The sequence below is a fragment of the Nonomuraea sp. B1E8 genome (assembly GCF_039871515.1).
Classification (GTDB): domain Bacteria; phylum Actinomycetota; class Actinomycetes; order Streptosporangiales; family Streptosporangiaceae; genus Nonomuraea.
The window spans coordinates 279,917-335,408 of record NZ_JBDPLS010000008.1; the positions used below are offsets into that span (position 1 = coordinate 279,917).

Here is a 55,492-nt window from a genome sequence, read left to right on the forward strand (position 1 = left end):
CCCGAAGGGGACGAACCGGTCACCGCCTAGCATGTCCAGGTGATCGTCGGAGAGGTGCTCGGACTGCTCGGCGTCGGTGTGGTGGCCGGCGTGGTGAGCACGGTCGTGAGCCTCGCGTCGATCGTCTCCTATCCGGCGCTGCTGGCGTTCGGCCTGCCCCCGCTGACCGCGAACGTCACCAACACCGTCGCCCTGGTCTTCACCGGCATCGGCGCCGCGGCGGGCTCGCGGCCCGAACTGGCCGGTGAGGGCGGCCGGATGCTCCGGCTCGGCCCGGTGGCCGCGATCGGCGGCGCGACGGGCGCGTTCCTGCTGCTGGTGACCCCGGCCGAGACGTTCGAGCTGATCGCGCCGTGGCTGATCGCGATGGCCTCGCTGCTGCTGGCCCGCCCGCCGTCCGGCCGGGCGGACGGCGAGCACGGGCTGGCGGCGCGGGTGGGGCTGTTCGCCGTGACGATCTACGTCGGCTATTTCGGCGCAGCCGGAGGCCTGATGGTGTTCGCCGTGCTGGCCGCCACGTTCGCCCAGCCCGCGGCCAAGCTCAACGCGATGAAGAACGTGCTGTCCGGGCTGGCGAACGCGGTGGCGGCACTGGGGTTCGCGCTGTTCGGCCCGGTGGACTGGGGTGCGGCGGCGCCGCTGGCGGCCGGGTTCCTGCTCGGCGGATGGACCGGCCCCAAGATCGCCCGCAGGATGCCGGGCTCCGGCCTGCGGTACCTGGCGGCGGCCTGCGGGCTGGCCGTGGCGATCAAGCTGGGCTGGGATTCGTACATGACCTGACCGGGACGCTCGCACGTTCCTTCACGAGCGCGGCGAACCTGCCGGTGACCCGGCGCCAGATCGGCGTGGACACCGGCTCGTCCGCCACCGCCCGCTCGTAGATCTCGCCGGGGTCGAACCCCTCGGCGCGCCACCCCTGGATGCGCGCGGGCGTCACCTCCGGGTGGAACTGCACGCCCCACGCCCGCTCGCCCACCCGGAACGCCTGGTACGGGCACGCCCGCGTCTCCGCCAGGTGAACGGCCCCGTCGGGCAGCCCGGTGACGGCGTCCTTGTGGTGCTCGATGGCGGGCACCACGGGAGGCAGACCGTGGAAGAGCGGGTCGGTGGCGGCCTCGGGCCGGATCGTGACCGGGACGCTGCCGTTCTCGGGCGCCCCGGTGTCGCCGGTCACCACGCCTCCCGCCACCTCGGCGATGAGCTGGCCGCCCAGGCAGATCCCGAAGAAGGGCACCCCGTCCGCCAGCGCCTGGGCCGCCAGCCGCCGGGTGCCGGCCAGCCACGGCGCCCTGTCGTCCTCGCTGGGCAGGTAGCCCCCGCCCAGCACGATCACGGCGTCGTGCTCCAGGCGGCCGGGCAGGGGAACGCCGTCGTGGGCATGGACGACGTCCAGCTTCAGTCCGGCGTCCTCAAGCCATCCGCCCACGCGGCCGGGGCCGCCGCTGCGGCTGTTCTGGACGATCAGGACATCACCCATCGTGGGGCCTCCGCTGGGGTTCGCGAACATGGGGTGGAAGGGGCCGGGGTCACGGCAGGTTAGCGGCCCTGGCGGTGTGGCGGAGCAGGAGGGCGGTCGTCACCGGCCCCACGCCGCCGGGCACCGGGGTGAGCGCGCCCGCCACGGCCGCGACCTCGTCGGAGGCGACGTCGCCGGTCAGCCCGCCGTCCTCGGTGGGGTTGGTGCCGACGTCGATCACCACCGCGCCGGGCGCGACGTGCGCGGCGCCGATCAACCCGGCCCGGCCCGCCGCGGCGACCAGCACCTCGGCCGTGGAGGTGACGGAGGCGAGGTCGCGGGTGCGGGAGTGGCAGACGGTGACGGTGGCGTTCCGGTCGAGCAGCAGGTGCGCCAGCGGCTTGCCCACCACGGTCGAACGGCCCACCACCACGGCGTGCCGCCCCTCCAGCTCCACCTCGTGGTGGTCGAGCAGCGCCATCACGGCGGCCGCCGTGGCGGGCGGGAACGCGGGCAGCCCCGCCGCCAGCCGGCCGAGCGAGAGCGGGTTGGCGCCGTCGACGTCCTTGCGCGGGTCGATCGCGCCGGCCAGCTCCTGCGCCGAAGCGCCCTCCGGCAGGGGCGTCTGCATCATCACGGCGTGCACGTTGGCGTCGGCGCTGAGCCGGGCCAGCGTCTCGCCGATCTGGTCGGGGGTCGCGCCGGGGCCCAGGTCGACCAGGTCGCAGGCGATGCCCACGCCGGCCGCCGCCTTGGCGATCGAGCGGACGTACCACAGGCTCGCCTCGTCGTCCGTGGCCACCACCACGGCCAGGCGCGGCTGCGGGCCGGCGGCCGCCTCGGCCTGCGTCCGGGCACGGATGGCGGCGGCAAGTTCCCTGCCCGGCAGCGTCCTCACGGGTTGATCTCCTCGCGTACGGAGGCGGTCACGGCGCCGGCCCTGGCGATGGTCGCGTCGACGCCGGACAGGCGGCCGGTCAGCTCCTGGCGTGCCCGCTCGTCCTCGATGCCGCCCAGGTTGACCTCGACGTTCACCCTGGCGGTGGAGAGCGCGGCGCGCGCGGCGTCCGCGGCGGCGGCCACGTCGGTGACGAGGTTGCGGTTGGCGACGGGCAGCAGCACCTCGCACAGCTCGACGACCCGCGTGGCCGTCTCGGCCACGCGGGCGGGCGGTTCGGCGGCGGCGGCCAGGGCCCTGGCGATGGCGGCGCTGCGCTCCTCTCCCTTGGGCAGGCGGTAGGCGTCGGTGACCGCGGTGAAGGCCGCGGCGTCCTCCTCGGCCAGCTTCAGCGCCTGCCCCCGCAGGGCGTCGGTCTCGGCGATCACGCCGGCGACGGTGCCGGCGTGATCGGCGTACTTCTCGCCGGTGGTGTAGCGGGCCACCATGCCGAGCAGCGCGGCGGCCTGCGCCGCGTGCAGGGCCGCGGTCGCGCCGCCGCCGGGTGCGGGCACCCTGTCGGCCAGCTCGGCCAGGAAGTCGACGATCTTTGAGTCGCGCATGGCGGCATTCTGCCAGGCCCTGCCCGGCTCATTCGCGGAACATCGGCCGCGTGGTGTCGCCGGGGCCGCTCTGCGGCGGGTACGGGTCCTGGGCGGGGCCGTACGCGTGACCGTGATCGAGGCCGTAATCGAGGTGCTGGTCGGGAGGCGGCGGGCGGTGGGCGGCCCGCCACCTCGACGGGAACATGGAGACGACCAGCGTCGTGATGCCGAGGAAGAGCAGCAGGCACGAGGAGGTCAGGGTCTGGTAGCCGATCCCGACGGGGTCGGGCAGCCACTGGCCGGGCGGCAGGAGCCGCTGGCGGGTGAAGAACTCCAGGAGGGGCAGGACGCCCAGCGCGGTGAACATGAGGCCGCCGAGCAGCGACGCCACCGGCGACAGGCGGGAGCCGACCAGGAAGGCGAGCGCGATCGCCGACACGGCGATGACGGCCAGCCCGAGCCAGGAGAGCTCGAACGCGCCTCTCAGACGCGTCGCGAAATCGCCGACTCCGAACGACAGTCCGACGGCGATCAGCGGAGGCAGGAGCAGCCCGGCGACCACTCCGAGAGCATGACGGGCACCGTTTGACATGTTAAAACCCCGTTTGTTCGGCTCTGTCCCAAGCTACCGTGCGACATCCGTCCGCGTGAGGGCCCTCGGTTTCTCCCGTGGACGTTCCTGCGAAATCGCTGTGAAGCCCGCCGGCGGCCGTTGCCCGCCCCGGCGTGCGCGGGCATCGTGGGCCGCATGAGATCCGCGATCCTGAAGACCGCACTCGGCGCCCTGGCCCTCCTCCTCGTGGGCGCTGTCCCCGCGCAGGCCACGGGCAAGCCCGGCACGTTCGACCTGCCCGACGGGTTCCAGCCCGAGGGCATCGCGATCGGGCCGGGCCCGTACGCCTACTTCGGCTCCCGCGCGACCGGTGACATCTACCGGGCCGACCTGCGCACCGGGAAGGGGTCCGTCGTCAGCAAGGGGCCGGGCACGCCGTCGCTCGGTCTCGAGACGGACGGGCGGCGGTTGTTCGTGGCCGGTGGGACGGGCGGCGACGCCCGGGTGGTCGACCTGCGCACGGGCAAGGTGATCAGGTCGTACACGCTGGCCACCGGCGAGTCGTTCGTCAACGACGTCATCCTCACCCGCGGCGCCGCCTACTTCACCGACTCCACCAACCCGGTGCTCTACAAGCTGGAGCTCGGGCGCGGCGGCGCGCTCCCCGCCGAGGCCGTCAAGATCCCGCTCAAGGGCGACATCCAGTACGGCACCGGCATCAACGCCAACGGCATCGCCCCCAGCCCCGACCACAGGTCACTGCTGATCGTCCAGTCGAACACCGGCAAGCTGTTCGAGGCCGACCCGTCCTCCGGCGCCACCACAGAGGTGGACCTGGGCGGCGAGGCGCTCACCAACGGCGACGGCCTGCTCCTGTCGGGCCACACCCTGTACGCCGTGCTCAACCGGCTCAACACGGTCGCCGCCATCGACCTGGCGCGCGACGCCTCGTCCGGCAAGATCGTCAAGCGGCTGACCGACCCCCGCTTCGACGTGCCCACGACGGTCGCCGCCCACGGCGGCCGGCTCTACCTGCCCAACGCCCGCTTCACCACGACGCCGAAACCGGAGACGCCGTACACGGTGGTCGCCGTCAAACGCTGAGAAGGACCGCGGGGGCGCGGCCCGGTCCGCGCTCCCGCGGCGGTCAGCGGACCTGGCCGTTCCCCGGGCGCAGGGCCGCGAGCTGCTGCTCGAACGGGACGACCTCCTCGGCGTCGTCCCGCCGGGGCGCGCGGTGCTCCATGAGCCCGGCCAGCTCGCCCGCCGCGCGGGCGATGCGCTCGCCGAGGCCGTCGGTGAAGGCGTCGCCACCGCCGCCCCAGTCCTCCGACGCCGCGTAGACGGCCGTCGGAACGACGATCGCGCGCAGGTAGGCGAACAGCGGCCGCAGCGCGTGCTCCAGCGCCAGCGAGTGGCGGGCGGTGCCGCCGGTGGCGGCGACGAGCACGGGCTTGCCCTCCAGCGCGGTGTTGTCGATCACGTCGAAGAAGCTCTTGAACAGGCCGCTGTACGAGCCGCTGAAGATCGGCGTGACCGCGATGAGCCCGTCGGCCTCCGTCACCTCCTCGATCGCCGCCCGGAGCCGGGCGTTGGGGAAGCCGGCCACGAACGCGCCGGCGACGTCCACGGCCAGCTCGCGCAGCTCGATCACGCGTACGTCCACCGGCTCCGCCCGCTCCTCCAGCCGCCGGCGCGCCGCCTCGGCGAGGCGGTCGGCGAGCAGGCGGGTGGAGGAGGGCTGCGTCAGCCCGGCCGTGACGATGGCGAGCTTCATGTGCGTCGCTCCTTCCGGAAGTCCTTCGGGGAATCGGGGTCAGGCGGTGACGGGCGCGGCGGAGTCCTTCGCCGCGAGCAGGGAGGCGTGGGTCGGGGCGCCGGGCACCTCGGCGGGACGGCCCTTGGCGAACTCCTCGCGCAGCACCGGCACGACCTCCTCGCCGAGGAGGTCGAGCTGCTCCAGCACCGTCTTCAGGGGCAGACCCGCGTGGTCCATGAGGAACAGCTGCCGCTGGTAGTCGCCGAAGTGCTCCCTGAACTCCAGCGTCCTGTCGATGACCTGCTGCGGGCTGCCCACCGTGAGCGGCGTCTCCGCGGTGAACTCCTCCAGCGACGGCCCGTGGCCGTACACGGGGGCGTTGTCGAAGTAGGGGCGGAACTCCCGCACCGCGTCCTGCGAGTTCCTCCGCATGAACACCTGGCCGCCCAGCCCGACGATGGCCTGCTCGGGCGTGCCGTGACCGTAGTGGGCGTAGCGCTGCCGGTAGAGGTTGATCAGGCGCATGAAGTGCTCCTTCGGCCAGAAGATGTTGTTGGCGAAGAAGCCGTCGCCGTAGTAGGCGGCCTGCTCGGCGATCTCGGGGGTGCGGATCGAGCCGTGCCACACGAACGGCGGCACCCCGTCGAGCGGGCGCGGCGTCGAGGTGAAGCCCTGCAGCGGCGTGCGGAAGCGGCCCTCCCAGTCGACGACGTCCTCGCGCCACAGCCGGTGCAGCAGCGCGTAGTTCTCGATGGCCAGCGGGATGCCCTGCCGGATGTCCTGGCCGAACCACGGGTAGACCGGCCCGGTGTTGCCCCGGCCCATCATGAGGTCCACCCGGCCGTCGGCCAGGTGCTGCAGCATGGCGTAGTCCTCGGCGATCTTCACCGGGTCGTTGGTGGTGATCAGCGTCGTGGCCGTGGACAGGATCAGCCGCTCCGTCCTGGCGGCGACGTAGCCGAGCATGGTGGTCGGCGAGGACGGCACGAAGGGCGGGTTGTGGTGCTCGCCGGTCGCGAACACGTCGAGGCCGACCTCCTCGGCCTTGAGCGCGATCGTCACCATCGCCTTGATGCGCTCCCGCTCGGTCGGCGTCCGGCCCGTGGTGGGGTCGGTGGTCACGTCGCCCACACTGAAGATCCCGAACTGCACTTTAGTCACCATCCATGACTGTTGAATCTTTGACTAAGAAGGTAGCGTCCAAGCCCGTCCCGATATTCCATCATCCGCCATCACCGGTGGACGAGCCGTGGACGGAGGGCGCCGGTCCTGGAACCGCGGGTCAGAGCGCGTTGATGTCGGCGGGCCCGAGCACCCGCCGGGGCGCGCCGCGCTCGGCGACAGTGATCATCGCCCGGCCGATCCGCCCGGGCGTGGTCGCCGTCGCGGGGAAGACCCTGCGCAGGACGGGATAGAGCGGCCGGACAACGATGTACGCCAGCCGGTGGAGCCCGGTCCGTGCCGTGACGCCGCCCGCCGGCCGGACGGGGCCCGGCCGGAAGACGTAGGCCCGCAACGGCAGCGCGAGCAGCGCCTCCTCGGCCGCGCCGTCCGCCCTGCCCGCCGACACGTACACGAACGCCGACCCGGGGTTGAGCCGCGCGAGCGTCTCGCCCGCGGTGCGCGGGTCTCCCGGAACCCCCGGGCAGAAGAAACACGCGTCGTGGCCGCGGAGCCCGGCCTCGATCGGCGCCAGGTCGTGCGGGTCGGCGCTCACGATCTCGCGCAGCTTGTCATGGACGATTCCCGTCGGGGCGCGGCCGACGGCGAGCACCGCCGTCACCCGGTCGTCGAGCAGACACTCGCGCAGCACCCCGCGCCCGACCGTCCCGGCCGCCCCGAAAAGGATCACTCTCACGCCAGGCTCGCCCCGATCGTCCGCGCGATGTCCTCAGAGAGAGAATAGGGCCGGTCAGCGCTCGGGGCGGATCTCGGTGAACAGCTGGAGCGTGGCCGGCCGCAGCCGGTGCCAGGGGGACGGCGGCCAGCGCAGGGCGAGCGGCAACCGCGTCGACAACACGATCTTCAGGTAAGGGCGGCCGCGGCGGCCTCCGGGCACCTCCACGCACCGGCCCGACACGGGAGCGAACGCGAGCCGCCGCCCGACGCGCAGGGAGCCCTGCCCGGTGATCTCCCGCCGGGACCCGCCCGAGCCGAGCTCCACCGCCTCCCACACCAGCTCTTCCCCGTGCCGCGACGGCAGCGGGAAGCTCAGCGCGAAACCCGCCAGCGACCCCGAGGGCCGCAGGTAGAACGAGCCGTGGAAGGCCGGCAGCGTGTGCAGGAGCCGCGTGCCCGCCGACACCAGCCCTTCGCTGGCGTCGACGGCGACCCGCCAGGCCGCGGGATCGGCATGGGAAGCGTCCGGGGTGGATGGCAAGGGGATTCACCTCGCGTGCGGGACGGGAGCGACGGCGCTCGGTTCGGCCTTCGGCTATCAATAAGACGGATGACGCCGCGCCGTTGTGACACGTCCGAGCTCAGCGGGCGGTGCGCCAGCTCTGCTCCTCCACCAGTTCCACGCTGCGCCAGCCGCCGGAGGTGCGGCGCATGCGGTGGTGGTACCAGCCGCCGCCGTGCAGGAAACCCCCTGCCGCCTGAGGGCCCGCCACCAGGTCCTTCGTGGGGGCGAGGGTGTCGGTGAAGGGCGCGCTCACCCGGGCCTCGCCGTCACGGACGTCGATGATCGGGGCGCCGATCAGGTGCAGCCTGCCGGGCCAGTGTGCCAGCACGCCGGCCAGCCAGGCCGTGACCTCGTCGCGGGTGCCCCTGACGCCGCCCGCCGAGGTGTAGTCGATCACGGCGCCGGGGGTGAACACCTCGTCGAGCAGGTGCCATCGCCCGGAGTCGAGCGCGTGGCAGTAGCGGGCCAGCAGGCCGGTGATCTCGAGGCGGTCGGCGATCTCCTGCGTGTCCATGAGGTGATCGTCGCGCCGGACGGGCCCGATGGCCAGCGGCATGGAAAAACCCCAGGTCTCAAGACCTGGGGCTCGTCTGCTGGTGGACGATACTGGGATTGAACCAGTGACCTCTTCCGTGTCAGGGAAGCGCTCTCCCGCTGAGCTAATCGTCCTTGCGCGGCGAGGTGGCGACGGGATGCGGGTCACCGCCCGCCTCTCGGCCACGCCATCGAGCCGGAAGCTCCGAGCGGAAGACGGGATTCGAACCCGCGACCCTCACCTTGGCAAGGTGATGCTCTACCACTGAGCCACTTCCGCGTGCGCCCCGCTCGCGCCGGGCGACGAGAGAACTCTAGCGAATCCCGGCCTGGTCCCCAAACTGAGGAGATCCGCCCAGGTCAGGTGTGGCCGCCGTTGACGGTGAGGCATTGCCCGGTGACGAAGGCGGCGCCGTCGGAAGCGAGGTAGGACACCGCCGCCGCCACGTCGCCGGGCGTGCCCATCCGGCCCAGCGGCACCTCGGCGCGGTAGCCGCTCTCGTCGAGGCCCGCGTGCCGCTCGACCGGGATCCAGCCGGGGGCGACGATGTTGACCGTGACGCCGTACGGGCCGAGCTCGCGGGCCCACGCCAGGGTCATCGCGTGCTGGGCGGCCTTGGCGGCGATGTAGGCGGACATGCCGGGCAGCTTGCGGTCGACGATGTCGGAGCCGATCTGGATGACGCGGCCGCCGCCGCGTTCCCTCATCCCGGGCAGCACCGCCCGTACGAGCAGGGTGGGGCTCTTGACGAAGAACGTCAGCTGGTCGAGCTGCGACTGCCAGGTGAGGTCCTCGACGGCGACCGAGGGCTGCGGGCCGGTCGCGTTGGCCACCAGCACGTCCACCGGGCCCAGCCGTTCGGCGACGGCGGCCACCAGGCCCGTGACGCCGGCCTCGTCGGTGACGTCGGCGGCGAACGCCTCGGCGGTGCCGCCCGCCTCCCGGACGGCGGAGACGACCTCCTGGGCGCCGGCGCCGTTGGAGCGGTAGTTGACGGCGACGGCCAGGCCGTCGGCGGCGAGCCTGCGCGCGATGACGGCTCCGAGGCCGCGCGACGCGCCGGTGACGAGGGCGACTGACATGGGCCCGACTCTAGCGGCCGGGCTCCTCGTCACCCGAGCCGGAAGCCCGCGGGATGCGGCCCTTCGGTCTCCAGGCGGTACTCCATGCCGGTGACGGCCCGGTTGTCGTCGACGACCACCTCCGACGGAGGCTTCTCGCCGCCCATGACCGCCTCCTGCATCTTCGAGAACCGCTCGTGGGCCTCCCGTACATAGCCGGTGCCCAGGGTGGTGTGGTCGATCTGGGTGGCGAGGAGATCGCGGACATACTGCTTGTTCGGTTCGAACGTCACCGGCGGCGGCAGCGCGGGCGCGAGCACCTGGTCGGGGTCGCGGCCGTCGTGCCGCTTGAACAGCTCGGCCGCCAGCCGCAGGTGCTCCAGCTCCATGTTGAGGTGCAGCTCCCAGATGCTCTTCACCTTGGGGTCGGACTCGGTCTCCATGAAGGAGTAGTACAGGTAGCACTCGTTGTACTCGTGGTTGAGCAGCATCTCCCACCAGCTCTCGCCGGGGTCGACCAGCGACTCGTAGTGGGTGACGTGTTCCTCCTCGACGAGGCCGATCTCCTGGTAGAGCTGCCGGGCGATCGGCTCCATGTACATGGGCCCGACGTTCATGTAGAAGTTCATGGTCTGCTGCTCGGCCGACATGACGGTCAGCGCGTGCAGCCGCGACAGCGGCTCGGTCCTGCGCCGGTCGTAGGGCTCGCGCACGTTGTCGACGGGGTCGCGGTGGTGCAGGTAGGTCGGCCGGCCGGGCATCACCTCGGTGAGCTGGTCGACGATCTTCTCGGCCTTGCGGTGCTCGATCATCTCGTAGAGGTTGGCGTAGCGGTAGAGGTGGTCGAAGTCCTCCAGCACGCCGAACTCGTAGGCCTGCTTCAGATACGCGTCCGGCTCCATCCGGGCCACCCACGCGGTCAGGTCGACGGCGACCTGCTCGTACGCGATCGTCGTCTCCAGCACCGATGCCGATCCCGGCAGCAGCCAGTTGACCGCCTTCTGCTGCTGCGCCTCGATGGAGCGCACGCGAGCGAGCTGCCGCCTGATCTCCTGATCCTGGCAGTGCCGGGCCAGGTGGTGGCTGAACATCATCGCCTCCACCTCGATGCCGTTCATCGTGATGATCCGGCACCGCGTGTACGGATCGCAGCGGTCTGCGTCGATGGGCGTGACGTCCAGTTCGCGCCAGTCACGCACCTGCTCGTCCAGCGGGACGCCCCGCTCCTGCAGTGGGTCGAAGGCCATGTCGCAGCGCGTACCCGTGGCCTGACCCGGCAACCTCCGCGTTCGGTCCCCGAACCGCCCGTGTTCGGTAAGGGAGCGCGTGCCCGCCGGGGAGCGGGGGTAGGGGCGCACTCGTGGGTGAACACGATGTCATCGATCTCCTGACGGCCCAGCACGGCCGCATCAGAGACCTGTTCGACGAGGTGGAGAAGGCGCCCCCGGACAAGGTCGAGGAGGCGTTCGACCGGCTGACGCGCATGTTGTGCGTGCACGAGACCGCCGAGGAGGAGATCGTGCACCCGTACGCGCGCAGGAAGCTCGACAACGGCCAGGGAGTGGTGGCCGACCGGCTGCAGGAGGAGAACCGCGCCAAGCGGCTCCTCGTCGAGCTGCACGAGGACGGGGTGGACCACCCGGAATTCTGGGACCGGCTGGCCGAGCTGCGCACGGCCGTGACCGCGCACGCGCGCAGCGAGGAGCGGTACGAGTTCGTCAAGCTGCGGGCGCACACCTCCATGGTCGAGCGGCGGGCCATGGCGGCGGCGGTACGGGCGGCGGAGGCCCTGGCGCCCGTGCGCCCGCACCCCGGCACGGAGTCCGTCGCCAGGAACATGCTGATGGGGACGCCCCTGGCGCTGATGGACCGGGCCCGGGACATGATCGGCAAGGCCCTCGGCAGGCGTTGACGGCACCTTTCGACGATGGGCGAAATGTTGTCGTACTAGCGTCGCAGGCATGGAGTTCATCGCACGTGACGCCGACGTCGCGCCCGTCGCCTCGCTCATCGCGGATCCGACGAGGGCCGCCATGCTCACGGCGCTGCTCGGCGGGCGCGCGCTGGCGGCGGGGGAACTGGCCAGGGTCTCCGGGGTGAGCGCCGCCACCGCGAGCGCCCATCTGGCCAGGCTGCTCGACGGCGGGCTCGTGGACGTCGTGCGCCAGGGCCGCCACCGCTACTACCGGCTGGCCGGTCACGAGGTGGCCGAGGTGCTGGAGACGTTGGCCAGGATCAGCGGGCGCCCGCCCGTGCGCTCGCTGCGCCAGTCACGGCAGGCCCGCCTGCTGGAGGAGGCCCGCACCTGCTACGACCACCTGGCAGGGCGGGCGGGCGTGGCCCTGCTGGACCGGCTGAGGGAGGGCGGCTACTACGCCGCGTACGACGTGACGGACGCGGGGGAGCGGCTGCTGTCGGGGCTCGGCGTGGACGTGGCCGGCGCGCGCGGGTCCAGGAGGCGTTTCGCCCCTGAATGCCTCGACTGGACCGAGCGCAGGGCACATCTGGGCGGTGCGCTCGGGGCGGCGATCACGGGAGTGCTGCTGGAGCGCGGCTGGTTCCGCCGGGGCGCCGTGCCCAGAGCGGTCGTCCTCACCGAGGAGGGCAGGGAGGGGCTGTCGGCGTTGTTCGCTGGTAAGGAGCTAACATCGGGTACGCCGGTTACCTAGCAGCGAGAGAGACATCATGCGCGACAACGGAGTCGTGAACGTCGGCCCCGAGCCCCTGACTTTCCGCGACGTCATCCAGGTGGCCCGCCACGGCGCCCCGGTGCGCCTCACCGACGACGCGGTCGCCGCCATGGCCGCCGCCCGCCAGCGGGTCGACGAGCTGGCCGAGAGCCCGACCCCCGCGTACGGCATCTCGACGGGGTTCGGGGCGCTGGCCACGCGGCACATCGACCCGGCGCTGCGCGCCCAGCTCCAGCGCTCCCTGGTGCGCTCGCACGCGGCCGGCAGCGGGCCCGAGGTCGAGACCGAGGTCGTGCGCGCGCTCATGCTGCTGCGCCTGCACACGCTGGCCACCGGCCACACCGGCATCAGGCCGGTCACGGCGAAGACCCTGGCCGCGCTCATCAGCGCGGGCATCACGCCGGTCGTGCACGAATACGGCAGCCTCGGCTGCTCCGGTGACCTGGCGCCGCTGGCGCACGTCGCGCTCACGCTGATGGGCGAGGGCGTCGTACGCGACGCGTCCGGCGCGCTGCTGCCGGCCGCCGAGGCGCTCAAGCAGGCGAGGATCGACCCCGTCGAGCTGGCCGCCAAGGAGGGCCTCGCGCTCATCAACGGCACCGACGGCATGCTGGGCATGCTGATCCTGGCCATCGACGACCTCACCAGGCTGGTCAGGACCGCCGACGTGAGCGCCGCGATGAGCGTGGAGGCGCTGCTGGGCACGGACCGGGTGTTCGCGCCCGAGCTGCAGGCGCTGCGGCCGCACCCGGGCCAGGCCCTGTCCGCCGCCAACATGACGAGAATTCTGCACGACTCCGGAATCATGGCGAGCCATCGCGACCCGGAGGCCTGCACCCGCGTCCAGGACGCCTACTCCCTGCGCTGCGCACCCCAGGTCGCCGGCGCCGCCCGCGACACCATCGCGCACGCCGCCACCGTGGCGGGGCGCGAGCTGGCCGGCGCCGTCGACAACCCCGCCGTGCTGGCCGACGGCCGCGTCGAGTCCAATGGCAACTTCCACGGCGCCCCGATCGCGTACGTGCTGGACTTCCTGGCCGTCGTGGCCGCCGACCTGGCCTCCATGTCCGAACGGCGTACCGACCGGTTCCTCGACGTGGCCCGCAACCACGGGCTGCCCGCGTTCCTGGCCCACGATCCCGGCGTCGACTCCGGTCACATGATCGCCCAGTACACCCAGGCCGCCATCGTCTCCGAGCTCAAGCGGCTGGCCGTGCCGGCCAGCGTCGACTCCATCCCCAGCTCGGCCATGCAGGAGGACCACGTCTCCATGGGCTGGTCGGCCGCGCGCAAGCTGCGCAGGTCCGTGGACGGGCTGACCCGCGTGCTGGCCGTCGAGGTGCTCACCGCCGCCCGCGCGCTCGACCTGCGCGCCCCGCTGGAGCCCGCGCCCGCGACGGCGGCCGTGCTCGGCGCGCTGCGCGAGACCGTCCCCGCCCCCGGGCCCGACCGGTTCCTCGCGCCGGAGATCGATTCCGCCGTGCGCCTGGTCGCCGACGGGGGCGTGGTGGCCGCCGCCGAGTCGGTGACCGGCCCCCTAGCGTGACGGCAGGGCGACGACCAGGTCCACCTCCAGCAGCAGTCCCGGCATGAACAACTTCGACACCTCGACGGTCGTGCTGGCCGGGGGCGTGCCGGTGATGTACTTCCTGCGCACCTGCCCGTACGCGACGCGGTCGTCCATGTCCGTCAGGTACGTCCTGATGAACACGACGTCGTCGAACGTCGCGCCCTGATCGGCGAGGATGCGGGCCACGACCTGGAACACGTGCTCGGCCTGGGCCGTCATGGAGCCCTCGCCGACGATGTTCCCCCGCTCGTCGAACGCGGCCTGGCCGGAGACGTAGAGCGTGTCGCCGGCGCGGACGGCGTGCGAGTACATGCCGTTCGTGGCCGGGACGGTCGCCAGGTTGAGCGGCACCGCCCGCCGCGCGCCGGATCCGGCCGCGGGGCCCGCGACGTGCTCCACGATGGCGGTCACGTCCCGCTCGCCGAGCCCGGCCGCCCGTGCCTCCTGCAGCCGCCTCCTGGCGGACGCGCTCACCGAGGCCCCGTCCCACGCGGCCAGCTCCAGGTCCTTGGCGGCGTGGGCCAGGGAGTAACGGGTCTCCCCGGAAGGAACGCGCAGCCGCTCGGCCGCCACGCCCAGCGGGGTGTCCGCCAGCACGTCGACGAGCGTGTCGCGGTCCACGCCGTGCGCCGCGCCGTACGCGAACGTCTCGGCCAGCAGCACCTGGACGGGCACGAGCGCGCTCATGACGGCGATCTTCATGGCCGCGCCCGCCCCCAGCGGACCGAGCTCCCTGACCCGCCCGAACACCGACAGCACCTCGCGGCACCCTGACACGTCGCCGCCGGCCAGCACCGTGAGGGTCCCGGACGCGGCGGGCCCCACGCTGCCCAGCACGGGCGCGTCCACCAGCCCCACCTCCGCCGGCAGCAGCGCGCGCAGCTCGCGCACCGCCTCCGGGCCGATCGTCGACATCTCCACCACGGTCGTGCCGGGCCGCAGCCCCGGCAGCGCCGCCGTCACCACCTCACGCACCGCGGCCGGGTCGCTCAGCATCGTGATGACCAGGCCGGCGCCGTCCACCGCCGCGGCGGCCGTGACACCGTTCCCGCGCCGCCACGTCCGTACCTCGTGCCCGGCCTCCACGAGCCGCCGGGCCATCGGCGCTCCCATGCGCCCCTGTCCGAGAAAGGCAATCATGCCCTCAGTGAACCGGGAGGCGCGGCATTCCACCACCGACTAGATTGCATATCAGCCATGCTTGACACGAATGCCTTTGACGCCGCCACGCTGCGGCTCTTCGACGAGGTCGCGAGGAGCGGCTCGTTCACCGCCGCCGCCGAGCTGTTCGGCTACACCCAGTCCGCGGTCTCCCGCCGCGTCGCCGCGCTCGAACGCGCCGCCGGAGGGCCGCTCTTCGAGCGCCTCGCCAGGGGTGTACGCCTGACGCCCGCCGGCGAGGCGCTGCACCGCCACGCCGTCGCCGTGCTCGACCGGCTCCAGCGGGCGGGCGAGGAACTGACCGCCATCCACGCAGGGCGAGGCGGCATCCTGCGGGTAGGCGCGTTCGCCACCGCCAACGTCGGCCTCGTGCCCGGCACGCTCAGACGGTTCGCCGACCGGCACCCGGGCGTCGACCTGCGGCTGACGGAAGGGCTCAGCGCGCGGCTCGTCGACGGGCTGCACGCCGGGACGCTGGACGTGGCCGTGATCAGCGACTACCCCTCCGGGCTGCCCGCCGGCGTCGCCAGGACGGTGCCGCTGCTGGACGACCGGCTGCTCGTCGCGCTGCCCGGAGACCACCGGCTGGCCGCCGAGCATGACGTCGACCTGCGCGACCTGGCCGGGGAGTGCTGGATCGAGGCGGCCCCGCGCGGGCAGCCCACCCTCCTCCTGACGGCGTGCGCGGCGGCCGGGTTCACGCCGCGCACCGGGCTGCGGGTGGCCGAGTGGTCGGGCAAGTTCGGTTTCGTCGCCGCCGGGCTGGGCGTGACGCTGGTGCCCGAGCTGGCGGCCGGGGCCGTGCCGCGCGACCTGGTTCTGCGGCCGCTGCGGGGCATGGCGCCCGCGCGCAGGGTGTACGCGGCCCTGCCCGGCACCCCGCTGCCCAGCGCGCTGGAGCTCGCCGGGATGCTGGGACAATGGCAGATGTGCACGACGGATACGCCTGCTTAGGCGGCGTGCTCGCGACGGAGTTGCGCGACGTGACCACCGACCTCGCCGCCCTCGACGGCCAGGGCTGGTGGGCCGTGGTCGTCGACTACGAGGGCAAGGTGACGTGCGCCCGGTTCGACCGGGTGCGCGAAGCGCCCCTGCCCGCGCCGGCCCGCCCCTGGCGCGGGCCCCGCCCCGGCGAGTGGCGCAGCTCGCTCGACCGCGCCGCCTACGAGAGCGGCGTGCGGGCGATCCGCGCCTATATCGAGCAGGGCGAGGTCTACCAGGCCAACCTCTGCCGGATCCTGTCGGCGCCCGCCCCGCCCGGTGCCGACCCGCTCGCGCTGGCCGCCCGCCTGGCGTCCGGCAACCCCGCGCCGCACTCCGCGGTGATCCAGGTGCCCGGGCTGAGCGTGGTGTCGGCCTCGCCCGAGCTCTACCTGTCGCGCGACGGCGACGTCGTGGAGTCCCGGCCCATCAAGGGCACCGGCGTCACCGCGGCCGACCTGCTGGAGAAGGACTACGCCGAGAACGTCATGATCGTCGACCTCGTCCGCAACGACCTCGGCAGGGTCGCCGACGTCGGATCCGTCGAGGTGCCCGCGCTGTGCGCGGTCGAGGAGCACCCCGGCCTCGTCCACCTCGTCTCCACCGTCAGGGCCAGGCTGGCCCCGGGGGCGGGGTGGCCCGAGCTGTTCGCCGCGACGTTCCCGCCGGGGTCCGTCACGGGCGCGCCGAAGTCGTCGGCGGTCCGCATCATCAATGAGCTCGAACCAGCTCCCCGGGGCCCGTACTGTGGGGCCGTGGGCTGGGTCGACGCCGACCGGCGCACGGCGGCGCTGGCCGTGGGCATCAGGACGTTCTGGCTCGCGGGCGGCGAGATCCGGTTCGGCACGGGCGCGGGCATCACCTGGGGCAGCGACCCCGGGCGCGAATGGTTCGAGACCGAGCTCAAGGCAGCCAGGCTCATCGCACTGGCATCCACAGGAGGAGACTGAAGTGAACATCCCTGTCTGGGTCAACGGGGAGCTGATCGACCCCGCTCAGGCCACCGTGTCGGTGTTCGACCACGGGCTGATGGTGGGCGACGGCGTCTTCGAGACCATCAAGATCGTCAAGGGCGAGTCGTTCGCGCTCACCCGGCACCTCGACCGGCTCACGCTCTCAGCCCAGCGCATGGACCTGCCCGAGCCCGACGTCGAGGCCATCGCCGACGGCATCGGCAAGCTCCTGGCCGCCGCGCCCGCCTGGCCGCTCGGCCGCATCCGCGTCACCTACACCAGCGGCCCCGGCCCGCTCGGCTCCGACCGCGGCGACCAGGGCACCACGTCCGTCGTCATCGTCGGCGAGCAGAAGCCGTTCCCGGCCGCCGCCGACGTCACCGTCGTCCCGTGGCCGCGCAACGAGCGCGGCGCCCTGGCCGGCGTCAAGAGCACGTCCTACGGCGACAACGCCAAGGCCCTGCTGTACGCCAAGCAGCGCGGCGGCGGCGAGGCCGTCTTCGGCAACCTCGCGGGCAACCTCTGCGAGGGCACCGGCTCCAACGTCTTCGTCGTGCGCGACGGCCGCCTGCTCACCCCCACCCTGGAGTCCGGCTGCCTGGCGGGCGTCACCAGGGCGCTGGTGCTCGAATGGTGCGGAGCGGAAGAGGCCGACATCCCGCTGGCGGCCCTCTACGACGCCGAGGAGGCCTTCCTCACCTCCACCACCCGCGACGTGCAGCCGATCAGGCGGGTCGACGACACAGAACTGCCCGTCGCGCCCGGTCCGATCACCACCAAGGCCATGCGGATCTTCGCCGAACGCTCTGCCGCCGACCTCGACCCATGAGCTAGGGTCATGCCTCACAACTGATCGTGTGAGGCATATGTGGCAGTCGATCCGCTCCGCCCGGGAGACCCCGAGGCGGTGGGAGAGTTCCGCATCGTGGGCCGTCTCGGCCAGGGCGGGCAGGGCATCGTCTACCTGGGCGAGTCGCCCGGCTCCGGCCAGGCGGCCGTCAAGGTGATGACCGGCGGGATCGACCGGGCCTTCGCCCGCGAGCTCGCCGCCGCGCGGATGGTCGACGAGTTCTGCACCGCGCGCGTGCTCGTGGCCGACCTCGACCACGACCCTCCCTACGTCGCCGCCGAGTACATCGACGGCCCCGCCCTCGCGACGGCCGGGCCGGTGCGTGGCGCCGCGCTGACCCGGCTGGCCATCGGCACCGTCACCGCCCTGGCCGCCATCCACCGGGCCGGCGTGGTGCACAGGGACTTCAAACCCGGCAACGTGCTGCTGGGGCCCGACGGGCCACGGGTGATCGACTTCGGCATCGCCCGGCTGGTGGACGCCACCGCGACGGCGGGCTCCTCCTCGGGGACGCCCCCGTACATGTCGCCCGAGCAGTTGTCCGGTGACACCGTCGGGCCCGCGGCCGACCTGTTCGCGTGGGGCTCGACCATGGCGTTCGCGGCGACGGGTGAGCCGCCGTTCGGGCGCGACACGTTCGCGGCGGTGGCGTACCGGATCCTGCACGGCGAGCCCGCCCTCGGCGGCCTGCCCGAGCCGCTGCGCGGGATCGTGGCGCGCTGCCTGGCCAAGGACCCTTCCGCCAGGCCCAGCGCCCGTACGGTCCTGCTGGAACTCCTCGGTGAGCCCTCGGACCCGCCCGGCGCGAGCGCCGCACCCGCACCCGCACCGGAGAGCCAGGCCCCGGACGACCGGGCTGGCGGGGCGGATGCCGCCGGTGACCAGGCCCGTGAGGCGGGGCCTGCCGGTGGCGGCGAGGCTGGGGCCGGCGCAGGGGAGCGGGAGCTGCGGGAGCTCAGCAGGGGAGCGCGGGCGGCTGCGGGCGGAGGGCGAGGCCGGGTGTCGCGGCGGGCGCTGCTGCTCGGGGCGGGCGCGGTCGCGGGCGCGGTGGCCGTGTCGGGAGGCGTGCTGTGGTGGCGCTCAGCCCAGAGCCCGGCATCCGGCGGGCGGGTCGCCGGGCCCGACACCGCGGGGAGCCCGGAGGTGAGCGGCTCTGTGACCTCCACCGCACCCGCCGGCTCGGCGACCCCGGCCGCACAGGACCGCTCGCCGAGCGCCACCGCGACAGCCGAGCGCACGATCGTCCCGCCGCGGCCGGAAGGGCAGGACATCGTGATCGCGATGCAGAGCGCGATCACGGTGAAGCCGATGGCGGACCTGACCTTCGACGGCGCCCTGACGCAGAGCGAGTTCGCCGCGAAGGCGCACGGCCGGATCCGGTTCCACCCCGAGGTGAGCTTCAGCCCGCAGAACTGCGCCTACGCCATGACCGTCACCCCCGCCGGTGAGCCCGAGATGGACGTGACCATGGTGCTGTCCGAGGGCTCCGCCGAGCTGTTCGTCGACGGGAAACCTCAAGGGGAGCGCGAGCCGCGCGGCCAGGACTACCTCGACATGGTCGTCACCATGTCGGGCATCGGCGTCATCCTCGACCTGGTGGGGCGCACGGAGCGGGTGGACGCGGCCGGCCCGCGCTACTCCGGCAGCCTGCCCGCGGAGAAGGCGCCCGGCGCGATCCAGGAGCAGCTCGCGGGCATGGCCGGCTGGAAGACGAGCGAGCTCGAAGGCACCAGGATCAACTGGCAGCTGGAACTGGACCGGCAGAACCGCCCCCGGATCTTCGTGCTCTCCTGGGTGACCGAGGTGCGCGGCACCGAGCTCGCCTCCACCTACTCCACGACGTTCGGGGACTGGCGGCAGGGGGAGATCGCCGCGCCCGGTTAGGGATCCGGACGCGCCATGGGATCGCCTCAGGCGCGTCCTGCGGCGATGATGAGGGACATGGAGACAGCCCCGGTGCCGCCGATCTCCACCATGGGTGCCATCGTCACGGTGGAGCGCGTGCTCGCCCGAACCCCCGCCCTGGCCGTCCTGCTGCCGATGATCCAGGCCTTCGACACCGGCTGCCTGCTGAACATCGACGTCGTGGCCCGCAACGCCGCGGCGCCGCGCGGCCTGGCGCTGCAGCTCGACTCCGCGTTCTCCGGCGAGGAGAGCACGTCGCTGCACATCACGCTGCGCTATCCGGACGGCGTCGAAGTCGCCTCCGACGCCGACCACCACTGCGCGCCGCCGAGCCTTTCCTGGTTTCCCGGCGGCGTGCGCGGCGACGCGACGTTCACCCTCTACCAGACGCCCCTGTGGCTGCACCCACTGCCGCCGCCGGAGGACTTCGTCCTCACCATGGAGTGGCCGTGGGCCGGCATCGGCCTCGAGACCGTGCGGCTCGACGGCGCCGCCATCGCGGGAGCGGCGGCGCGGTCGAAGCACTGCTGGCCGTCCTGGGGGACGACCGAGCTTCAGTAGGACTTCTGCGTCTGTACGTTGAAGTCGTCCATCTTGACCTGCTTGGCCGGGTCGGTGAGCGGATGGTCGATCCGCAGCACGTCGAGGCCCTGGCGCATGTCGCTGGAGTAGATGTAGCCGTTGTAGTAGTACGCGGACCAGGAGCCCACGGTGCCGCCGGTCTCGTCGGGCCCGCGCTCGAAGAAGCCGATCTCCTTCGGGTTGGCGGAGTCGGTGAAGTCCCAGATCGACACCCCGCCCTGGTACCACGACTGGACCATGACGTCCTTGCCCGGCACCGGGATCAGGGAGCCGTTGTGGGCGACGCAGTTCTCGTCCGGCTGCTGCTCCCGCGGGATCTTGAAGTAGCTGCGCCGCTCCAACTGGCCGTTGACCAAGTCGTAGACGGCGTCCGCGCCCTTGGTGGGAGGGGTGTTCCTGTCGCAGGTGGCCATGGCGCCGCCGCCGAGCTCGTCACCGAACACGATCTTGGTGCCGTCGTTGTTGAACGTCGCCGAGTGCCAGATCTGGAAGTTCTCAGGATCGTTGAGCCGCTGGACGACCTTCGGCTCGACCGGGTTGGTGATGTCGAGGATGACACCGTCGCCGAAGCAGGCGGCCGCGGCCACGTTCTTCTCCGGGTAGGCGGTGATGTCGTGGCACCCGGAGCCGCCCTCGCTGTTGGAGCGCTCCGGGAAGAGGTCCGGCTTCGCCGCGATCTTCGCCGACTGCGGGTCCTGCACCGGGATCTCCACGATCTGGATGAGCTCGTGGGGCGGCTGGCAGGTCTCCGACTCGGGCTCCGGGCCCGGCGAGGAGACGTACACGTACACGGTCTCCCCGGCGGGGACCATCGTGTGCGTGTGGGAGCCGCAGTCGGTCTGGACCGCGCTGACGTATCTGGGGCTCTTCTTGTCGCTGATGTCGAAGATGCGCAGACCTTCCCAGCTGCGGCGGTCATCGCGAGAGCCGCACTCCGGGCCGCTGCGCGGCTCGTCGATCGACAGGATGAGCAGGTCGCCGTAGACGGTGACGTCGTTCTGCTGCGCCGGGCAGGACACCTGGCTGACGATCTGCGGCTTCGTCGGGTCGCTGATGTCGTAGATCGTGAACCCGCCGAAGTTGCCCAGGTACGCGTAGTCGCCCTGGAAGGCGAGGTCCGTGTTGAGGTCCTCCGAACCGTCTAACGGGGCGGTCCTCGGAACGTTGACGACGTGTTCCACGTTGTCGCTCTTCATCACGCCGTTCGCGGCGGTCTTTGCCGGAGCGCTGGTCTCCTGCGACGACCCGGCGGGCGTTTCGGGCATGCCCCCCAGCGGGACTCCGGCGCACGCGGAGGCCAGCAGCAGGACCGTACACAGCAACGCTCCGCGCAGCTTGGCAGAGATCAACGCGCATTCCCCTTCATGTCGTGGCTCAGTATGGAAGCTATGTCAGCAGGTTCGACGCCGCGCACGGTCTTCATCACGGTTCTGACCATATTGGGCCTCAGCGCCTGCTCGCAGCCGCCTTCCCAACCCTCTGCCGTGGGCACGGAGGCGCCGGTCATCGTGCCGGGCAGCCCAGGAGGCCAGGGACGCACGGCGACACCGGGCGAGCGGCTCGGGCAGACGCCGGCCCCGACCGTGGCCTCCGACGTACGTTTCGCCGAGGCCATGATCCCGCATCATCGCCAGGCTCTGGAAATGACGGCGCTGGTGGACGACCGCACGACCACGCCCGCCATCCGCTCGATCGCCCGCGCGATCGACGCCGCCCAGCTACCGGAGATCAAGGGCATGACCGGCTGGCTCGCCGAGCTGGGCCGCCCCGCGCCACCGGGACACGACCACGGGGAGGCCGAGGGCTACGGGATGGCGACCGAGCAGCAGCTGAACGCGCTGGGCGCGGCCAAGGGGACCGCCTTCGACCGGTTGTTCCTCCAGCTGATGATCAGACATCACCAGGGGGCGGTGAAGATGGCGGGAGAGCAGCTCGCGACCGGCCGGGACCGGCGCATGCGGCTGCTCGCCAAGGATGTGTACTCGGGTCAGAGCATCGAGATCACCCGCATGAAGCGGGTGCTGGAATCGCTGCCGGCCTAGCTCCGGGTCGGGGGGCGCTCCGGGCCAGGGGATGCCGGGGGCGGTGTGGTCGCTCCCGGTCGCGAGGGCGCTTCGGTCACCAGGGCGCTTCCGGTCACCAGGGCGCTTCCGGTCACGAGGGCCAGAGCATGTTGGTCAGCTCGCTGTCGAGATCCATGAAGTCGGTCTCGCGGCCCGCGGGCACCTTCTCGTACGTGCGGTGGAGGAACTCCGTGAGCGGGGCCAGCGGCACTTCGAAGAGCGCCTGCCCGAACGGTGACGTGAGACTGATGTGCAGCGTGCGCTCGCCGTCGGCACGGGCGGGCCACACCTGCACGTCGCCGTCGCCGACACGTCGCACGATGCCCACGGTCAGCAGTTCGCGAGCAAAGATCCACTCGACCGGCTCGTCGTTCCCTACGTGGAAGGCCATGCGGATGGCGTATGGGTCGTCAGCGGTGTAACTCAACCCGGCGAGCAGGGGGACGGTTGTACGGTCGGGGACCACAAGCCGAAGGCCAAGCTCGGCGGAGACGGTGGTGCTGTTCATCGTCAGCCAAACCTTTTCGTCGTAGGTCCCCTCTACGGGGCTTTCACTGCTCTGACGGACTTCGTCCTGAGCATGACGCAGGGAACGAAGAAACCCGTAGGAAAGATTCCGCTCCTAGGGCCTTCTGTAACGCACATCACAGCTGGACATTTAGGCATCTACCTGGCCAAACGGCATCAATCGGGTCGTATTTGCAAGGGTTTTGCGTGCGGTGGACCGCGTTCCGGAGGCGTCGGTCATGAACGTTTCTTGCGAAATGATCGCGACCGGCGTCTTCCGGAACACGACTGATGGTATGCCACCGACCCGCCATGCCGATGGGCAACCGCCGCGTTTCACCCGAATCCCTACTGCTGCGCGGATCCGGCGCCCGCCGACCCCCTCCCGCCGCCCGGCCCACCCTCTTCTGATCACATCGCTTCGCCAGCAGGCGCCAGAGTGCGGTAGGGTTTTCCCCGTCGGCACCAAGCGGAGTCGGCAGGGCGGGCGATTAGCTCAGCGGGAGAGCGCTTCGTTCACACCGAAGAGGTCACTGGTTCGATCCCAGTATCGCCCACCAGCTCAGAGGCCGGTTCCACGTCAGGAACCGGCCTTTTGGATCTTCTGAGTGACAAAGTGAGTGACTTACGGCTCCTCGGGGCCGTGGTCCGGAGCGGGGAAGATGCGATCCATGATCGCGGCCCCCTTCCTGCATCACCGGACGGATCTGCTGACGGTAGACCTTCTCCGTCACCGCCGACCCTCCCGCGTGACCGATCAGGCGAGCGATGTGCTCGATGGGCACGCCAACAGCGGAGAGCAGCGAGACGAAACTGTGCCGCAGTTCGCGAGGAGTCCACTCATGAGGAACGAGTCCCGCTCTCTCGACCACACGCCGGACCTCCCGCCGGACGTTGGCAGCACTGAGTTTGGATCCCGTCCGAGTGGCGAACACGAGATCGTGTCATGCCACCGGTCGCCGGCCTTCTCTCGGGCGCCACGTTGATGGTCCCAGAAAGCCAGTAGCGCGGTGACGCAGCGCTGAGGCAGCTTCAGGGTTCGGCGTGACCGGGCGGTCTTGGTGTCCCCGCCGGCCCGAACGGACCTCCACACATGGATTCCGAACTCGTCGTGATCCCATCCGGCATCCTTGACGGACTACCAGCAGACGAAAATCGAAACATCACAGCGGTTCAAGGCTCGCGTCGTCCAGCCTGTATCGGGCCAGGGTCACCGCCCCGTCCGGCAGCGCGGTGTAGTCGGCCTGTGGCAGGTCGTCCAGGACGCGGATCATCCGGCGTGCGAGATCGGTGGCGTGCCCTTCAGGGGCGGCGCGCGTCGACGAACGGTCTGGTCAGGTGTGCTGTCGCCAGCGTGGCACGCCGCCGCCTCGCATCCGCGAGCAGATTCCGGCGGGTCTCCGCGGCCATGGCCTGATCGGCCTCCAGGGCGTAACCGACCTCCGGATCGACCAGTTGCACGGCATGCACCAGCGCATCGCCAGTGATCACCATGCGTCGGCCGTGGCCGTCGACGAGAACCGATTGATGCCCCACGGTGTGACCCGGTGTCGGGATCGCGGTGATCTGTCCTCCTTTCGCGGTGGCCAGCCTCACTTGGCCGGCTATCTCGCGGAGCTGCCCGGTGCGCTGCAGCGGGACGATCAGGTAGTCGCGCATCGGGCTGGTCTCCGAGAGCCGTGCCACCTCCCCCTGCTGGATGACGTATTGGGCGTTCGGGAACATCGGGATCCCGTCCGTGCTCACAGACCAGCCCATGTGGTCCTCATGGACATGGGTCAGCACGACCAGGTCGACGTCCGCAACGTCGATGTGGGCTGTGGAAAGAAGCCGGGGCAGGTTCCCGGGGGCCGCCCACTCCGAGGCCGGGCTGCCGACGGGACCGACCCCGGCGTCGACGAGCACGATCCGGCCGTCCGGACGCCGGACGGCGTAGCAGCGGAAGTCGAGCTTCCAGGCCAGGTTCGGGCCGAACGCACCGGGATCCACCCGGCGTGCCCGCCGCCAGTCCGCCGCCGTCGCGTTCGGGAACATCGCCTCCCGCGTGGCGGGGAACGTATCCGCGGAGTCACGTAGCGCCACGACGTCGAAGGCGCCCACCGCCTTGGACGTCACAGCCTCCTCCCGGATCCGCCCGGAGGGCGACGCCTCAGCCTGGGCGGCCGCTGGGAGGAGCGTGCCCGCCCCGGCGGCGACCGCGCCACACAGGAACGTCCGTCGATGAACTCGGGTCACGATGTCTCTCCTCTGCGATCTCCGGCCAGGGCTGCGCAATCATCCTGATCGGGTTGGCTCACGTGGCAGGAGTAGCAGGAATGCCATCATGCGCTACATTCCTGCCATGCGCAGTGTCGCTCTCCTTCTGCACGACCAGATGAGCGCGCTGGACTACTCCGTCGCCTGCTGGGTGTGGGGAGCCGACCGCTCCCACGCCGGGGTGCCGCGCTTCGACCTGCGTCTGTGCGCGATCGACCGGGCCACCGTCACGATGGAGCCCGCCGCCCAGGTGCAACCCACTCACCCGCTGACCGGCCTGGACGATGCCGACCTGATCGTCATTCCCGGCGCGGGCGTCCCGTCGCAACCGCTGGACGCACGGCTGGTGGGCGCGCTGCACGCGGCCGTCGGGCGAGGGACTGAGCTCGCCGCCTTGTGCAGCGGCGCCTTCGTGCTGGCCGCCGCTGGCCTGCTCGACGGGCGCAGGGCCACCACCCACTGGCTGCTGGCTCCCCGGCTGGCCCAGGCTCACCCTGCGGTCGCCGTCGATCCCGGCGCGCTGTTCGTCGAGGACCGTGGCATCTGGACCTCGGCGGGCGCCACCGCGGGCGTCGATCTGTGCCTGCATCTGGTACGGCGAGCGCACGGCATCAACGTCGCCAACGTCATCGCCCGGCACCTGGTCGCCTCCGGCCATCGGGACGGAGGGCAGCCGCAGTACGTCGCCCGGCCGGTGTCCGACTCCGGCTCGGCGGCCCCGGACATCGCCGCCACCCAGGCCTGGGCCCTGGCACACCTCGATCAGCCGATGACCGTGGCTGACCTGGCCGCACACGCCCGGACCAGCCCGCGTACTTTCGTCCGCCACTTCGCCGACCACACAGGAACCACACCGGCTCAGTGGCTGCTGCGCGCCCGCATCGCCCGGGCCCAGGAACTGCTGGAGTCCACGACGTTGCCGATCGACCAGGTCGCGGCGCGCTGCGGTTTCGGAGTCTCCGCCCTGCTGCGCCGCCACTTCGCGCGGCTGATCGGCACCTCACCCGGCCGCTACCGCCGCCTGTACGGCCATTGACGGCCCGAGGCCGCTCAGCGACTGGGAGAACGCCTTGCGGATACAGCCTCTCAGCGACCGGACCTGCCCTCGTTCGGTGAGGGCGGCGGCGTTCCGCTGCCGCCCTCACCGAATCACGGCAGCCTGAAGGCCCCAAGCAGCGCCAAGGTGGTAAGAGCGAGCCCCGTGACGGCGATGGCTGTCCCGCATGACCAAGCAAAGACGACGCGCTGATCGGTCACGCCGTCAGCTTCCCATCCGGGAAACGCTGAGGGCAATGTCGAAGTCGTTGGGTGAGGGCTGGTCGTGACGCGTTCAAACTCGCGAAGTCGAGTTCGGGGCGGCTGGTCGCGCGGGTGGAGATCTCGAGGCAGCGGCTGCGACCATCGGCGATCGATCAGACCGAGGGCCGAAGATCCCTGGTTGCGAAGATATGTCTCCTGATACTCCCGACTGTGGCAGGGCGTCAGAACTCCCAGGCGTCGTTGCGCAGGAGCACCACCTTCCCGCCGGGCCCCAGCCCGGTGACCGTGACGTCCGGGCCGCCGACCATGAAGTCGACGTGCACGCGCGAGGTGTTCACGCCCGCCGCGTCCAGCCGTGCGGGATCGTCCGTACGCAGGTGGGCGGGCGCGCCCGGAGGCAGCCCCGCGCCCCAGGCCAGGTGGCAGGTGGCGTTCTCATCCAGAAGGGTCTCCAGGTAGGTGATGCCGCTTTCGCCCACCCGCGAGGAACGGTCGACCAGAGCGAGCTCGCCCAGCCGGGCCGCTCCCGCGTCGGTGGCCTGGTGCGCGCGGACGACGTCAGCTCCGGCGCTCGCCCTGACACCGGTCACGACGCCATCGGCGAAGGTCAGCTCCAGGTCGCGGATGACGGTGCCGTCGAGGGACAGCGGCCGGGTGGCGCGGACCGTGCCGTCGACGCGCCGGTAGTCGGGGGTGGTGAACACCTCCTCGGTCGGCAGGTTGGCCTGGAACGGGCGGCCCTTGACGTCCTCCAGGCGGGCGGCGGTCCAGTGGGCGTCCGGGAGCAGGCCGATGGTCAGGTCGGTGCCGGGGCCTTCGAACCGCACGGCGTCCAGGCGCATCTCGGTGAGCCGTCGAGCGCGATCGAGCAGTTCGGCGATGCGCTGCCGCCACGCCGCGCGCGGATCGGGCTCGTCGAGACGGAGGATGCGGCGCAGGTGCCGCCACAGCCTGGCCTGGTCGGGTTCGCCGAAGACGGCACGGGCCCACTCGGGGGTGGCGTAGGGGACGATCGTCCAGCGGACCAGGTTGTTGAGTTGGAGCCGCTGCCGTGAGGTCAGCGACGGCATGCGGTCCAGCCCGACGCGTACCGGATCCAGCCCGGCCAGGAGGTCGGGGGCGGCGGCGCCGCGGACGTTGACGATGATGCCGCCGTGCCGTCCTAGCTCGTCGTTGCGGGCGTCGAGCCACGAGGGCACCTCGGCCAGGCTGGCGGTGTCGGCGTGCCGGACGCGGGATCGTTTGGCGTGCGGGTCGAAGTACCAGATGTCGGCGTAGCGGGCGCCTCTGGCGTAGGCGGCCTCGGCCAGGGCGCGGGCGAGCGGGGCGTGCTCGATCTCGGCGTTGATCAGCACCCGGTCGTCCGCCAGCAGGGGCACGGCCACGTCGAACACGACGTCGGCGTAGCAGGACAGGTCAGCGGGGGGAATGGTCAAGGGGGGCTCCTTCGTGTTCGTTGTGGCGCATAGGCAGGAACAGCAGCGCTCCGGCGGCGGACACGGCGCCCGCGAGGGCGAAGCCGCCGGCCAGGCCGAACCGGTCGGCGAGGACGCCGAGGGCCAGGGCGGCGCTGAGGAATCCGACGTCGAAGAAGGCCGTCGTGGTGGCGACGGCGGATCCGCGCTCGCCGGCGGGCAGGCCGTGCACCGCCATCCTGAGGAAGGCGGGCAGCCCGAGGCCCTGACCGGCGCCGACCAGCGCGATCGCGCACCATGTCCCGACCGGCGAGGGCCAGGCGGCGAGCAGGATCGATCCCGTCCCGGTCAGCAGGAGGGAGGCGACGGCCAGGCGCGCCGGGGCGGCCGTGGCGAGCGGGCGATGTCCGGCCAGTCGGACGGCGACGAGGACGCCGCCGTAGAGCAGGAAATGGAGGCCGCCGGAGCCGCCGCCGAGCGCGGCGAGGTGCAGCGGCAGGAAGGCGCTGATGGCGGTGTAGCCCCACACGGACGCCAGGTAGCCGAATCCGGGTCGTAGAGCGGACGTGTGGTACAGCTGGGCCCGCCCGGGTCCCGGATCCGGGCTCGCGCTCTCCGTGTCCGGGCTCATGGTCTTCGGCAGGGTGAGGCCGAGCGCCGCCGACCCCAGCGCCACGGCCGCGGCCGTGATCCAGACGGCGGCGAACCCGGACGCGGCGTACAGCGTCTCGGCGATGACGGGCCCCGTGAGCAGGCCGGCGTTGACGACGACGGAGAAGTGGTTGATCGCCGCGCCGGGCCGCCGGTGGTCGCTGGCCAGAGTGGCGAGGCCGACGTAGGCCAGCGCCTCACCGACGCCGGCGACGCCGCGCAGGACGAGGAAGTGCGGTAAGTGTCCGACGGCGAGCAGCGCGAGGGACGTACCGGACAGCAGCAGCGCGCCCGCGCACAGGGCCGTGCGGCGTCCGGCCCTGTCGGCCATCCGTCCGGCCAGCGGGCGGGCGAGCACCCCGGCCGCCGCGGTGACGGCCAGCGAGACGCCCACCATGCCCGCCTGCTGGCCCAGCGGGCCGGTGAGGTACCGCGGAACCGCCGGGATGAGCAGTCCGATCGACAGGAACGCGCCGGCCGCGCAGACGAGCAGGCGGCCGATCATCGTTCGTCACGCAGTTCGAGCAGGAGCGCGGTCATGCTGACCTTGACGCCCTCGTGCGGCGGTCCGGCCTTGTCGTGCAGGAGCGCCACGGCCTGGCCGATCAGGCCGACGATCTCCTCCCAGACGGGCCTGGCCAGCCACACCTCGGCGTCCATGGACGTGCGCTGGCGATCAGTCTCGGCCAGGCGCCTGGCCAGGTCAGTGCTCATCGCCTGGTGGAGGAGTTGCCGTCCTTCGGACCGGTCGAGGCGCTCGCCGCTGGACGGATCGTACCGGTAGCGCAGTTGCGGGCGGCCTTTGCCTGCCCGCGGTCGCTCGTCCGTCTGCTGGAGGAAGCCCGCTCTGGCCAGCTGGCGCAGGTGGTAGCTGGCCGAGGCGTGCGCGATGCCGAGTTCGTCGGCGACCTCGGTGGCCGACATCGACGCGCCGGTGAGCAGCGACACGATGCGGATGCGCAGCGGGTTGGCCAGGGCGCGCAGGGGAACAAGGTCATCCCGATTTTCCAAAGACACCTTGGGATTATAATTTCTCCAACAGCTATGGGGAAAGAGGTGGCTCTGCGACGCGTCCTCACGCCTGGACGGCAGTGCCTGACGATCGCGGCGTTCATCCCGGAGAGCGATGTTGAGGCGGCCGCGGCGTGGCGGGCCGAATCGCTCAAGCGGTGGCGTTCCCGCCGGTTACCCGTGCTTGTCCGGTTCGGCGTCGGCGAAGGCACGGTATCCGCCGAGATCTCGGGCTGGGCGAGGACGTCGCCGCGGTGTACGACTCGGACCGGACCCGGGGCCATCATCGGATGCCGATCCGCCGGCGTAGCGGGGTCGTGTCGGACATTCGGCAAGACCGCCGTCGTCGTCATCACCGCGAAGTCCGCCGGGCGCAAGGTCTTCGGCCTCGCCACCGCAGGCGTCCGTCTCGCTTGACCTCCTGCGCGTCAGTCCGACAGCCAGTGCAGCTCGTGCGCCAGGGTTTTGGCGACGGCACGGATGCGGCGGTGAAGCGGCGACTGCTCGCGTGGGAGGACCAGGTGGATCGTCAGGCTGGGCGCGCCCCGCAGCGGTCGCCAGGTGAGACCGGCCGGTTGTGCCGTGACCGCGGCTTCTCCGGCCGGGGCGAGGGTGACCCCGTCGCGCAGGTCGCGCTGAGACATGTCGAAAGAGACTGCGGGCGTGTGGAATCGGGGGTGTGGTCGGGTGTCTCGGAACAGTGCGGACAGCTGATCGTGGATCACGGGGTTGGCCGCACGGTCCGGGAGTTGCAGCGGATAGGCGGCCGCGTCGGCGATCTCGACCTCCGGGTGTTCGGCCAGCGGATGGTGCTGCGCCAGTTGGACCCCGACGCGCATACGCCGCAGCAGGAACCGGCGCACACCACGGCCCGGCTGTTCACCGCGGGTGATCCCGGCATCGATGCGGCCGTCGGCGACCGCGGGGGAGATCTCCGGTGTCGCCATCGGGACCGCGCCGACCTCGAGTCCGCTGTTGCCGCGAATCAGCCTGTCCACCAGGGCCGGTGCCGTCTCGGCCCCGGCGCTGAGGCTGTATCCGATGCGCAGCGTGCCCAGTTCACCGGCCGCCGCGCTCCGGGCGGTGTCCCATGCCCGGTCCAGCGCCGCCAGCGCGGGTGGCGCGGACTCCGCCAAAGCCGCACCGGCCGTGGTCAATACGACGCTACGCGTGTTGCGGACCAGCAGGGCCGTACCGAGTTCCGCCTCCAATCGGCGCATCCGGGCGCTGAGTGCGGGCTGTGCGATACCGATCCGTGCGGCCGCGCGGGTGAAGTTCAACTCCTGCGCCAGCACCAGGAAGTACCGCAGGCTCACCGTATCCGGCGCCACGTGCCCTCCCTGCCGATTGATAACGATCCGTTCTGAGTCTATCCCGTACCGGTCTTTCCCTCGACCGCACATCAAGCCCTAACCTGCGCATATGACGATTCAACTGACCGCAGTACCCGTCGCCGGGATCGATCGATCTGAGTGTCGATTCGAAGTCGGACGTCTCCGGCCCAACACAGGAGGTTTCCATGGCTAAGGGCTACTGGGTCAGTGTCTACCCCGCCACTTCCGACCATGAGAGGCTGACTGCCTACGACGAGCTGGCCGGTCAGGCTGTCCAGGCTGGGGGCGGGCGCGTCCTGTCCCGGATCCCGTCCCGTGGCGGTCGAGTCGTCGCCCACGAGGCCGGAATCACGCAACGCGTCGTTCTGATCGAGTTCGACAGCTTTGAACAGGCCGTCGCGGCATACGAGAGCGAGGCATACCAGAAGGCGCTGGTGGCCCTCCCCGACGGCTTCGAGCGCGACTTCCGCATCATCGAAGGCATCGACTGACCGGCGGGCCCAGCCATCGCCGATCATCCGTCACCTGATACGCACACGGTGCTGAACGACGACTCACGAGACGAGTCCGGGTTCGTCACCGGGATCGGCGCTCTTGGCGATCAGGGCAAGCAGCCGCGGGACGGCCTCGTATCGACCATTGAGAACGAGCGACATCCGTTAGGGTTCACGGATGCTGCTGACGATCCTTGGCGGATGCGGTGCGTGGCCGGCGGCGGGCCAGGCCTGCAGTGGTTACCTCGTGGAGCACGACGGGTTCAGGCTGCTCGTCGACCTTGGATATGCGACGGTGCCGCGGCTGCTGGAACGGGTCGGCGCCGATCAGATCGATGCGGTGTTCATCAGCCACGGACATCCCGACCACTGCGCCGACCTGAACCCACTGTTGCGGGCGCGCACAATGCGTGATGACCCGCCGGCGCCGTTGCCGGTGTACTCGCTGCCCGGCGCCCTGGATGCGGTGCTCGCGCTGGACCGCCCAGGGGTGCTGACCGATGCCTATGTCCTGCACGAGTTCACCGTCGGCTGCGGATTCGACATCGGCCCGTTTCGCGCACAGACTCGTCTGCTGCCGCATTCGGTACCCAATGCCGGCATACGCCTGACAGCGGGCGGACAGGTGCTCGCGTATACCGGCGACAGCGGTCCGAGCCCCGACAGGGTGGAACTGGCGCGTGGCGCTGACCTGCTACTGGCCGAGGCTACCTATGTGAACCAGGTCCCGGAGGATTCCCGACGTTACCTGACAAGCGCCCGTCAGGCAGGTCAGCAAGCCCTGGAAGCCGATGCCCGGCACCTGTTACTGACGCACCTGCAGCCAGGCACGGACGCCCCAGCCGCGCGAGCCGCCGCTGGGGCCGGATACGACGGTGAGATCGGCATCGCCACGTCCGGTCTCGTCTTCGACCTTTCGTGAGCCAAGGCCTCAGGGGTCGAAGAACGTTCACCGGACGCAGGCTTGAAGAGGACTCCACCCTCCATCGCTGCCTGGGTTCACCGCGCCCTGGTCGCGCCGATCACCGATCCGGGTGTGCTGCCGGCGCCGGCGGGATCGCCGCTGGCCGATGCCCTGGCCGCGATCGTCGCAGTTCGACAGGGCAACGGAGCGAACCTGTGAGGCTGGCGCGCCGCCCCACAGGTCGCCTCACCTTCCGAGATGTTGCGTTGCCGGATCAGCCGGCGGGATGACCCTGATGCGGCCCGTCCAGACGCGGAAGGGCATCGGGAGGTATCGGTGAACCGCGGTTATCGGGTTTCTTCCGCAGAAGAGGTGTTTCCGGCCTCTGGGCCGGCGGGGTCCCAGGTCACATGAGGTGAACCCGCCAGCGCAGTGGTGTCGAGGTACCTGGGCTCGAGGACGCGCTCGGTGAACTTCCAGCCATCCGGCGTGCGCTGGTAGCGGTCGTGGAACAGGCCGTACATGACGACCGACCTGCCGTCGCGCTGGCGACCGATCTCGAAGACGGATTCCCGGCCGGTCGCGGTGTCACCATCGAGTTGGATCGTGCCCGGGTGCACGTTCTGCACCCAGAACTCCCACGCACCCTGCAGCCGTTCGATACCGGCGCGGATCTCCTCCCGCCCAGTGAGTTCGACGTTGGCGGGGGGGATCCGCCACACCGCGTCCCTGGTGAACAGCGACGCGAAACGGTCGTAGTCGCCGATCATCGCCGCGTCGACGTGTTCGCCCCGCAGCGCCTCGATCTCGACGCGGTCGGCGATGGTCTGCAGATCTCTCATCGGTTTCCTCTTTCCTGCGAACGTGATGGATGGCGGCATCGGGCTCCTGCCGGAGGGTGCTGCAGGGTGCGTCCGCACCAGCAGCGCTTCCCTGCACGTCCATGTCTGGTGGCTGCTAGCCGGCGTAGCCGGGGCGATCGTCCATGGTGATCTTCTTGCCGCAGTGGCGGTTACAGATCATCGACGAATGAGTCCGGAGCATCGGGACGGCCGGCGAACGTGATGGGGATCACACTGCAGTGGCGAATTGGCGCGGCGGCGTCCAGCACCTCGTCCAGGGCGACCGTGCTCCCGGACCAGAAGACCCGCAGTTTCTGTCGCGATGGCCTGCTTGATCGCCGGACCACTGCGCCTGCCTAAAGGTGCATCCGCCCGGGTCATGACCATGTGAGGGCTTCGCGTGGCGGCGCGAGCTCCGGTCACCCAGAGGACGGAACGCGTGCGGCAGAATGATCAGTCGTGATCCCGCGCCCGGCCTGTCGCTGCTACAAGGCCATCCCGAAGGTACGCGGCCAGCACGGCCGCCCCCGCCATCGTCCCGACGTCGTGCTGGCCGATCGCGGCTACGACCACGACAAGTACGGCCGCTGGTCCGTGAGTTGCAGATCCGACCGCTGATCGCTCATCGCGGCACCGAACACGGCTCCGGCCCGGGCAACACCGTTGTGTCGTCGAGCAGACCTTCGCCCTGCTGCACGCCTTCAGCCGCCTGCGCATCCGCTGGGAGGTCCGCGCCGACATCCACGAAGCCTTCCTCAGCCTGGCCTGCGCTCTCATCTGCCGGCGGTGTCTCAGCTCATTGCGTCAGGACTTCTCAGCCTCAGTCAACGGGGGTGTCAAGCCAGGAGCCGTTGAGCATGAGGGTACGGCCGCTGAACTCTGCCAGAGAATTCCATGCGAGTATCCGCTTGGGGCGCAGGCGGATGTACAGGAACATGTCCGGGGCATTGCGTGGGTCTGTCGATACCTCTGCGTACGCCTCGGCTGAGGCGACGTCGATGTCGGGTACGTCGAGCAGAACCGCGCAGGCATCGATCAGGACGACGTCGGCGGTGTCTCCGATCGCCAACCGCGCCGTTGGCCTCGCCCGCAGGTTCGAGACCGTGCGACTGCGGCGGAAGGTCGCGGTAGTCAAGGTCGAGCCGTTCCAGACGTAGGCGACTGGGATCAGATGTGCCCCGCGACCGTCGCTCCCGGTGGCCAGCCACATGTGGAATCCGCTGCTCAGACGGTCAAGGGCGTCGGCTCGTCGCTGTGGGAGGTCACGTGCTGGCGGCAGGGTTGCTGAGGACATGGATACTCCTTCATCAGGCTCACATTTCTGAAGACGAACGGGCGAGGGACGGATTCGACGCTGCCCACGAAAATGTGCGGCGCCGGGCTGTCCTGCCCTCAGATGGGAGTGGCACGCACGGACCACTTAGCTGATGCGTTAACGGTGTGGCGGAAGGTCGTGGCGGCGGCTTCCAGGCCCGTGAGGACCTTGCGCCAGTCTGCGGTCTCGTCTTCGTCCATGTCGCCCCAGTTCTGTTCGCCGAACTCGCCGACGTGCTCGACGGGCTCGACGGGCTCGACGGGCTCGGCCAGCTTGTTCAGCACGGTCCTGACGCTCATCCCGCCGGTGGGGGTGGTGCGCAGGGAACCAGGAACCATTGAGCCTCGACGCCCGAGTGGCGGTTCCTGACCCGTCGGCTCGACCAGTTCTGGATTCACGGGGCCGAGATGTCCCCCGGGAGGCCGCCCGTTCGTCGCGTGGATGTGAGCGACACCTTCTCCGGTCTTCCGCGTGGGCGCACTGCCGCGTCGACGCCGGTTCTCAGTCCGGGAGCCGAGGGGGTGAGTCCGGGCGGCTGGTCACCGTCGTCCTGGAGCTGTTCAAGAGGTCCGGCCTGACCGCGCATCTCAGGCATGAGGCGGGACCGCGCAGCAGGACAGCAGCGGCGGTCCGCCGGCGCGTGCACCACCTCGGGGCCGCAGTTCACACCGTGCCAAGACGCTGAATGCCAATCACAGGACGGATAGACGGACGATGACGCAAGCGAACGAACTACCGCTGCAGCTACGACGGAACGGGCTCGACCCGGCAGAGGAACTGGCCCGGGCCCGCGACGGCGAGGGCGTGGTCCGGGTGGAGACGCCGTTCGGCCTGCCCGCATACCTGGTCTGCCACCACGAGGACGTCCGCCAGGTGCTGGCGGACCCCGCCCGGTTCAGCAGCGCCTTGACGCCGTTCCCCGGATCCGGGCAGATGAACGCCGAGGAGCTGGCCACGATGCAGGCCGGGCAGCTGATCGCGTTCGACCCGCCGGAGCACACCCGGCTGCGCCGGATGCTCACCCCGGAGTTCACGGTACGCCGGATGCGCCGGCTGGAGCCGCGCATCACCGAGATCGTCGAGGCGGCCCTGGACGACCTGGAGCGGGCGGGCAGGCCGGCCGACCTGGTGGAGCACTTCGCGCTGCCGGTTCCCTCCCTGGTGATCTGCGAACTGCTGGGTGTGCCGCATGCAGACCGCGCCGAGTTCCACGATCGTTCCGTACGCATGCTGGACGCCTCCCTGCCGATGGAGCAGCGCGTCGCGGCGCAGCGGGAGGACCGCGCCTACATGGCCGGCCGGGTCGCCCGCGCGCAGGCCGACCCGGGCGAGGACCTGCTCGGCATGCTGGTGCGCGAGCACGGCGACGACCTCAGCACCGACGAGCTCATCGGCATCGCGAGCCTGCTGCTGCTGGCCGGGCACGAGACGACCTCGAACATGCTCGGCCTGGGCACCCTGGCCCTGCTCCGGCACCCGGACCAGCTCGCGATGATCCGCGACGATCCGGCCCAGGTCGAGCCCGCCGTCGAAGAACTGCTGCGCTGGCTGTCCATCTCGCAGTCGCCTCCGCCCCGCACCACCACGACCGAGGTGGAGATCGCCGGGCAGGTCATCCCCGCGGGATCGCTCGTGATCTGCTCGTTCCCCGCCGCCAACCGCGACCCCGCCTTCGTCGACGATCCCGAGACCCTCGACGTCACCCGGCAAGCCGCCGGCCACGTCGCGTTCGGCCACGGCGTGCACCACTGTCTCGGGGCGCCGCTGGCTCGCATGGAGATGCGCATCGCCTTCCCCCTCCTGCTCCAGCGGTTCCCCGGCCTCGCTTTGGCCGACCCGTACGAGCAGGTGGACTTCCGGGTCTTCAGCATCGTGTACGGCGTGAACTCGCTCCGGGTGACCTGGTGAGCTCACGGGTCGTGGAGGTTGATGCCGCCCGCGACGATTCATCCAGCGCACTACCTCGGGGTCGTGACTCCAGACTCCAGCGCCACATACTTTCGAGATCCGCGGGCTCGGCTGTTCTACCAGTGTGCAATCCCGCTGCCCGCAAGAAACCATGACGCTCCAACGGCACCAGTAACCGCTCACCCAGCTCGCGCGGGTAGCGCCCGCCTGCGCGGCCCGCCGGGGAATCATGGACGGTCGCGTTTGCCGGAGGCCTTCATCGGATACCTCCGAGGAGACCCCCTCCTTCAGGAGGGGGAGGATGTCAAGACCATGTTGGCCTTGAGAGATTGGCCACGACGGCCGGGTTCGCGCGGGGCTGGTTCACGCGCGCGAGCTCCACGTGCCGATCTGATGCCGCGCGCGTTTCGGATCGGGCCGGGTGGGCGGCTCGATCTCGCAGGCCGCAAACGGCCGGTTCTGCTCGGAGCACGCATGGCCCCGTGACGTGCGCACCGTGGCCGCCTCGCTGACCTGGCTGAGGGAACGGCTCTACCACCTCGCCCCGAGCGGGGTGCCGCCCTTCGACGACGAGCAGGTCCTCATCGACATCCTCACCAGCGCCTGGACGGCGATGCTGCACGGCCGGCCGGCTACCGGGCGGTGAACGTCCAGGGCCGGAGCTTGTCGGGGTTGCGTACCGCCCAGATGCGCTTGATCCGGTCGCCCGCGATGTCGAAGGCGAACACCGTCGCGGTAACGCCGTCCTGCCGGGCCACCAGGCCGGGCTGGCCGTTGACCGTGTGCTCCACCAACGTCAGGCCGGGCGCCCCGCCGAGAATGCCGATCCAGGCGTGCGCGATCCGCTCGCCGCCTTCGATGGGCTGAAGCAGCGCTCTGGCCAGGCCGCCGCCGTCGGCGATCGACGTGGCGTGCGGGTCGAGCAGAGCGATGAGGGCGCCGATGTCCCTGGCCTCCCACGCCTGCTTGAACTCCCTGACGATGCCGGCCTTGCGGGCGTTCGGGGTCGCGGAGAGCTGGGCGGCGTGGACGCGGCGGCGGGCCGAGGAGGCCAGCTTGCGGCATGACTCCGGGGTACGCCCGACGATCTCGGCCACCTCGGCGAAGGGGTAGCGGAAGACGTCGTGCAGGATGAACGCGACGCGCTCGGCCGGCGTCATGGCTTCGAGCACGACCAGGAAGGCCATGCCGACCGACTCGTCCAGGGTGACCCGGTCGGCCGGGTCGGCCGGCCGCGCGCTGTTCCACTCCGCGGGTTCGGGCAGCGGCTCGGGGATCCACTGGCCCGTGTACCGTTCCCGCCGCGCCCGTGCCGAGCCGAGCAGGTCCAGGCAGATCCGGCCGGCGACCTTGGTCAGCCACGCGCTCGGGGACTCGATGTCCTCCCGCTGCCGCGGAGACAGGGCGTACCAGCGGGCGTAGGTCTCCTGCACGGCGTCCTCGGCGTCGGCCAGTGAGCCGAGGAGGCGGTAGGCGACGTTGATCAGCCGGCGCCGCTCTCCCGTGATCGCGCTCAGCCCGGGATCGAATGGGGTGGTCATGGTGTGAAGGGCTCCATGGGTCGTGTCTTCCTCACCGCTAAGACGACGCAGCGCCCCCGATTGTGAAGTGGTACGTCACGTCACAATCCGCGGCACTGCGTCGTCATAGCGGCGAATCCGCCATCCAGAAGGCGGAGAACCAGGAGGCAACGATGAACGACTTTCAGGCGGCCGCGGACCGCGTCGAGATCGAGGCGCTGCGCGGCGAGTTCACCGACGCGGCGATGATGGGCGACCACGACCGCTTGGCGTCCCTGTTCACCCACGACGCCGTGTACCGCATCCCCGACGCCGGCATTGAGCACACCGGCCGGGAGGCGATCCGCGCCGGCACCGGGCAACTGTCGCAGGCGTGGGACTACTTCGTGCAGACCACGCACCCGGGTGCGATCCTGCTCGACGGCGACACCGCGTCCGGCCGCGCCTACGTCTGCGAACTCGGACGCCTGCGCGACGGCGGCTCGATGCTCGACTACGCCCTCTTCCACGACCGCTACCGGCGCACCCCTGAGGGCTGGAAGTTCACCGAACGCGTCTTCGAGGTCAGGTATTTTGACACCACCCCGCTGCCGGGCTCGGCCCAGGTGACGGCGGCACAGTTCACAGAGCCGGCGTCGGAAGAGCGCCTGGAGCGAGCGGCCGCCGCGCTGAGGGCGCACAATTTCGCCGTCGAGATCCTCGACGACGTCGCCGCCGCGCGTACCCACCTCAAAGCCCTGATCCCCGCGGGCGCCAGCGTGTTCACGGCGGCCAGCGAGACCCTGCGCCTGTCCGGCATCGACGACGACATCAACACCGGCGGACAGTACCAGGCCGTCAAGCCGCGGCTGCTGGCCATGGACCGCGCCACCGAGGCCGACGAGATACGGCGGCTGCAGGCCAGCCCCGACGTCGAGGTGGGCAGCGTCGCCGCCGTCACAGAGACCGGCTCCATCGTGATCGCCTCGGGCAGCGGCAGCCAGCTACCCGGGTACGCCGGCGGCGCCGGCCACGCCATCTGGATCGTCGGGGCGCAGAAGGTGGTCACCGACCTGAGCACCGCGCTGCGCCGCCTGGAAGAGCACGTCTTCCCGCTGGAGAACGTCCGCAGCCAGGAGGTGTACGGGGTGCCCAGCGCCATCAACCGCCTTCTCATCCTCAACGCCGAACCCCGCCCCGGACGCGCCACCGTCCTGCTGCTCCGCGAAGCCATCGGTTTCTGAACCCACCCGGCCCGCCGGTCGCCGGCGGGCCGGACGTCTTCACGCTCCTGCGGAACTTCAACATCGCGCGCTGTCAGAGGGGATGGAGGCGAGCTTGTCGGGGTTGATGACGACGTACACGTCAGAAGCGCTCGCCCCGGCCGCGTCGCGATCGCCGCGCCCGATCCCGCGCTGCCTTTCTGGAAACAACCAGGAAACGGCCGCTGTGGCCGAATGGCACGAACGTCGTAACCGGTGTGCCGGGGGACCCTGGTTCGGCCAGGCGGTTCTCGTCCCCCCGCCCCGGGCTCTCTGGGAAGGGAATCACCAGTGCATCGTGCTGCTGCAGCCCATTCGGCCGGTCTCCTTTCAGTAGCGCTGCTGATGAGCCCTCTCGTCGTCGCTACGCCCGTCTCGGCGGCCATGGACGAGGTGGAGGGCAGGGCCGGGACGCCCGCCATCGAGTGGCAGGAGTGCCCGGAATACTCCGACGAGGACCTACGCCGGCTGGGCGTGTCGGAGGAGAAGTTCGAGGAGTACAGGCAACTGCTCGGCCGTACCGAGTGCGGGACGATCGGCGTTCCGCTGGACTATGACGAGCCGGCGGGTGAGCAGATCAGTATTGCCCTGACCAGGTTGAAGGCGGTTGACCAGAAGCACCGTCTGGGCAGCCTGGCGTTCAACCCCGGCGGTCCCGGCGGGTCTGGCTATCTGATGCCTCACCGGATCGTCACGAATGGAGCAGAACTGGACGAACGCTACGATCTGATCGGGGTCGACCCGCGGGGCGTCGGCTCCAGTACGAAGGTCACGTGCTCCGAAGGTCACAGGACCGAACGTCCGCCGGGGCCGGTCACCGAGAAGCAGGCCAGGAAGGCCTACGCCGAGACGGTCAAGACGAACCGCGAGTGCGCCCAGTCCAACCCCGAATTCCTCGGGCAGGTCACGGCCGCGAACGTGGCCCGTGACATCGACAGGATCCGCGCCGCGCTGGGAGAGCCGAAGATCAGCTTCCTCGCCGGCTCCTGGGGCACCTGGCTCGGCGCGGTGCTGGGCAGCCTCTTCCCCGGCAAGGTGGACCGGATGTGGCTGGACAGCGTCGCCTCACCCGACCACAGGAGGGACACCGGCGTGGAGGCCGGAGCCAAGGCCGCCCACCGTGACTTCCAGCGGATGGCCGCGTGGATCGCGGAGCGCGACGGCACCTACGGGTTCGGCACGACCACGAAGGACGTGGTGGCGGCGCTTGAGGACATGCAGAAGGCGTACGACGCCGATCCGCTGACATTCACCGACATCGATCTCACCGTGGACGGGACACTGATCGCCGAGGCCGCGGTCCGGCCCAGCCCTGAGTGGCCAAGGGCCGCCCAGGTGCTCAGAGAACTGGCCGACGCCGAGGGCCCGACCGCGCCGCCGGCGGTCAAGGAGATGTTCGGCCCTCAGCAGGACGGCAGGGAACTCACGGCGAACCTGGCGTTCCAATGTAACGAGGAGTTGGGCGATCGAACCTTCGAGTCGTGGTGGAAGGCCTATCAGAAGCGCGTGCAGCGTTACCCGGTGACCGGACGGACGGTGGCGGCGACCCCCTACGTCGCGCCGTGCGCGGGCTGGCCTTTGCCTGTGCAGAAGACGGACCTGCGGCCCTTCGGCGGCTCACCGATGCTCTCCGGCCACCTCCACGAAAGCATGTCGCCGTACGAGTCCACGCCCGCCATGCGCGAGGCCATCGGCGGGACGGTGGTGACCATCGACGACGACGTGCACGGCTCCGCCTTCCGGGTGCCCGGCTGCCTGGAGAAACTGGTCGACTACTTCGAGACCGGGAAGCGCACCGCCACGTGCCCGGGGATGCCGCTGCCGGCATCGGCCGGGACTCGCGGCCGTGGCTGAGCCGCAACCGATCGAGGCGCGGTGGACACTGTGGGTGCGGACGCCTGACCGTTCGATGAGATCGACCAGTTCCTTAGTCGACCTGCCATCTGCGCGGTGCTGGCGCTCAGCCTGGCCGTGATCTCCCTGACGCTGCTCAGGCACCTCCGCCCGCTCGGCCAGGACAGCCGTCTCCAGCCGAGCCCGGATCAGGGCGGGGGTACCGCCACCAGCGGCACCCCCGCACAGGCTCAGCGCACGCGGAAGGCGCGCTCCACGGTCTGGCTGACCGAGGTGCCCGCCGTGTCGCGCGCCGTGAGGCGGAGCGACGCGAACTCTCCCCGTCGCGGAAGGACCGGAACGATCGCCTTCCAGGTGTCCCTGCCGGTGGGCACGACTACGGCCCGGGTCCACGTGGCGCCGTCGCGCGACACCTCGACACCGATACGGGACAGTGGCCGGGTCGCCCCGGCCATGCGCTCCAGCCGCAGGGGCAGCACGAGGGCCCCGGGCCTGGTCGCGTTGTCCAGGTCGAGCTCCGGGTAGGCACGCAGCACGAACAGCGGCACGGGACCGGCACCCGACGAGGTGAACGACCACTCCGTCCTGACCTTGGTGGACAGCTCGCTGGCCTCGGGGTGAACCGTGCCGTCCAGGACGAGCTGGAAACGCCCGGGACCGGACTCGACGGGGAAGGTCACCGTACCGGGCAGCTTGTCGGCCGTTCCCACGACCTGGCCGTCTCGCAGGAGCGTCGTGGTGCCGCCGCCGTAGTCGCTGCTCCCGGTGGAGCGGCCGGGACGGGGCGGGTGCCACAGCGGTATGCGCGTGAGCGTGAACGCCTTGTCGTTCCTGGTCACGGTGGCGTTGCTCGGCAGGGCCGGGCCCACGACGCCCGTGTTCCACCACTCCTTCTCGGTACGGCCGGCCCGGTAGGAGTCGGGCTCGGCGTGCTCGTCGGTCTGGTGGAGACGCCCGGCCGGCATGGTCTCGATGGAGCGCGCCCACGGCACGCCTGGCGTGAAGTACCAGGTCGGCGTGGCCGGCAACGACACGACCGCCTGGCTCCACGAGGGGTAGGACCCGCCGGGGCCGTCGGTGACGGGTCCCGCGCCGAACGCGCCCGTGGCGTCGGCCCGGAGGGTGGCCAGGTGCGCTCGTACGGTGCCCAACTCGCGATCACGTACCCGCAACGAGCCAGGCACGGATCCCTCCCTGCGCAGCAGCAGGTTGTACTGGTAGGGCGTGTCGGTGAACGTGCCGTCCGCGCGCAGGGCCGCCAGCTGGGTGAACGTCTCGAAGCGGAACCCGTGCGCCTTTCCCTCGGTGGGCGACACGCGGAACCGCAGTGGATCGGGGGAGACGTTCCGCGGCAGCGAGAAGCGGTCGAGGGAGAACCGCGCACTCCACTGCCGGCCGTCCTGGCGGTCCTGGATGAAGGTGAAGGTCTCTCCGGCGGTCCTGGCATCGGCGTGGTCGGTCGCCACGTTCAGCAGCCGAGCGTCGCGGGCGTCGAAGACGAGCTCTCGGTCCTCCTTGACCTCCAGGCCGGGCACCGGCACCACGCTCAGCTCGTCATGGTGGTCGGGGAACGCGGTCCGCAGCACGGCATAGGCCAGATAGCGGCCCGCGGGCACGCGGACGGGTCCCTCGCTGTCGCCGTGGTTGACGCCGATGCGGATAGGGGCGCCGCCGCTTTCCGGCATGAGCGTCATCGGCATGTAGTCGTCCGGGCGGTCGGGGACCGTACCGAGCTGGTCGATCATCTTCACATGGAGGTCGTAGCTCTCCACTTCGGTGGAGAGGTTGACCAGGGTGGAGATCGTGACGCCGCCGCCCGTCGCGGTGACGCGCCCGGGGAAGGCGCCGGGGCGGGACGACTTCACCTGCGCGGTGACGGTGACCGCCGCGGTGCCGTTCGAGGGGACGGTCACCTGAGTGGCGCCCAGCTTGTACACGCCCTCGGGCGCGTCCAGGGCGAGGTCGAGCGTGACCGGCGCGGTGCCGGAGTTGCGGTAGGTGAGGGTCCGCTCGATGGGTTCGTCCTCGTACGGCCAGCGCAGGTGCCCGAAGGACAGCGTGCCCGCGTCGGCGGCGACGCTCTGCTTGACGGCCTTGGCGACGTCCACCCGCCCGGCGCCGTTGTCGGTGAGCGGCCCACCTGGCTTGACCGAGCCGACCAGGGCCGCCTTGAGCTGCTGCCACGTCCAATCGGGGTGCTGCTGGGCCAGGATGGCGGCGGCGCCCGCGACGTGCGGGGCGGCCATCGACGTGCCGGAGTACGCGATGTGGCCGGTCGTGCCGGCCCGGGCGGCGGTGATGTCCACGCCGGGGGCGGTCAGGTCGGGCTTGATCGCGAAGTCCGCCACGCGGGGGCCTCGGCTGGAGAAGCTCGCGAGCTCGTCCTCGGAGTCCACCGCGCCCACCGTGAGCGCCGAGTCGGCGCTGCCCGGGCTGCCGAGCGTGCTCGCGCCCGGCCCGTCGTTGCCCGCGGCGATCACGAAGAGCACGCCGCTGTCGGCGGAGATGTGCTCGACGGCCTGCTCCAGCGGGTCGAGTCCGGGCTCGTCCGGGTGGCCGAGGCTCAGGTTGACGATCTTGGCGCCCTGCTGGGCGGCCCATTCCATGCCGGCGATGATGCCGGAGGCGTTGCCGCTGCCGCGGTCGTTCAGCACCTTGCCGCTGATCAGCCGGGCCCCGGGCGCGACGCCCTTGCGCGCGGGCGTCCCCGCGGCACCCTGACCGGCGATCGTGGCGGCCACATGGGTGCCGTGGCCGTGCCGGTCCACGGCGTCCTCGCTGTCGGTGAAGTTCTGGGCGGCCTCCACCCGGCCCGCGAGGTCGGGGTGTTCGTCGTCGACGCCGGTGTCCAGAACGGCCACCTTGACACCCTCGCCGGTGAACCCGGTCTGCCAGGCCTCGGGCGCGCCGATCTGCGGAACGCTGCGGTCGAGCGAGGCCTTGACGGGCGCGTCCAGCCACACCTTCGCCACCGAGCTGTCCTGGTCGAGCTGCGCCCACACGGCCCGCTCGCGCGGAGCGGTGGCCGCCACGGCGTTGATCGAGGCCAGCGTACGGGCGCCGGCCAAGGAGGTCATGGGCGCGGCCCCGTCCCGATACTGCACGATCAGCGGCAGCCCCTTGACCGAGGCGTCATCCAGTCCGGCCGCGATCAGCCGGGGAACCTGGAACAGGCTGCGATCCAGGACACCCCTGGCCACGTCGCCGGCGACGTCCAGCGGGATGAGCGTCCAGTCGTCCTTGGTGCCCTCCGTGACGTACCGGACGTCCTTCCGGCCGGGACCCGCCTCGAAGTCGACACGATCACCGTCCACGGTCACGCGGTCTCCGGTGATCAGCGTCACGCTCTTGGCGGCGGCCGAGTCGGGCGGTGGGGTGCCCGCGACGGCCGGGGGGACGGCGACCAGGGGGATCGCCAGCGCGACCACCGCGACGAGCGTTCTGGCTAACATCGTCGTTTCCTCTCATAGGGCATGAGGAGTCAAGCAGGGGAGGATTCGCACGATCAAGCAACCTGGGTGGCGCCATCGGTCATGGCGCATGTACGACACGGCGCCCGAGCCTCCGCAGCCGGTGGCTGGGCGGTCGGGGACCGCGGCGCGAAGGACTCACCCGCAGTGCCCCACGTACGTGGCGACCGTGTACTGCGGGTGCGCCTCCGGTGGCCGGATGGCGGGGTTGCGGACGTTCCTGAACGTGCCGCAGGCCGCGGCTAGCCCAAGACGTCGTAACTGAAGCCGGTGCTGAGGCGGTAGGGGTAGGAGCCGCGGCAGACGGCGGAGGACAGCTGGCGCGGGGCCTGTGCCAGACCTCCGTACATGCGTGTGCGGTCGGAGTCGGTGTCGTTCTCCTTGTAGCACCAGGTGCTGACCTGGAACTTCCAGGTAGTCGTGCACTTGAGGGTGACCACGCCGTACTTGCCGGTCTTGTTGCTGGTGGTGGAGCAGGACGCGGCGCTGCTGCTCTGTGCGGCGGCGCCGGCCGGCGCGGCGGTCACGCCACCGGCCAGGGCGGCGGATACGGCGAGGAGTCCAAGGGCGCGGAGGCGATGCATCTGATCTCCAGACGGTGAGGTACCGGATCGGGGCAGACGCCATCGAATCCCAGAGCGCTATAAAAAAACTATGAGCTCGCTATTCCCCACGCCGGGCCTCTGACGGGGGATGCGGGCCCGCCCAGGCCCGGGTCCGGCCTCTCCCGTCGCGAGCAGGTGCCGGCGGCCGGCTGAGGTGAGCTCTCCGGTTCCCATGTGGGTGCCCAGGCCGTGCGGGAGGAGGGTGGCGACGTCGGACGCGGCGGCGCGTTCCAGGGCCGCGGATGCGCGGCCAGAGGGGGACGGCGAGTGTCGTTCCCTGCTGACGGATCCGCCATGCGCCAACAGGCACCGGGTACGCCAGGTGCCTCATGGCCGTGGTTTCGCGGGACACATCCGGTCCGGGCCGAATACGGTGACGTGTTGACGATCGGCCAAGCCCGTAAGCCTTCCGGAGTCACTTCATGCGCACCGCAGCCGCAGTCCTCTCCTTCGTGCTCGCCATCACCCTCCTACCCGCCCCGCCCGCCAGCGCCGCGATTTCCGCCTCGCGGCTGCCGGGCGGCAAGGCCACCTATGTCGTCTCACAAGGTCATCTGAAGGCCGCCTCCCGGCAGAACTGGGTCCGCCTGGGCAGCTACCGCTTCGCCGCCGACGGCACGGTGAGCGCCGCCCTGTACCTGTGGTGGCAACGTCACCCCAAGGCCAGGCAGCGCACCGGCACCGTCCCCGACCCGAGCTGCACCACCAAGGCGGGCGGTGCCGCGTCGCGGCCCCGCGCCTGCGAGGTGCTCACCGCCGGGGGCTTCACCGGCGGCCCGGACGAGAAGCGCACGGGGACGTACACCGTGGCGGGCGACGTGCTCACGATCCGGTGGAAGATCGCCCAGACGTGGACGGAGCAGTGGTACGTGCGGCGCTCGCCGGACGGCAGGCTGGCCCGCCTGGACCTCAAGCGGAGCACGCTGGCCACGCACGGGTACGCCTACGGCAGCAACGCCGCGCTCGGCACCCGTCGCGCGATGAGCTCGGTCAAGGCGTTCCCCAGCTCGCTCAGGCAGGACCTGACGAGCTGGGCGAGCGGCAAGCTCGTGAGGTCCGCCGACCAGCCGTTCGGCCACTCCGCCTTCCGCGCCTGCACCGGCACCACCTCGTGCCTGACCTACCTGCAGCCGTCCTCGCGCGGCGCGTGCCAGAAGTCCGGCGGCTGCCCCAAGTACGGAGGCGGAACGCGCCCCAACATCAGCTCCATCCAGTACTACCTGACGATGATCTCCAAGTCCGACCGCCGTGACACCTTGTGGCACTGGTGCACCTGCCTGGCGATGGAGCGCCGTGAGTTCTGCTACACCGGCAACTCGCACGTCAAACCGCTCATGCAGATCATCGACGACAGGGGAGCGTTCCGCGGCTGGGTCGGCGCGGAGGCCTCCTTCTCGACGGGCTCCCGGGCCACGGACATGCTGGCGGTGCTGCGCATCTCCGACTTCCGCTGACCGGTCCGCACCTGAGTGCCCGCGTCCCCCGGCGCGTTCATGAAGGAGGCCGGGGTCGTCAAGAAGGGGCGCCGCGGCGGGACCGCAGGCGGGGCGCCCCGGTGGCGTGCTGCTAAGGTGCGGCGGATGAGCGGACGTGGAGTTCTTGTCACCGGCGCGTCGCGAGGCATCGGACGCGCGATCGCGGCGGCCTTCGCCGCCCAGGGAGATCGGGTCGCGATCCACCACCGCGACTCCGCGAAGGAGGCGCAGAGCCTGCTCGACGAGGTGCCGGGCCGGGGTCATGTGATCGTCCAGGCCGACCTGGCCGACCCCGACGGCGTGCGGCGCATGACCGACGAGGCGGCGCGCGCCCTCGGCGGCATCGACGTCCTGGTCAACAACGCCGGGCTCTTCCTCCACCACCCCATCACCGAGATGTCCTACGAGCAGTGGCAGGACGCCTGGCGGCGGACGCTCGACGTCAACCTGACGGGCGCGGCCAACGCCACCTGGTGCGCGATCCAGCACATGCCCGCCGGAGGCCGGATCGTCAACGTCTCCTCGCGCGGCGCCTTCCGCGGCGAGCCCGACAGCCCGGCCTACGGCGCGAGCAAGGCAGGGCTGAACGCCTTCGGCCAGTCACTGGCCGTCGCGCTCGCCCCGCGGGGCATCGCGGTGGCCTCGGTGGCGCCCGGGTTCGTCGAGACGGACATGACGAACGAGCACCTCAAGGCGCCGCGCGGCGACGCGATCAGATCGCAGAGCCCGTTCGGGCGGGTGGCGCGGCCGGAGGAGATCGCGACGGCCGTGCTGTACCTCGCGTCGCCGTCCGCCGAGTGGGCCAGCGGCACGGTGCTCGATCTGAACGGCGCCTCATACCTCCGCTGACAAGCCACCCCAAATCTCATGATCTCCGTGAATCAGGCGGTTATTGTGAATTTCTAGGCACTTCGGAAACTCCTATTCGAGGGGGACGGCGTGGCCAAGGGGTGCTTGTACGCGCTGGCATCCGGCGCGGGATGCGTGACGCTCGTCGTGCTCGGCTTCGTCGCCTACGTCCACCTCGGATCAGGCGTCCTGCTCCTCGCCCTGCTGATGGCGCCCATCGGCCTGTGCGGACTGGTCGTCGCGCACGACGTCATGAACCACCGGGCCGTCAACGCCAACGAGCGGCTGCGGCTCGCCCGCGAACGTGACCGGGTCCGGCGTACCGTCGACCTCGTCACCGACCCCTCCCTCACCGACGTCGAGCGCCTGGCCGTGATCGACTGCTTCATCCCCAGGCTGGGACGGAACCCGGCGCGGTCGCCGTACCGTGACAGGTTCGTGGCGGTGGACGAGCTGTCCCCGCCGTCACGCGCCCTGCTGGAACGCGCCAGAGCAGCCGTCATGTCCGTCTACACCTCCCAGGTCATGAGGCGGCGGCTGCTGGACGACCTGGCCAACGAGACCCTGTTGCCGAGGCAGCTGTGGGAGATCGCCATGCTCCTGCGGGTGCAGACGCACCTGCAGGAGGAGCAGGACGAGGCCCGCCAGGGACGCGTCACCCCCGAACTGCTGGCCGTGCTCGAACCCCAGCAGGAGGCCCTGCGCCGCTCCGTCGCGTCGGTGACGGCCAGAGTCGAGAGCCTGGAGCGGTACGCCGGGCGGGTCGAGGAGGCCGACGCCGCCCTGCGGGCCATGGACGCCCTGGGCAACAACCACAAGTACCGGGCTCTGCTGGCCCACACCGACGACGCCGAAGGGCTGCGCGAGCTCGAAGCCCAGGGAGACACGCTGCAGGAGACCCTGAGCAGGAGCGTCCGCGACGCCATCGAAGCGGGCCAGACCCTCGAACCCGGCCCGCCCGCCTGACCAGGCCGTCGCACGACGCAGCCGGGAGCGTCCGGTCACGCGACCGCAGCGGCTCCTGCCCGGCGACCGCGGTCACGTGAGGCGGCGTTCCAGCAGGTGCGCTCCCCGGCCCGCCAGCAGCGAGCCGCACCACTCGCGCAGATCCGCCGGGTCGGGCCCGCGCACCTCGCCGTCGGCCAGCAGGCCGGCCCAGTCGAGCAGGGACTCGGCCAGCATGAGCGGCACCCCGCGCCGCTCGTGCACCTCGGCCGCCGCCTCGAAATGCTCGCAGGCCCGCCGCGGATCCCCCATGGCGACGCGCAGGTGCGCCAGGTAGTGGTGGCCGCAGTGGTGCGCCACCGTGCCGTGCCCGAAGGTCTCGCCGTCGGCGGCCAGCGCGTCGTACAGCTGCCCGGCCAGCTCGGCCCGCCCCAGCCTGGACGCGGCCACGGCCAGGTTGTCGAGGGCGGGCCGGTAGGCCATGTTCCGTGGCGGCTCGGCGCCATGGTCGGCCAGGATGCGGTCGAGCAGGGGAGCGGCCTCCTCGTCGCCCAGCTCGCACAGGAAGCGCAGCACCGCGTGCACCGGGTCGACGCGCGGTGCCCGGGCGGCCCGCCGCAGCCGGTCGCCCAGCTCCCACAGCCGCCCCTGCAACCGCCGGATCTCGCCGATCTGCTCGGCGTAGATGGCCACGGCCTCCAGGCGGCGCCCGATCTCCGAGCCGAGTCGCATGGCGGCCTCCGCCTCGGCCTCCGCCTGCGCCAGGTCGCCCTGCATGAGGGTCAGCCCGGCCCTGGAATAGCCGATCACCCAGTTGAGCTGGGGTTGCGCCAGCCGGTGCGCGAGCTCGTCGGCCTGGTCGAGCAGCGTCGCCGCCCTGGCCGCGTCGCCGCTGTCGAGCACCGGGGGCGTGCGCTGCACGTACGCGTGGAACAGCGCGAGGTCGTCGCCCGTCATGCGGGCGGCCTCCAGCATCTCGTCGCCGTCGCGGTGCCGCTGGTGCAGCGGATCGGCGGGGATGATCGTCAGGCTGCGCAGCCCCAGCACGCCGGCCAGCGTGCGCGGGTCGCCGGACTTGCGGGCCAGCGCCACCGCCTCGTCGCTCAGCGCGAAGCGCCGCTCGCCGTTGGGCGCCCAGATCAGCTCCGAGGCGAGCTGGGCCGCCAGCAGCGCCCTGGTGCTGACGTCGGTGGAGTCGACCAGCCGGCGCGCCTCGGTCAGCAGGGCGATGCGCTGCGTGTCGGGCGCCGCCGAGATGGTGGAGAAGCCGCGGTCGCCGCCGAGCGCGGCCATGACGATCAGGTCGTGTCGCTCGCACTCCCTGGCCAGGTCGGCCGCCCGCACCAGGGTCTGCCTGGCCTCAGGGTGGCCCGCCAGCCACATCGCCCTGCCGCACTCCACGAGCAGCTCCGCGCGCCGCTCCCGCGTGGTGCCGGGGAAGTCGCCGAGCAGGTCGAGCACCCGCTGGTACCAGGTGACGGCCTCGCGGTGGGCCAGCCCGGCCAGCGCGTGTTGCGCGGCGCGCACCGCCGCCTCCGCCGCGGCGCGCACCCGGGCGGGGTCGCGGCCGTGCTCGGCGGCGGCCAGCAGATGGGCGGCCACGACGTACGGCCGGGCCTCCATGGCGTCCGGGTCGGTCCGCGACAGCGCGTCGGCCACCCGGCCGTGCAGCAGCCCGGCGCGCGGCGCGGACAGGTTGGCGTAGAGGGCGTTCCTGGTCAGCTCGTGCGTGAAGTGGCAGGAGCCGCCGTCGGACATGCTCACCAGGCCCGCGCCCATCGCCTCCTCGACGGCGGCCACGAACCGCGCCTCGTCGAGGTCGAGCCCGGCCCGCAGCTCGGCCGGCTCCATGCGCTCGCCGACGGCCAGCAGGTTGACCAGGTCGCGCGCGTCGGGAGGGAGCTGCGCCATGCGGGCCACGGCCATCCTGGACACCGAGTCGGGCACGGCCAGCGCGTCGAGGTCCTTGCCCGCGGCCAGCTCTCTCACCACCTCGCTGACCAGGAACGCGTTGCCGCCCGTGATCCGGTGCAACCGCTCGGCGTCGCCGCGGGTGCGCAGCTGCGCCAGCGCGTGACCGACCTCGTCGAGACCGAGGGCGGGGACCGGGATGACGCGGCTTTCCGCGGTCACCTTGTGCAGCTCCGGCATCGCCGACTCGACCGGCAACGGCCGCGACATGGCGAGGACGAGCATGGGCAGGGCGTCGGCGTCCCACATGAGGGCGTTGAGCATCTGCAGCGACTCCAGCGTCGCCCACTGCAGGTCGTCGATCACCAGCAGCACCGGCCGCACGGTGGCCAGGCGTTCGATCAGGGTGCGGGCCGCGGCCATCAGGTGGTAGCGCTCCGAGACGGGCTCGGTGGCGGGCGGCACCTCCAGCGACAGCGGCGGCGCCGCCAGCGACGGCGCGAGCCGGACGAGCTGGCCGCACCGCTGGTCGATCCCGGCCCGCAGCAGCAGCGCGGGTGAGGTGCGGGCCAGCCGTTCGACCGCGCCCGCGATCGGTTCGTACGCCTGCCGCGCCGGATCCATGCACCGCCCCGCGAGCACCGTGAACTGCCGCTTGAGCGCCCGCCTGGCGACCTCGGAGGCCAGCCGGGTCTTGCCCACCCCCGGCTCGCCCTGCAGGATCACCAGCCCGCTGCCGAACTCGGCCGCCGCCAGCTCGCCGTCCAGCGCCCGCAGCTCCTCCTCCCGGCCGACGAAAGGCAGCACGTGGTTCTCGTCCAGCCACGGGGCCGGCCCGCCGCTCTGGTGGTGCTCGGCGCTCTGCCAGTGCAGCTCGTACGTGTGCAGCGGCTCCCGCAGCCCCTTGCCGGGCAGCCGGCCCAGGTCCTTGAACTCGTGCCTGCCCCGCCCCTGCGCCAGCCGGCGTACCAGGTCGGTGCAGAGCACCTGGCCGCCCTCGGCCAGCGCGACCAGGCGTGCCGCCTCCACCGTGGGCAGCCCGCTGACGTCGTCGCGCCCCCAGCACACGTCGCCGGCGGCGAGCGCTGCCCGGATGGAGATCTTCTCCGGGGCGCGCTCGTTCTCGTCGGCGACCGCCTGCTCGACCGCGATGATGGCGTCGAGCCCGGCCGTGGCCGAGTCGAACACCGCCATCAGCCCGTCGCCCAGGCTTTTGGTGAACGTCGAGCCGTTGGCGGTCACGACGGACTGCAGCAGCTGGTAGAGCCGGCGGAAGACGACGTTGGCCCGCTCCTCGCCCAGCCTGACGCGCAGGGCGGTGGAGCTCACCACGTCGGTGAACAGGATGGTCGCCGTGGTGAGCGCGCCGGGCGCGTGCGGGGGAGTCACGCGCGCGGCCCTTGCGGCGTCCGCCCTTCCATGGCCCGCACGGGCGCGCGCAACCTGCCGCGGACGTCACGGCGGACCGCCCGGGTCGCCACCGCGGGGCGCGACTGCCCGATCCGCCAGGCGCGGGCCAGCTCTTCGGGGATCCGGAACGCCGCGGACCCGTCGGAGTGGCGGTCGATCAGCGCGATGACGATGTGCCTGCCGGCTTTGCGCGTCAACCGGCGGGCCACGGCGTCGACGGGGCCGGCCAGCCAGGAGTGCCGGTGCGCCGACCGCGCCGCCGCGTACAGGGCGGTGAACCACCATGCGGGCTTCGGCACCTGGAGCAGCTCGGGCACCTGGTCGGCACGGTGGGCGGCATCGCGGAAAACCCAGTGCACCAGGCTGCGCGGCAGCTTGCGCCACCCCAGGGGCATGAACTCCTCCATCTCCGCCAGCAGCGTGGCCATCAGCCGGCGGCCCTCCTCGCTGGATTCGTAGAGGCGGCCGAGACGCTCGCTGACCGGCTCGACGTCGGCGAGCGTGAGAGGCCTGTCACGGCAGGCCTCGACGCCCATCAGATGGCCGAAGACGCTCCACGTGTAGAGGTGGGCGGCGCGCTCTTCCTCGGTCAGCACGACGCCCATGCGCTCCAGAGCCTCCCACGTCACCACCGAGAAGTCGAAGATGGTGGCCAGCAGCAGTTCCTGGTTGACCGGGGGCCCGTACCTCGCGGTGTCCCAGTGGTCGGCGTAGCGCTCGTCGACCACGGCGCGCACGAACGAGTGCAGGATGCGCAGCCCGATCGCCGTGGTGTGCCCGGGGCCGCCAGGACGCAGGCTGCCGGTCGCCCTCAGCCCCATCACGTCGATCAGCATCTGCCCCGTCTCGGCCACCCTCCGGGTGAGGCTGTGCGTGGCCAGGTTGGAGACGCCGGCCAGCACCTTGGCGCTGGACACCTCCACGTACGCCATCGGCAGGCACTTGCAGAACAGCGCGGACGACTGGTAGAGCCCGTAGTCGGCGAACACGGCCTGCCCCCTGGCCAGCAAGTCGGCGTCGTCGCCCCAGCCGGGCAAATCCTTGGCGAAGTCGATGGCGTCGAAGATCTCGGATGCGGGCGGCTCGCCCGAGGGCGCCCTCGCCTCCCGCTTGGCCTGCCCCAGCTCGGCGACCACGGCCTTGAGCAGTTCCAGCGGGCCGCTCCCCTCGGGCTGGGCCTCGAGATAGTCGGCGACCACCTTGTCGATGTCGGGATCCGCCTGCTGCCTCAGTTGCCGGAACCGTTCCTCCGGCCAGCGCTCGTCCTGTTCCGTCATATGCCCCGTACTCCAGATTCGGTCAGAGGCCGCCCCGTTTGCGCAGGGCGGCGACATCCAGCAGCGTGATGGTCCGGCCTTTGACGGCGATGAGATGGCGCGACACGAGCGACTGCAGCGCCCGGTTGACCGCCGGTCGCGACGCGCCGATCAGCGCTGCCAGGTCGGACTGGGTCAGCCCCGGCATCTCCACCACGCCGTCGGCGTGGCCGTGCTTGTCGGCCAGTTGCAGCAGCAGTTTCGCCAGCCGCCCGCCGAGGTCGAGGAAGGCCAGGTCGGCCGCCTGGTCGGTGAGCCTGCGCACCATGTGGCCGAGCATGCGCAGGAACTCGTCGGCCAGCCCGGGGTGCTCCCGCATGAGTTCCAGCAGCCGCGCCCTGGGCAGCGCGAACACCCACGCCGCCCGCGCCGTCACGATCGACGCCGAGCGCGGCGAGCCGTCCAGCAGCGCCATCTCGCCGAAGGTGTCGCCCCTGCCCAGCATGTTGAGCACGATCTCGTCGCCGTGCTCGGTGGTGAACACCACCTTCACCAGGCCGTCCAGCAGGACGTAGAGGGACTCTCCCGGGTCGCCCTGGTGGAAGATGATCTGCCCCGAGCGGTATCTCCGCGCCAGCCCCGCCTGAGCCGTGCTCCGGATGCCGCTCTCTCCGAGCACGCGGAACAAGGGGATCTCCGCCAGCACGGCGGCGATCGCCTCGGCGTCGTGGGGGAGATGCCCTTTCATGCAAGAACTTTAGGCCGCATTCCGCGCTTGGACAGGGAGCCGCCGCCGTTGCCTGGAATGTGACGAGGAACACAGCCGTACTGTGTCGTCCGGAACAGACCGGACAGATCACTCGACGCACGGTGGACCTGCCGGACGGGATCGGCCCCCCTAGTACCCGGACCGGCAGGGAGAAGACCGACATGCACGTGGAGACCATCGAGCGTCCCGGCACGGCCACGGCCGCGCTGGTGTCGGCCGCGCAGGAAGGCGACGCGGCGGCGTGGGAGCGGCTGGTCGAGGAGTTCAGCCCCATGCTCAGGGCGCGCATCCGCAGGTTCAGGCTCAGCCACGAGGACGCCCAGGACGTGCTCCAGACCACCTGGCTGCTGGCCTGGCAGAACCTGAAGAGCGTGACCGACGGCCAGCGGATGGCGGGCTGGCTGGCGACCATCGCCTTCCGCGAGTGTCTCAAGCTCACGAGGCGGACGAAGGAGATCTGCACGCCCGACCTCGATTCGCTGGGCAGCACGGACGACGTCGACAGGGAACTGGCCAGGATCTGGCTGGCGGGCACGCTGGCCGAGCTGGTCGAGGAGCTGCCGGCGGCGCAGCGGGTCCTGTTCAGAGCGCTCACGGAAACCTCCGAGCCCCACTACGTGGACGTGGCACGCAGGCTGGGCAGGCCGGTCGGGAGCATCGGGCCCACCCGAGCCCGCTGTTTCGCGAAGCTGCGCGGGCTGCTCCAGGCTCGGGAGATCACCCGCGACTTCCTTGACTGACTCACTTCGTGTCCGGGCCGAGCGGGATCGCCTCCAGGAACGGCTCGAAGTCGAAGTGCTCCATCTCGTACGCGTCGGGATCGGTCGCCGACGGATAGCGGTAGACCCTGCGCGGACGGCCGAGCCCCGGATCGCCGGCGAACATGTCGCTGACCGCCTGGGGGACCAGGCCGCGCTTCATCTCCTCCGCCAGGCCCTCGGAGATCTCCTTGGTGAACGGGGCGTCGTAGAGCGCGGAGACGTTCTGGTAGACGCGGAAATAGCTGACGATGAAGCGCATCCGGTCGCGGTAGGACACCCAGTCGGTGACGCCCGCCATGGACGCCTCCTGGTCCTCGGTGATGAACTCCTCGGCCAGCTTGCGTACCTTCTCGTTCCGGATCGGCGCCCACACCTCGGCCAGGTCGACGCCGGCGGGCGCGGTGAGCGGCCTGCCGACCTTGACGTCGCTGAGCGGCGTGCGCACCGCGAACATGTGGCGCGTGTAGAGGGAGGACCACGCCGACTCCAGCAGGCGCGTCAGCCACGGCTGGTCCTCGTGCCGCGCGCTGTAGAGCCGGAACCTGGGGAAGGGCCGCCGGGTCACCAGCGAGCGCAACGACCGCCACGACACCCGCGTCAGCCACCTGACGGGCCGGTAGAGCACGAGTTCGAGGGCCTTCTGCGCGCGTGCCTGCTCGTAGGCGGACAGCGCGATGTTGGCGCCCAGCACCAGCTCGGCCCGTGCCGCCGGATCGGTGGTCTCCCGGGCCTCGACCAGCAGCTGCGCGGCGTCCTTCAGGTAGCGTTCGTCGGCGTCGGCCAGCAGGTCGGTCAGGAACCGCGGCGGCGTCGGCGTCAGGCCGGACTCGGGGCTCACCCTGAGGTAGCGGTCGGGCGTCTCGTTCCACAGGTTGACCGCGAGGCTGGCCGTCTCCAGGAAGATGGCCCGGTTGGCCAGCGCCAGCCCGAGCCGGTAGCTGGGGCCGAGCAGGGTGAGCAGCGCGGCCCTGAACACCCGCATGAACCGCTGCGGCACTCCGAGCCGGCGGCCGGCGTCCTCGATGAACGGCGAGCCGGGGCTGAGGTCGAGGCTCTCCCCGACCGCCTTGGACGTCCAGGTGGCGTAGCAGTACCAGTTGGTGGTGTCCCTGCCGAGGTGCGCGGCCAGGTCACCGGCGACGCGGTGGTAGCTGTGGGCGATGACCATCGCTTCGAGCGCCGGGCTCCGGTCCTTGTAGGACGCGATGCGCAGCACGTCGTCCGCGGTCATCGGAGTGTCGGACATGGGGTCTCCCGTGTTGCTGGTCCCGTCGCCTCGAAGAGCGCGCTCCAGCGGCGTCGGATACGGTCGGCGGCCGGCTCTGCCCCGTGGCCGCCAGCCAGGAGCGTAGGAGCCGCCGCTTGCGACGGGCTTGCAGACGAATCGTCGATCCGCCGCCCCGGGCGGCACTCCCGGGGCGGCGCTCTCAGTCCAGCACCACGATCTTGCTGAGCACGACGTACCCGCCGAGCGCCCCCGCGCCGCCGGCGGCGGTCGCCGTGGTGAGGTTGACCACGAGGTCA

General features: G+C 71.3%; 53 protein-coding genes, 3 tRNA genes and 1 pseudogene (1 of these 57 only partly in view). 24 read left to right on the forward strand and 33 right to left on the reverse strand.

Features of this window, described 5'->3' with window-relative positions:
- Nucleotides 1-39: 39 nt before the first annotated feature.
- Complete coding sequence (locus tag ABGA98_RS26685; RefSeq protein WP_347621141.1) at nt 40-780, forward strand: sulfite exporter TauE/SafE family protein; 741 nt, start codon at nt 40-42, stop codon at nt 778-780.
- On the opposite strand, the gene ABGA98_RS26690 is transcribed toward ABGA98_RS26685, so the two are convergent.
- Genes ABGA98_RS26690 through ABGA98_RS26705 form a run of 4 tightly spaced genes read right to left on the reverse strand, consistent with a single transcriptional unit; the run spans nt 749 to nt 3,530 of the window.
- Nucleotides 749-1,477, reverse strand: coding sequence for a type 1 glutamine amidotransferase (locus ABGA98_RS26690; protein ID WP_347621142.1), 729 nt, complete (start codon nt 1,475-1,477; stop codon nt 749-751). The genes ABGA98_RS26685 and ABGA98_RS26690 overlap by 32 nt on opposite strands.
- A 49-nt stretch (nt 1,478-1,526) precedes the next feature.
- Nucleotides 1,527-2,354, reverse strand: coding sequence for a bifunctional 5,10-methylenetetrahydrofolate dehydrogenase/5,10-methenyltetrahydrofolate cyclohydrolase (locus ABGA98_RS26695; protein ID WP_347621143.1), 828 nt, complete (start codon nt 2,352-2,354; stop codon nt 1,527-1,529).
- A complete protein-coding gene (locus tag ABGA98_RS26700; protein ID WP_347621144.1) occupies nt 2,351-2,956 on the reverse strand; it encodes a cyclodeaminase/cyclohydrolase family protein in 606 nt (201 codons plus the stop codon). The genes ABGA98_RS26695 and ABGA98_RS26700 overlap by 4 nt, the downstream gene beginning before the upstream one ends.
- Before the next feature lie 28 nt (nt 2,957-2,984).
- On the reverse strand, nt 2,985-3,530 hold the full coding sequence (locus tag ABGA98_RS26705) for a hypothetical protein (RefSeq protein ID WP_347621145.1): 546 nt from the start codon (nt 3,528-3,530) through the stop codon (nt 2,985-2,987).
- Between the two features lie 156 nt (nt 3,531-3,686).
- On the opposite strand from ABGA98_RS26705, the gene ABGA98_RS26710 reads away from it, so the two are divergent.
- Entirely contained in the window at nt 3,687-4,595 is a 909-nt protein-coding gene (locus ABGA98_RS26710; protein ID WP_347621146.1) for a superoxide dismutase, read from the forward strand.
- A 43-nt stretch (nt 4,596-4,638) separates the two neighbouring features.
- Here ABGA98_RS26710 and ABGA98_RS26715 read toward each other — a convergent pair whose 3' ends face one another.
- From ABGA98_RS26715 to ABGA98_RS26755, 9 genes are all read right to left on the reverse strand, one after another.
- Nucleotides 4,639-5,268 (reverse strand): FMN reductase, encoded by a 630-nt coding sequence (locus tag ABGA98_RS26715; RefSeq protein ID WP_347621147.1) that lies wholly within the window; start codon nt 5,266-5,268, stop codon nt 4,639-4,641.
- A 39-nt stretch (nt 5,269-5,307) separates the two neighbouring features.
- A complete protein-coding gene (locus tag ABGA98_RS26720; RefSeq protein WP_347621148.1) occupies nt 5,308-6,402 on the reverse strand; it encodes an LLM class flavin-dependent oxidoreductase in 1,095 nt (364 codons plus the stop codon).
- A 130-nt stretch (nt 6,403-6,532) separates the two neighbouring features.
- Nucleotides 6,533-7,108, reverse strand: coding sequence for an epimerase (locus ABGA98_RS26725; RefSeq protein WP_347621149.1), 576 nt, complete (start codon nt 7,106-7,108; stop codon nt 6,533-6,535).
- 54 nt (nt 7,109-7,162) lie between these two features.
- Nucleotides 7,163-7,630, reverse strand: coding sequence for a hypothetical protein (locus ABGA98_RS26730; RefSeq protein ID WP_347621150.1), 468 nt, complete (start codon nt 7,628-7,630; stop codon nt 7,163-7,165).
- A gap of 100 nt (nt 7,631-7,730) precedes the next feature.
- The gene (locus ABGA98_RS26735) at nt 7,731-8,210 is read right to left on the reverse strand and encodes a nuclear transport factor 2 family protein (protein WP_347621151.1); all 480 of its coding nucleotides are present in this window, start codon (nt 8,208-8,210) and stop codon (nt 7,731-7,733) included.
- A gap of 38 nt (nt 8,211-8,248) precedes the next feature.
- A tRNA-Val gene (locus ABGA98_RS26740) sits at nt 8,249-8,323 on the reverse strand.
- Between the two features lie 73 nt (nt 8,324-8,396).
- Nucleotides 8,397-8,468 (reverse strand) — tRNA-Gly (locus ABGA98_RS26745).
- 80 nt (nt 8,469-8,548) lie between these two features.
- Nucleotides 8,549-9,271 carry an SDR family oxidoreductase gene (locus ABGA98_RS26750; protein ID WP_347621152.1) on the reverse strand — a complete coding sequence of 241 codons (723 nt, stop codon included), beginning with the start codon at nt 9,269-9,271 and terminating at the stop codon, nt 8,549-8,551.
- A 29-nt stretch (nt 9,272-9,300) separates the two neighbouring features.
- A complete protein-coding gene (locus tag ABGA98_RS26755) occupies nt 9,301-10,497 on the reverse strand; it encodes a hypothetical protein (protein WP_347621153.1) in 1,197 nt (398 codons plus the stop codon).
- A 113-nt stretch (nt 10,498-10,610) separates the two neighbouring features.
- Between ABGA98_RS26755 and ABGA98_RS26760 the strand changes: the two genes are divergently transcribed.
- From ABGA98_RS26760 to hutH, 3 genes are read left to right on the forward strand one after another with little or no spacing between them, the layout of a single operon-like run.
- Nucleotides 10,611-11,162, forward strand: a complete 552-nt coding sequence (locus ABGA98_RS26760) for a hemerythrin domain-containing protein (protein WP_347621154.1) — start codon at nt 10,611-10,613, stop codon at nt 11,160-11,162.
- Nucleotides 11,163-11,211: 49 nt separating this feature from the next.
- Nucleotides 11,212-11,919: a helix-turn-helix transcriptional regulator gene (locus ABGA98_RS26765; RefSeq protein WP_347621155.1), complete on the forward strand. Its 708-nt coding sequence runs from the start codon at nt 11,212-11,214 to the stop codon at nt 11,917-11,919.
- Nucleotides 11,920-11,935: 16 nt separating this feature from the next.
- Nucleotides 11,936-13,486, forward strand: coding sequence for a histidine ammonia-lyase (gene hutH / locus ABGA98_RS26770; protein WP_347621156.1), 1,551 nt, complete (start codon nt 11,936-11,938; stop codon nt 13,484-13,486).
- On the opposite strand, the gene ABGA98_RS26775 is transcribed toward hutH, so the two are convergent.
- Nucleotides 13,478-14,650, reverse strand: a complete 1,173-nt coding sequence (locus tag ABGA98_RS26775; RefSeq protein ID WP_347621157.1) for a Rid family hydrolase — start codon at nt 14,648-14,650, stop codon at nt 13,478-13,480. The genes hutH and ABGA98_RS26775 overlap by 9 nt on opposite strands.
- A 57-nt stretch (nt 14,651-14,707) precedes the next feature.
- Here ABGA98_RS26775 and ABGA98_RS26780 point away from each other — a divergent pair, with 57 nt between their 5' ends.
- From ABGA98_RS26780 to ABGA98_RS26800, 5 genes are read left to right on the forward strand one after another with little or no spacing between them, the layout of a single operon-like run.
- Nucleotides 14,708-15,625: a LysR family transcriptional regulator gene (locus ABGA98_RS26780; RefSeq protein WP_347621158.1), complete on the forward strand. Its 918-nt coding sequence runs from the start codon at nt 14,708-14,710 to the stop codon at nt 15,623-15,625.
- The gene (locus ABGA98_RS26785; RefSeq protein ID WP_347621159.1) at nt 15,592-16,602 is read left to right on the forward strand and encodes a chorismate-binding protein; all 1,011 of its coding nucleotides are present in this window, start codon (nt 15,592-15,594) and stop codon (nt 16,600-16,602) included. Before ABGA98_RS26780 ends, ABGA98_RS26785 begins: the two co-directional genes overlap by 34 nt.
- Before the next feature lies 1 nt (nt 16,603).
- A complete protein-coding gene (locus ABGA98_RS26790) occupies nt 16,604-17,434 on the forward strand; it encodes an aminotransferase class IV (RefSeq protein WP_347621160.1) in 831 nt (276 codons plus the stop codon).
- 39 nt (nt 17,435-17,473) lie between these two features.
- On the forward strand, nt 17,474-19,339 hold the full coding sequence (locus ABGA98_RS26795) for a serine/threonine-protein kinase (RefSeq protein ID WP_347621161.1): 1,866 nt from the start codon (nt 17,474-17,476) through the stop codon (nt 19,337-19,339).
- A gap of 57 nt (nt 19,340-19,396) precedes the next feature.
- On the forward strand, nt 19,397-19,921 hold the full coding sequence (locus ABGA98_RS26800; RefSeq protein ID WP_347621162.1) for a hypothetical protein: 525 nt from the start codon (nt 19,397-19,399) through the stop codon (nt 19,919-19,921).
- On the opposite strand, the gene ABGA98_RS26805 is transcribed toward ABGA98_RS26800, so the two are convergent.
- Entirely contained in the window at nt 19,915-21,291 is a 1,377-nt protein-coding gene (locus ABGA98_RS26805) for a hypothetical protein (protein ID WP_347621163.1), read from the reverse strand. The genes ABGA98_RS26800 and ABGA98_RS26805 overlap by 7 nt on opposite strands.
- A gap of 135 nt (nt 21,292-21,426) precedes the next feature.
- Here ABGA98_RS26805 and ABGA98_RS26810 point away from each other — a divergent pair, with 135 nt between their 5' ends.
- The gene (locus ABGA98_RS26810) at nt 21,427-21,984 is read left to right on the forward strand and encodes a DUF305 domain-containing protein (RefSeq protein WP_347621164.1); all 558 of its coding nucleotides are present in this window, start codon (nt 21,427-21,429) and stop codon (nt 21,982-21,984) included.
- Nucleotides 21,985-22,096: 112 nt separating this feature from the next.
- Here the strand turns inward: ABGA98_RS26810 and ABGA98_RS26815 are convergent, their stop codons facing one another.
- A complete protein-coding gene (locus ABGA98_RS26815) occupies nt 22,097-22,513 on the reverse strand; it encodes an SsgA family sporulation/cell division regulator (RefSeq protein ID WP_132341648.1) in 417 nt (138 codons plus the stop codon).
- 484 nt (nt 22,514-22,997) lie between these two features.
- Here ABGA98_RS26815 and ABGA98_RS26820 point away from each other — a divergent pair.
- Nucleotides 22,998-23,072: transfer RNA gene (locus ABGA98_RS26820), tRNA-Val, on the forward strand.
- Here ABGA98_RS26820 and ABGA98_RS26825 read toward each other — a convergent pair.
- Together ABGA98_RS26825 and ABGA98_RS26830 are read right to left on the reverse strand one after the other, a co-directional pair.
- Nucleotides 23,043-23,447, reverse strand: a complete 405-nt coding sequence (locus ABGA98_RS26825) for a tyrosine-type recombinase/integrase (protein ID WP_347621165.1) — start codon at nt 23,445-23,447, stop codon at nt 23,043-23,045. The genes ABGA98_RS26820 and ABGA98_RS26825 overlap by 30 nt on opposite strands.
- A 367-nt stretch (nt 23,448-23,814) precedes the next feature.
- Entirely contained in the window at nt 23,815-24,612 is a 798-nt protein-coding gene (locus tag ABGA98_RS26830) for an MBL fold metallo-hydrolase (RefSeq protein WP_347621166.1), read from the reverse strand.
- A gap of 241 nt (nt 24,613-24,853) precedes the next feature.
- Between ABGA98_RS26830 and ABGA98_RS26835 the strand changes: the two genes are divergently transcribed.
- Nucleotides 24,854-25,804 carry a helix-turn-helix domain-containing protein gene (locus ABGA98_RS26835; RefSeq protein WP_347621167.1) on the forward strand — a complete coding sequence of 317 codons (951 nt, stop codon included), beginning with the start codon at nt 24,854-24,856 and terminating at the stop codon, nt 25,802-25,804.
- Nucleotides 25,805-26,249: 445 nt separating this feature from the next.
- On the opposite strand, the gene ABGA98_RS26840 is transcribed toward ABGA98_RS26835, so the two are convergent.
- The 4 genes from ABGA98_RS26840 to ABGA98_RS26855 all read right to left on the reverse strand — a co-directional run bounded on the left by ABGA98_RS26840 (nt 26,250) and on the right by ABGA98_RS26855 (nt 30,436).
- The gene (locus ABGA98_RS26840; RefSeq protein WP_347621168.1) at nt 26,250-27,464 is read right to left on the reverse strand and encodes an aminopeptidase; all 1,215 of its coding nucleotides are present in this window, start codon (nt 27,462-27,464) and stop codon (nt 26,250-26,252) included.
- Nucleotides 27,445-28,599, reverse strand: coding sequence for an MFS transporter (locus ABGA98_RS26845; RefSeq protein WP_347621169.1), 1,155 nt, complete (start codon nt 28,597-28,599; stop codon nt 27,445-27,447). Before ABGA98_RS26845 ends, ABGA98_RS26840 begins: the two co-directional genes overlap by 20 nt.
- Nucleotides 28,596-29,111: a helix-turn-helix domain-containing protein gene (locus ABGA98_RS26850; protein ID WP_347621170.1), complete on the reverse strand. Its 516-nt coding sequence runs from the start codon at nt 29,109-29,111 to the stop codon at nt 28,596-28,598. Before ABGA98_RS26850 ends, ABGA98_RS26845 begins: the two co-directional genes overlap by 4 nt.
- 422 nt (nt 29,112-29,533) lie before the next feature.
- Complete coding sequence (locus tag ABGA98_RS26855; protein ID WP_347621171.1) at nt 29,534-30,436, reverse strand: LysR family transcriptional regulator; 903 nt, start codon at nt 30,434-30,436, stop codon at nt 29,534-29,536.
- Nucleotides 30,437-30,624: 188 nt separating this feature from the next.
- Here ABGA98_RS26855 and ABGA98_RS26860 point away from each other — a divergent pair, with 188 nt between their 5' ends.
- Both ABGA98_RS26860 and ABGA98_RS26865 read left to right on the forward strand, forming a co-directional pair.
- Complete coding sequence (locus tag ABGA98_RS26860) at nt 30,625-30,930, forward strand: DUF1330 domain-containing protein (RefSeq protein WP_347621172.1); 306 nt, start codon at nt 30,625-30,627, stop codon at nt 30,928-30,930.
- A gap of 181 nt (nt 30,931-31,111) precedes the next feature.
- Nucleotides 31,112-31,855, forward strand: coding sequence for an MBL fold metallo-hydrolase (locus ABGA98_RS26865; RefSeq protein ID WP_347621173.1), 744 nt, complete (start codon nt 31,112-31,114; stop codon nt 31,853-31,855).
- Between the two features lie 329 nt (nt 31,856-32,184).
- Here the strand turns inward: ABGA98_RS26865 and ABGA98_RS26870 are convergent, their stop codons facing one another.
- Entirely contained in the window at nt 32,185-32,679 is a 495-nt protein-coding gene (locus ABGA98_RS26870) for a nuclear transport factor 2 family protein (protein WP_347621174.1), read from the reverse strand.
- A 492-nt stretch (nt 32,680-33,171) separates the two neighbouring features.
- Between ABGA98_RS26870 and ABGA98_RS26875 the strand changes: the two are divergent.
- Nucleotides 33,172-33,460 (forward strand): annotated as a pseudogene (locus ABGA98_RS26875) (transposase); the annotation flags it as partial.
- Between the two features lie 39 nt (nt 33,461-33,499).
- Here ABGA98_RS26875 and ABGA98_RS26880 read toward each other — a convergent pair.
- Together ABGA98_RS26880 and ABGA98_RS26885 are read right to left on the reverse strand one after the other, a co-directional pair.
- A complete protein-coding gene (locus tag ABGA98_RS26880) occupies nt 33,500-33,973 on the reverse strand; it encodes a pyridoxamine 5'-phosphate oxidase family protein (protein ID WP_347621306.1) in 474 nt (157 codons plus the stop codon).
- A 98-nt stretch (nt 33,974-34,071) separates the two neighbouring features.
- Complete coding sequence (locus ABGA98_RS26885) at nt 34,072-34,332, reverse strand: hypothetical protein (RefSeq protein ID WP_347621175.1); 261 nt, start codon at nt 34,330-34,332, stop codon at nt 34,072-34,074.
- A 376-nt stretch (nt 34,333-34,708) separates the two neighbouring features.
- Between ABGA98_RS26885 and ABGA98_RS26890 the strand changes: the two genes are divergently transcribed.
- The gene (locus tag ABGA98_RS26890) at nt 34,709-35,902 is read left to right on the forward strand and encodes a cytochrome P450 (protein ID WP_347621176.1); all 1,194 of its coding nucleotides are present in this window, start codon (nt 34,709-34,711) and stop codon (nt 35,900-35,902) included.
- Nucleotides 35,903-36,323: 421 nt separating this feature from the next.
- Entirely contained in the window at nt 36,324-36,548 is a 225-nt protein-coding gene (locus ABGA98_RS26895) for a hypothetical protein (RefSeq protein ID WP_347621177.1), read from the forward strand.
- Here the strand turns inward: ABGA98_RS26895 and sigJ are convergent.
- On the reverse strand, nt 36,535-37,443 hold the full coding sequence (gene sigJ / locus ABGA98_RS26900; protein ID WP_347621178.1) for an RNA polymerase sigma factor SigJ: 909 nt from the start codon (nt 37,441-37,443) through the stop codon (nt 36,535-36,537). The two genes, ABGA98_RS26895 and sigJ, sit on opposite strands and share 14 nt — an antisense overlap.
- A 152-nt stretch (nt 37,444-37,595) precedes the next feature.
- Here sigJ and ABGA98_RS26905 point away from each other — a divergent pair, with 152 nt between their 5' ends.
- Both ABGA98_RS26905 and ABGA98_RS26910 read left to right on the forward strand, forming a co-directional pair.
- Complete coding sequence (locus ABGA98_RS26905; RefSeq protein WP_347621179.1) at nt 37,596-38,645, forward strand: nuclear transport factor 2 family protein; 1,050 nt, start codon at nt 37,596-37,598, stop codon at nt 38,643-38,645.
- Between the two features lie 363 nt (nt 38,646-39,008).
- Nucleotides 39,009-40,517 (forward strand): alpha/beta fold hydrolase, encoded by a 1,509-nt coding sequence (locus ABGA98_RS26910; RefSeq protein WP_347621180.1) that lies wholly within the window; start codon nt 39,009-39,011, stop codon nt 40,515-40,517.
- Nucleotides 40,518-40,747: 230 nt separating this feature from the next.
- Here ABGA98_RS26910 and ABGA98_RS26915 read toward each other — a convergent pair whose 3' ends face one another.
- Together ABGA98_RS26915 and ABGA98_RS26920 are read right to left on the reverse strand one after the other, a co-directional pair.
- Nucleotides 40,748-43,969, reverse strand: a complete 3,222-nt coding sequence (locus ABGA98_RS26915) for a S8 family serine peptidase (RefSeq protein WP_347621181.1) — start codon at nt 43,967-43,969, stop codon at nt 40,748-40,750.
- Between the two features lie 260 nt (nt 43,970-44,229).
- The gene (locus ABGA98_RS26920; RefSeq protein WP_347621182.1) at nt 44,230-44,571 is read right to left on the reverse strand and encodes a hypothetical protein; all 342 of its coding nucleotides are present in this window, start codon (nt 44,569-44,571) and stop codon (nt 44,230-44,232) included.
- A 443-nt stretch (nt 44,572-45,014) separates the two neighbouring features.
- Between ABGA98_RS26920 and ABGA98_RS26925 the strand changes: the two genes are divergently transcribed.
- The 3 genes from ABGA98_RS26925 (at nt 45,015) to ABGA98_RS26935 (ending at nt 47,882) form a co-directional block, all read left to right on the forward strand.
- Nucleotides 45,015-46,046, forward strand: a complete 1,032-nt coding sequence (locus ABGA98_RS26925) for a hypothetical protein (protein WP_347621183.1) — start codon at nt 45,015-45,017, stop codon at nt 46,044-46,046.
- Between the two features lie 126 nt (nt 46,047-46,172).
- A complete protein-coding gene (locus ABGA98_RS26930; RefSeq protein WP_347621184.1) occupies nt 46,173-46,916 on the forward strand; it encodes an SDR family oxidoreductase in 744 nt (247 codons plus the stop codon).
- 90 nt (nt 46,917-47,006) lie between these two features.
- Nucleotides 47,007-47,882 (forward strand): hypothetical protein, encoded by an 876-nt coding sequence (locus ABGA98_RS26935; RefSeq protein WP_347621185.1) that lies wholly within the window; start codon nt 47,007-47,009, stop codon nt 47,880-47,882.
- Between the two features lie 72 nt (nt 47,883-47,954).
- Here ABGA98_RS26935 and ABGA98_RS26940 read toward each other — a convergent pair whose 3' ends face one another.
- Genes ABGA98_RS26940 through ABGA98_RS26950 form a run of 3 tightly spaced genes read right to left on the reverse strand, consistent with a single transcriptional unit; the run spans nt 47,955 to nt 53,186 of the window.
- Nucleotides 47,955-51,161: an AAA family ATPase gene (locus tag ABGA98_RS26940; RefSeq protein ID WP_347621186.1), complete on the reverse strand. Its 3,207-nt coding sequence runs from the start codon at nt 51,159-51,161 to the stop codon at nt 47,955-47,957.
- Complete coding sequence (locus tag ABGA98_RS26945) at nt 51,158-52,459, reverse strand: oxygenase MpaB family protein (protein WP_347621187.1); 1,302 nt, start codon at nt 52,457-52,459, stop codon at nt 51,158-51,160. The genes ABGA98_RS26940 and ABGA98_RS26945 overlap by 4 nt, the downstream gene beginning before the upstream one ends.
- Nucleotides 52,460-52,481: 22 nt before the next feature.
- Complete coding sequence (locus tag ABGA98_RS26950; RefSeq protein ID WP_347621188.1) at nt 52,482-53,186, reverse strand: Crp/Fnr family transcriptional regulator; 705 nt, start codon at nt 53,184-53,186, stop codon at nt 52,482-52,484.
- 182 nt (nt 53,187-53,368) lie between these two features.
- Between ABGA98_RS26950 and ABGA98_RS26955 the strand changes: the two genes are divergently transcribed.
- Nucleotides 53,369-53,947, forward strand: coding sequence for a sigma-70 family RNA polymerase sigma factor (locus ABGA98_RS26955; RefSeq protein WP_347621189.1), 579 nt, complete (start codon nt 53,369-53,371; stop codon nt 53,945-53,947).
- Between the two features lies 1 nt (nt 53,948).
- On the opposite strand, the gene ABGA98_RS26960 is transcribed toward ABGA98_RS26955, so the two are convergent.
- Nucleotides 53,949-55,214 carry a hypothetical protein gene (locus ABGA98_RS26960; protein ID WP_347621190.1) on the reverse strand — a complete coding sequence of 422 codons (1,266 nt, stop codon included), beginning with the start codon at nt 55,212-55,214 and terminating at the stop codon, nt 53,949-53,951.
- A 181-nt stretch (nt 55,215-55,395) separates the two neighbouring features.
- Nucleotides 55,396-55,492: the 3' portion of a hypothetical protein gene (locus ABGA98_RS26965; protein WP_347621191.1), read on the reverse strand. 323 nt of this gene lie beyond the right edge of the window; the window shows 97 of its 420 coding nt (coding positions 324-420); its start codon lies off the right edge, out of view; it ends in the stop codon at nt 55,396-55,398.

Excerpts from the sequence above, each read along its gene's own strand:
- ABGA98_RS26690 (WP_347621142.1), bottom strand. The coding sequence starts at position 1,477 with ATGGGTGATGTCCTGATCGTCCAGAACAGCCGCAGCGGCGGCCCCGGC.
- ABGA98_RS26700 (WP_347621144.1), bottom strand. The coding sequence starts at position 2,956 with ATGCGCGACTCAAAGATCGTCGACTTCCTGGCCGAGCTGGCCGACAGG.
- ABGA98_RS26705 (WP_347621145.1), bottom strand. The coding sequence starts at position 3,530 with ATGTCAAACGGTGCCCGTCATGCTCTCGGAGTGGTCGCCGGGCTGCTC.
- ABGA98_RS26710 (WP_347621146.1), top strand. The coding sequence starts at position 3,687 with ATGAGATCCGCGATCCTGAAGACCGCACTCGGCGCCCTGGCCCTCCTC.
- ABGA98_RS26715 (WP_347621147.1), bottom strand. The coding sequence starts at position 5,268 with ATGAAGCTCGCCATCGTCACGGCCGGGCTGACGCAGCCCTCCTCCACC.
- ABGA98_RS26735 (WP_347621151.1), bottom strand. The coding sequence starts at position 8,210 with ATGCCGCTGGCCATCGGGCCCGTCCGGCGCGACGATCACCTCATGGAC.
- ABGA98_RS26750 (WP_347621152.1), bottom strand. The coding sequence starts at position 9,271 with ATGTCAGTCGCCCTCGTCACCGGCGCGTCGCGCGGCCTCGGAGCCGTC.
- ABGA98_RS26755 (WP_347621153.1), bottom strand. The coding sequence starts at position 10,497 with ATGGCCTTCGACCCACTGCAGGAGCGGGGCGTCCCGCTGGACGAGCAG.
- ABGA98_RS26765 (WP_347621155.1), top strand. The coding sequence starts at position 11,212 with ATGGAGTTCATCGCACGTGACGCCGACGTCGCGCCCGTCGCCTCGCTC.
- hutH (WP_347621156.1), top strand. The coding sequence starts at position 11,936 with ATGCGCGACAACGGAGTCGTGAACGTCGGCCCCGAGCCCCTGACTTTC.
- ABGA98_RS26775 (WP_347621157.1), bottom strand. The coding sequence starts at position 14,650 with ATGATTGCCTTTCTCGGACAGGGGCGCATGGGAGCGCCGATGGCCCGG.
- ABGA98_RS26780 (WP_347621158.1), top strand. The coding sequence starts at position 14,708 with ATGCTTGACACGAATGCCTTTGACGCCGCCACGCTGCGGCTCTTCGAC.
- ABGA98_RS26785 (WP_347621159.1), top strand. The coding sequence starts at position 15,592 with ATGGCAGATGTGCACGACGGATACGCCTGCTTAGGCGGCGTGCTCGCG.
- ABGA98_RS26800 (WP_347621162.1), top strand. The coding sequence starts at position 19,397 with ATGGAGACAGCCCCGGTGCCGCCGATCTCCACCATGGGTGCCATCGTC.
- ABGA98_RS26815 (WP_132341648.1), bottom strand. The coding sequence starts at position 22,513 with ATGAACAGCACCACCGTCTCCGCCGAGCTTGGCCTTCGGCTTGTGGTC.
- ABGA98_RS26835 (WP_347621167.1), top strand. The coding sequence starts at position 24,854 with ATGCGCAGTGTCGCTCTCCTTCTGCACGACCAGATGAGCGCGCTGGAC.
- ABGA98_RS26845 (WP_347621169.1), bottom strand. The coding sequence starts at position 28,599 with ATGATCGGCCGCCTGCTCGTCTGCGCGGCCGGCGCGTTCCTGTCGATC.
- ABGA98_RS26860 (WP_347621172.1), top strand. The coding sequence starts at position 30,625 with ATGGCTAAGGGCTACTGGGTCAGTGTCTACCCCGCCACTTCCGACCAT.
- ABGA98_RS26865 (WP_347621173.1), top strand. The coding sequence starts at position 31,112 with ATGCTGCTGACGATCCTTGGCGGATGCGGTGCGTGGCCGGCGGCGGGC.
- ABGA98_RS26870 (WP_347621174.1), bottom strand. The coding sequence starts at position 32,679 with ATGAGAGATCTGCAGACCATCGCCGACCGCGTCGAGATCGAGGCGCTG.
- ABGA98_RS26880 (WP_347621306.1), bottom strand. The coding sequence starts at position 33,973 with ATGTCCTCAGCAACCCTGCCGCCAGCACGTGACCTCCCACAGCGACGA.
- ABGA98_RS26885 (WP_347621175.1), bottom strand. The coding sequence starts at position 34,332 with ATGGTTCCTGGTTCCCTGCGCACCACCCCCACCGGCGGGATGAGCGTC.
- ABGA98_RS26890 (WP_347621176.1), top strand. The coding sequence starts at position 34,709 with ATGACGCAAGCGAACGAACTACCGCTGCAGCTACGACGGAACGGGCTC.
- sigJ (WP_347621178.1), bottom strand. The coding sequence starts at position 37,443 with ATGACCACCCCATTCGATCCCGGGCTGAGCGCGATCACGGGAGAGCGG.
- ABGA98_RS26905 (WP_347621179.1), top strand. The coding sequence starts at position 37,596 with ATGAACGACTTTCAGGCGGCCGCGGACCGCGTCGAGATCGAGGCGCTG.
- ABGA98_RS26910 (WP_347621180.1), top strand. The coding sequence starts at position 39,009 with ATGAGCCCTCTCGTCGTCGCTACGCCCGTCTCGGCGGCCATGGACGAG.
- ABGA98_RS26915 (WP_347621181.1), bottom strand. The coding sequence starts at position 43,969 with ATGTTAGCCAGAACGCTCGTCGCGGTGGTCGCGCTGGCGATCCCCCTG.
- ABGA98_RS26920 (WP_347621182.1), bottom strand. The coding sequence starts at position 44,571 with ATGCATCGCCTCCGCGCCCTTGGACTCCTCGCCGTATCCGCCGCCCTG.
- ABGA98_RS26925 (WP_347621183.1), top strand. The coding sequence starts at position 45,015 with ATGCGCACCGCAGCCGCAGTCCTCTCCTTCGTGCTCGCCATCACCCTC.
- ABGA98_RS26930 (WP_347621184.1), top strand. The coding sequence starts at position 46,173 with ATGAGCGGACGTGGAGTTCTTGTCACCGGCGCGTCGCGAGGCATCGGA.
- ABGA98_RS26945 (WP_347621187.1), bottom strand. The coding sequence starts at position 52,459 with ATGACGGAACAGGACGAGCGCTGGCCGGAGGAACGGTTCCGGCAACTG.
- ABGA98_RS26950 (WP_347621188.1), bottom strand. The coding sequence starts at position 53,186 with ATGAAAGGGCATCTCCCCCACGACGCCGAGGCGATCGCCGCCGTGCTG.
- ABGA98_RS26955 (WP_347621189.1), top strand. The coding sequence starts at position 53,369 with ATGCACGTGGAGACCATCGAGCGTCCCGGCACGGCCACGGCCGCGCTG.
- ABGA98_RS26960 (WP_347621190.1), bottom strand. The coding sequence starts at position 55,214 with ATGTCCGACACTCCGATGACCGCGGACGACGTGCTGCGCATCGCGTCC.